Source organism: Magnetococcales bacterium (assembly GCA_015228815.1).
Lineage (GTDB): Bacteria > Pseudomonadota > Magnetococcia > Magnetococcales > UBA8363 > UBA8363.
In genome coordinates, this window is record JADGCV010000001.1 from 1 (window position 1) to 57671 (window position 57671).

Below are 57671 nucleotides of genomic sequence, written 5' to 3' on the forward strand. Positions count from 1 at the left end.
GGAAATTCGCTTCGGGTGAAATGGCGCGTGGAAAATCAAAAGAAAAATCAAAACCCTGGGGGCAATCCCCCAGACCCCTTTTTTCTTTCAATAATTAAACCTGTAAGGTACCTGGGCAGTTACCTTTTTTTTCAATAATCCTGAACCGGAGAGGATACCCAGGCAGTCACCAATGGTTTATTGTCCCAGAAATTCTCACCGGGCTTTAACCATTCTCTTCTCTTTCATCAGCGCCATGGGCCGCGGTAGCCGCGCCAGTCGAAGAGTTCATCTTCCGGTGCGCGATAAGGGTCATATACCGAAGGATAACGGGAATCACCTCCTCGCCACCCATCCCGGGGGCGAAACCAGTCCGAACCCGAGGACGGCCATCCCGGAACAGGCATTCCCCAGTTCCCGACACCCGGATTGACCCAATCCGTACCGCCATTCCATGAAAAAGAGCCACCGGACCGGGAAGTATTTCCCGCATCCCGACCCACCCGGTCCGATTCGTCACCATACCGCGACCACCCGGTCCCCGACCTTCCCCCGATATCGGACCGTTCAGTAGCCATTCGACCCTCGTACCGTTCCGCCCCCTCGCCGCCATTCCAGCCCGTCCCCCAGGATCCGTCATCCCCCTGGACGCCCGAACGGCCCGCGCCATATCCGGGAGAAAACCCGAACGCATCCGGACGTTGCCCACCTCCCCACGATTGCCCAACACCTCCCGGGCCACCACGATCACCAACCCAACCCGACCGACCCCCTTCGTCGTACCCTCGTCTCCCTTCATCGGAGGGAACATTCGCCCCCGAACCCTGGCGGCGCAGAAAATAGGGATCAATTTCGCGCCGCGGATCCAGAGTCTCGGGGTCGGAGTATCCATCCGTCGCCCCACCCCGTTCAACCCCCCCATAAGACCCGGAGGAACCGTTGCCGCTGCCCTGGCCCGACCCACGTTCCGGACCGAAACCACGATCCTCGCCCATCCTGGAATCGTAGCCCGACCGGCCCACCCCTGGGTCCTGTCCCCTGCTCAAGCCATCATCGGCATTTTGAAACTCCGGAGGGGGATCCCAATAACGGCTCCCACCCGGATAACCCCATCCATCACCCCGTGCCGCGCCTGCCTTTCCACCCGCTCCTTGCGACGGAACATCGCGCCAGGAAAGCGGAGAAGATCCGTTCCCCGATTTCCCCGAATCGACAGTCGTACCCGTGAACGGGGACACCGACCCGACCGCTGGGCCAGAAGTTGAAAAAATACGTGGACCCGACGCGGCATCGGAAGCGTCAACCATCGTTCCCGACCCATCCACCTGGATAAACGATGCCCCCGCCACACCAGGCGAAGGATTCAGTACGAACACCACCCAGGCGCCCAAAACTACGTTCCCGAGGGAAAAATGGCGCATCACGACTCCTCGCCGGTTCCTTCGCCCTGGGCCTTCATCTTCAAACGAATGCCACGGCGTCCGCCCGAACCACCATGAGTTTTCGCACGAACCGACCGGGAAACCATCACCCCGGAAGACTCGTCGCCCATCTTCTTGACCGTTTGAACCGCCACCTCCCTCCCCGTTTCCACAGGAGCGATCCCGGCAAGAAACGCCGATGCCGCGCCTTCATCCTCCGAAACGGTTTCGTGTTCCAAGACGGAAGCATCACTATCCCCCGCCTTGATTTTCAAGACCACTTCCTCTTCAACGGGTGGCACCGGACCCACGGCTTCCTCTTCAACGGGTGGCACCGGACCCACGGCTTCTTCAACGGGTGGCACCGGACCCACGGCTTCTTCAACGGGTGGCACCGGACCCACGGCTTCCTCTTCAACGGGTGGCACCGGACCCACGGCTTCCTGGGAAATCATCACTTCCGCGGTTCCGATCGCCGGAGACCCCGCCTCTCGATCCGCATCTTTACCAACAGATTCCCCCGCACCCCCGGTTTTCGACACATCCGCCGCATCCGAAACTTGGACAAGGTCAGGTCGATCGGGTTCCCCACGGTACGACAAAGAGGCCGCATCCCCAAGAACCGGTGAAGATTCCTGGACAGAGGCACCCCCCTGATCAAGGACAGGAGGCCATTGGGATTCGGGCCGCGATGCCGCCATGGCCTCTTCCACAACCGTTGTCACGACGGTCCCGGCGGGTGTTTCTCCTCCAGCCGCGGACGCCACGGTGGCGGAAGGACGGGATTTGCGTCCCTGGTTTCGTCCCCGACCGGAACGTCCCCCCTTTTGTGTATCGTCACGAGCCACATCCTTGCTGGCGACGATCTGGCGAATTTCATTCTTGACCCGGGTATAGGCTTCCTTGTCCTCGACCGGCGGTGGCAAATCGGGGTCGCACGCCCCCCCGGCCCGGGCCTGGGACATTCCCTCGGCTCCAGGGATGAACCCACGAACCTCTGGATGAACGAAGGCATTCTGCGCCGTCACGCACCCCAGAGGAATGACCAGCAAAGTCAGAAGTGTCGAGACCAGGGCGCCGAACAGCAGGGAAATCGCCATGCCCTGGAAGATGAAGTCGCCAAGGATCACGCTCGAACCCGCGACCAGGGCAAAGGCGGTGATCAAAATCGGTCGCGTCCTCGCCTTGCACGACAGGATGACCGCATCCCGAACCGGGACGCCCTTGAGGATCTCCTGTTGGGCAAAATCGACCAGAAGAATCGAGTTGCGCACGATGATCCCCGCCAGGGCGATAAAACCGATCATCGAGGTGGCGGTGAATTTGGCGTTCAGGAGCCAATGCCCCGGAATGATCCCAAGCAGCGTCAGGGGAATGGGAGCCATGATGATGGCCGGCAGGGTGAAGTTGCCGAACTCCCACACCACCAGCATGTAAATCAGAATCAAGGCGGCGCCGAAGGCCATCCCCATGTCGCGGAACGTTTCGTAGGTCACGGTCCACTCGCCGGTCCATTCAAACCCCGACTGGCTGTAACTTTCCGGTGGACCGAAATATTCCCCCGACATGACCACCCCATCGGGAGTCTTGTAACGTTCAAGTTTCTCTTCGATCTCCGACATGCCGTAAATCGGGGCATCCAGACGTCCCGTCACTTCGCCCGTCACGAACTCGACCGGACGCAAATCCTTGTGGTAGATGATCGGGTCCTGGACATCCTTGACGAATCGTCCCAACTCGCCCAGGGGGACCGCCGTCCCCTCGGGTGTCGCGATGGGCAGATCGCCCATGCTGGACACCTTGGAACGGATTTCCAGGGGGACCTGAAGAACGATGTAGGTCGGCTCCAGAATGCTGCCCCCCTTGACATCCCCCAGTTGCGCCCCACCCATCGCCATCGACAGATTGCGGTTGATGGCGTCCACCGAAATCCCCCGCCGGACCGCCTTTTCGGTATCGACCTCGAATCGCCAGAATTCATAGGATTGCTGAATGTAGTTATCCACATCGACGATACTTTCGGCCTCCTCGAAAAACCGGGTCATCTGCTCGGCCACCTGACGCCGGACGGCGGCAGTGGGACCCGTCACCTCGGCGACGACCGATTGCAACACCGGCGGTCCGGGAGGCATTTCCACAACCTGAATTTTCGCCCCCATTTTCCGGGCATAGGGCGTCAGGATTTCACGAGTGGCCACCGCCAGATCATGGCTGGTACGCTGCCGATCCCGCTTGTGCAGCAACTGCACCTGGATGTCCGCCTCCCAGGAATTGCGCCGCATGTAGTAATGACGCACCATGCCGTTAAAGTTGAAGGGCGATGCGGTGCCGACGTAGGTCTGAAGGGCGGTGACCTCGGGGATTTTTTCCCGGATCATTTCGGTCATGCGGTTGGCGACATTCACCGTCCGCGGCAAGGCGGTCCCCTCGGGCATGTTGATGACGACGTTGAATTCCGGCTTGTTGTCGAGCGGCAGGATCTTCACCGTCACGTCGGTGGTATAGAACAGCAACATCGAACCGAAAAATCCCGCCACCAGGAGGGCCAGAAAGGCGAACCCCTTGACCGGACTGTCGAGAAGGCTGGGAATGATCCACCGGTAGAACCGTTCGAGGCGCTCGGTGCTCTGATGTTCTTTTTCCGAATGGATATGCAGCGAACGCATGCTCGGTTTGATCAACTGGGCGAGCCACGGGGTGAAGATGAAAGCGGCAAACAACGAAAAAAGCATCGCCACCGATCCCAACGCCGGAATCGGTTCCATGTATGGTCCCATCATCCCCCGGACGAACCCCATCGGCAACAGGGCGGCGATCACGGTAAAGGTGGCCAGGATGGTCGGATTGCCGACCTCGCGCACTGCGTCGATGGAAATCAAATGGCAACACTGGTCTTCCATCAGCCAGCGGCGATAGATGTTCTCGACCACGACGATGGCGTCGTCCACCAGGATTCCGATCGAGAAAATCAGCGCGAACAGCGACACCCGATCGATGGTATATCCCAGGATCAAGGCGGCGAAGACCGTCATCAGGATCACCACCGGGATGACCACCAGGGTCACGATGGCCGGTTTGAACCCCAGGGAATACCAGACCAGGAGCGTCACCGCCATGGTGGCGATGAACAGCTTGAACAGCAGTTCGTTCACCTTTTCGTTGGCGGTTTCGCCATAGTTGCGGGTGACCGACACATGAACATTGTTGGGGATGAGGTGCCCCTTCAATTCCTCGACCTTGTTCAAGACGCCATTGGCTACCGATACACCGTTGGAACCTTTCTTTTTGGCGATGGCCAGGGTGACCGCCGGTACCCCGTTGGCCGGAGGGGTATCCCCCTTGTAGGCGGGACCGGTGGTATAGGTCACCATCTGCCGGGTCTCCTCGGGTCCCGAGAAGACCTGGGCCACGTCACGAACATAGACCGGAGACTCGAACCGCGTCCCCACCATCAACCGCGACACATCCTGGGCACTCTTGAGAAAGGATCCGGTATAGACCGTGAATCCCTGGTCGCCGCTCTCCAAATGGCCGATCCCCTGCTCGCTGTTGGCGGTCTTGATGGTCTGGGCGATCTGGTCCAGGCTGATCCCGAACCCCGACAACCGTTCCGGAAACACCTCCACCCGAATCTGTTCCGCCCGTCCACCGACAATGAATCCCTGACTGGTGTTTTCGACCTGCTTGATCTGTTGCAGGACATCCAGGGACAGCGCCCGCAGGGCGCTGTCGTTGACATCCTCCGACCACAGGGTCAACGTCACGATCGGGACATCATCCACCGCCTTGGGCTTGACCAGAGGCGGCATCACCCCGGGAGGAACCTTGTCCATGTTGGATTCGATCCGATCGTAGAGCTTGACCAGCGATTCCTCCATGTCCTGACCCACATCATATTCGACGGTGATCATCGCCTGACCGCGCATCGAGGCGGAATAGACATGTTTGACCCCGGAAATCTCGCTCATGATCCGTTCGAGCGGATCGGTGACCAACGTTGCCACCTGTTCCGAAGAAGCTCCGGGATACTGGACGAAAATGTCCACCATCGGGACCGAGATCTGCGGATCCTCCTGCCTGGGCGTCAGGAACAATCCCATCACCCCCATCGCCAGACACGCAAACAAAAACAACGGCGACAGCGGTGAATGGATGAATGCCTTGGCCATCGTGCCGGCCACGCCAAGATTGTGGTACGGCCCTTCCATTTTTTCAGGTGGAGGGGGCAACATGTTACCTTTGGAATTGGAGGCTTTGGTCATGGTCCCTGGTTGCACGAAAATTGAAGGTGTATGAACGTCAAAATAAAAACCTCTGGGAATCGAATTTCCAACCCCCACGAAAGAATCGGGGGCCATCAACATCCTGGCGATAGGACCCCGAATTCATCCTTTCTTTTTTCAAATGATCGTCCAGCATCGATCCGCAGGATCAAGGCTGTTTCATTCCTTCCCTGTCCGGAAGCTCCTTGCCCTGAGGATCCCATCCGCCGATCATGCCGGCGGGCGGTTCGGCAAAGATCCGTTCCCCGGCCTGAAGTCCCGACAACACACTCACCGAATTCATTTCGACCAGTCCACCCAGACGGATCATGCGCAATTCCGGTTCCTTTCCCTGGATGGCGACCAGAACCGCCGGCAGGGACCCCCGCCAGATCACCGCGGTTTTGGGAATTGTCGGATGGTTGCGCACCGGGGTGGTGATGTCGGGAATCATCACCTCGGCATACATTCCCGGGCCTGCGGGTGAACCTTCGGCCAGATCGAGTTTCACCGTCACCGTGTGCCGTTGCGGATCGGCCATCGGGAACACCTGGGCGACCCGTGTTTCCGCCTCGACCCCACCGACATCGAGCCGGGCGGGAATCGACATTCCCTTCTTGATTCCGGGCATGAGCCGGGCAGGGATGTCCACCTTGATCTGAAGATGGCGCGTATCGGCGAAACCGAGCAGTGGCATCCCCGGCTGAACCGTGTCGCCGACTTCGATGTGCTTGGCGACGATCACTCCGGCGAAGGGGGCGATGGAACGGGTATCGCGCAATTTGGCTTCCAGTTCTTCCAGTGCCGCCTGCGCCTGGGTCAGGGCATAGCGGGCCTGATCGATCTGGGTCCCCTGGGCATAGATCTGGGCGCGGCGGGTCAGTTCGGGATTGTCCACCCCGACCATATCGGACAGGGGACGGGTCACCACCCGGTCGAACATGCGCGGCATGTCCATCCCCATGTTGTCCGAGGCCATGCTCGAACCGGAATAGACCTGGCGGGTATACTGCACCCGGGCGTTGCGCCAGTTGGCGGAGGCGGTCGCCAACGCCGCCTGGGCCGACCGATGCTTGGCCAGGAGGTCATCGTCGTCCAGTGCGACCAGGATCAATCCCTTCTTGAACCAATCGCCTTCCTTGCCGGCGACATACTCGACCCGTCCGGGCATCTGCGCGGCGAAGGAGACCTCACGATAGGGGACCACCGTCCCCCCCAGGGTGGTGGTGGCGCCGATCGTCGCCTCCTCCACGACGATGATCCGCGGTTCCACGGAGGCAGGCCCGACCGCGTCACCGTTCGCGCTTCCCCCCTCGGCGGCGGCCCACGGCACGACAGGCCGGATCACCCAGGCCGCGAGGGCCAGCGACAACGCCATCAATGTGATCAATTTCCTCATGGAACAAACCACCTCGCACACAACGATGACGGACAACAGCCGTGGCGGATCACGGAATGGCCCCGACACATTCACCATGGAACGTGTCGGGGTCCGATCGATTCCCCGTCACACCCGCCCCATCACCGAGAAGGATTTGATGAACGGCGCCGCCATGCGCGGATCCTTGATCATGGCGCCGTAATCGCCCACGTTGAACTTGAGCTTGCGCGAGGTATAGGCCATTCCCAGACCCATCATGCCGATTCCCTTGGAAATCCACTTTTCCCAGTTGGCCTTGCTGGCCCGCAGATCCCAGTTGACGGTTTCCCCGTTGTAGGCGCCGCTCTGGACGACCTTCCCCTTCTGCACCACGATCACCCCGATGGGCTTGTCATCCCCCTCGAACCCATAGGCGATGGTCGAGTTGAAGTCGATCTCTGCCAGGGCATCGGAAAGTTCCTTTTCCTTGTTCCATTCTTCCTGAAAACGAACCATCCATCCCGCGGAAAACAATTCGGCCATTTCTGCTCCTTTTCCTGTCGTCAGATAAGTTACACACGCACCTTGCAAATGGATCCTTCCGACGCGCCGTGCGACCTGCCGCGCCCCTTTGTTTTATTAATTATTTCAAACATTCCCTCACCGACCCGAAAGCGATTCACCATACCTCATCACAGGCGGTTTGACAATCCCGAACTTCCCCGCCGCGGTCAAAAAGTACCTCATTCGGATGGCGCCCGGAATTCAAACGATGATACGCCGCCGCACCAGGAAAACGGCCAGGATGAAGGAAACGAGGGCATAGGCCCCGATCACCGCCAGATGTATCGCCGCGGCCTCGGGGAGGGTACCGGTCGCCAGGGGGCGCAGCAATGCCACGACATGAGTCAACGGCAACAGCGTCACCAGGGATTGAACGAACGAAGGGAGCGCGGTCACGGGATAGAAGACGCCGCAGAAAAGAAACATCGGCGTCGTGACCAGCGTAAAATAGTAGAGGAAAAAATCGTACCCCGGTGAAATCGCCGTCACCACCATGGCCATGGCGCCGAAGGCGATCCCCGAAAGGAGCACCACCGACAACGCCGCCAGCGCCCCGCTCGGGGAAAAGGCGCCGAGTCCGACCCCGACGGCGAGAATGGCCACCCCCGAAAACAGGGAGCGCGTTGCCGACCAGGCCACTTCGCCCGCGACCACGTCGGCGACCCTCAAGGGGGTCGCCAGCATGGCGTGAAAGGTGTTCTGCCGCGTCATGCGGGTGAACCCGCCGTAGACCGCCTCGAAGGTAGCGGAATTCATGCTGTTGCCGGCGAGGATTCCCGAGGCCAGGTAGACCAGATAATCCATCTCGCCGATCGAACCGACGAAACGTCCCAACCCGTATCCCAGTCCCAGAAGGTACAGAAACGGCTCCCCGAGGCTCCCCGCGAGCGATGCCGCCGCCGTTTTCCGCCAGACCATGAAATGACGCAGCCAGACCTGGACAAAACCCGCCGATGGGACGATCCCATGGATGCCGATGGCCTGGATTTCCCGATTCATGAACCTTCTCCAAGATCGTGACCGGTCAAACGCAGGAACACATCCTCCAGGTTGGCGGGACGAAGAATGCAGGAGACCCCTTCGTGCCGGGCCACGCGGGAACGAAACGATTCCAGATCCGATCCATGGGCATGCCAGGTATCCCCGACCTGCTCCAACCGCCCTGGAATCGGGGCAAACCCCGCCGGGTCGGGAAGGCCGCTTCGGGACCAGATTTCCAGGACCTCCGGTTCGACATGACGGGCGATGAGGGTTTCGGGGCTGCCCTGGTCGAGGATGCGCCCCTGATCGAGAATCAAAAGGCGGTCGCACAGACGGGCCGCCTCTTCCATGTAGTGGGTGGTCAGCAGGAGGGTGACCCCCTGCTCCCTGAGACGGGCAAGCCTTTGCCAGATCAGATGCCGTGCCTGTGGATCCAGACCGGTGGTCGGTTCGTCAAGAATGACGATGCTGGGCTGGGCCACCAGGGCCCGGGCGATCACGAGGCGGCGCATCATCCCTCCCGAAAGAATCCGTACCGGGGTATCGCGACGATCGCTCAACTGGGCAAATTCCAGCAACCGGTCCATCCGTTCCCGGCGTTCCGCCCTGGACAGTCCGAAATAGCGTCCGTAGACCTCCAGATTTTCCGCCACGTCAAGATCGGTATCAAGGTTGTTGTCCTGGGGTACAATCCCCATCCGCGCCGCGATCCAGGGATCCTCGGGTCGCACGTCCCGCCCCAGAACTTCGAGGATTCCATCATCACGGGGTGTCAGACCGATGATCATCCGCATCGTCGTGCTCTTGCCCGCGCCGTTGGGACCCAAAAACCCGAAACATTCCCCCTGGCGGACCGAAAAATCGATCCCATCCACCACCAACCGTTCGCCGTAGCGCTTGGTCAGTCCGGAGGCACGGATGATCGTCGAGGTCATGAACACACTTCCCTTGGCGGTTGCGATGATGGAAAATGGCCGTATCTTGACGGGATGGCCCTTTGGACGCAACCCCCTTGCATCTGAAAATGAATAACGGCCAATTCATTGAATTATTGAAATTTTAGTAACTGCCCAGGTATCTTCCGGGTTCAATTATTGAAAGAAAAAAGGGGGCTTAAAGGATTGCCCCCAGGGTTTTGATTTTGTTTTTGAATTTAAAAAAAAGATTCGTTCTCCGCTTTTGACTTTGTTTTTAACCTTGTTTAAAATCAAAACCCTGGGGGAAATCCCCAGACCCCTTTTTTCTTTCAATAATTTATTTCAAGGCCGGGATCATGATGAAACTACTCACCAGTGATCAGATGCGGGAAGCGGACCGGCGTACCATCGAGGAACTGGGCCTGCCGGGCATGGTCCTGATGGAAAACGCCGGGCAGGGGGTCGTCCAGATTCTGAAAAACGAACTCGACGACTGGCGCCGCCGCCGCATCCTGGTCGTAGCGGGAACGGGCAACAATGGCGGCGACGGCTTTGTCGTGGCCCGGCGTCTGCTCCAGGATGGCGCCGACACCACGGTCCTTCTTCTGGGACAGGCTGGATCCCTGAAAGGCGATGCCGCCACCAACCATGACATATACCATCGTTTGGGTGGAAAAGTCCGCGAGATCGTCACGCCGGACCATCTTTCCGGCCTGAAATCACGCCTGAATCATGCCGGAGTGATCATCGACGCCATTTTCGGTACCGGCCTTGTCCGTCCCATCACCGGCGTGATCGCCACAGTGATCGACAGCATCAACCAATCGGGAAAACCGGTCCTCGCGGTCGATATTCCCTCGGGAATCGATGCCGACACCGGCCAGATCCTGGGAACCGCCATCCGCGCCGACTGGACAGTCACCTTCGCCGCCGAAAAGATCGGTCACCACCTTTATCCCGGCGCTGCGTTCCGAGGCCGGCTGTTCCGGGTCGAGATCGGCATCCCCGCAACCTTTCTTGAGATTCCCGCCCATCGTGTCGCCCGCAACCTGACCGCCGACCTGGACATACCCGCCCCACGACCAGACAGCCACAAGGGTCATTTTGGTCATTTATTCATTGTCGCCGGGTCGCTTGGCAAGGAAGGCGCGGCAGCGCTGACCGCCCTTGGGGCGCAAAGCGCCGGTTGCGGACTCGTGACCGTGGCCACCCCCGGCATTGCCCAACCGAATGTCGCCGCGAAACTTTTGGAAGCGATGAGCCTTCCCCTCCCCGACGACGGCATTCGCGGCCTCGAACCCGAGGCACTGACCACCCTTCTCAACCATCCCGTCCGCCCGTCGGTCGTGGCCATCGGTCCGGGGTTGGGAACGGGAGACGGCGCCGTCGCCGTCGTCACGGGCCTGCTCCATCATTGGCCCGACACCCCCATGGTCATCGACGCCGATGGTCTCAACGCCCTGGCCCGCAACCAGGAACACCCCCTGCCCCTGCACCGTTCGGCCCCGACCGTTCTCACCCCTCATCCCGGAGAAATGTCGCGGCTGTTGTGCCGGACGGTCGCCTCGATTCAGGAGGACCGCCTGAAGTCGGCTCGAACATTGGCGGAAAACCTTCAGGCATGGGTTGTCCTCAAGGGGGCCGACAGTGTCATTTCCGCACCCGATGGTCGTCTCTGGATCAACGACAGCGGCAATTCGGGCCTTTCCGCCGGAGGCAGCGGCGATGTCCTGACCGGAGTCATCGCCGGCTTGCTTGCCCGGGGTTGGCCGGTCGAAAGCGCCGTGCGTGCCGGGGTGCGGGTCCATGGCGAGGCCGCGGAAGCGGCGGCGGCGGAATTCGGAGGCGTCATCGGTCTGAAGGCAGGCGATCTTTTCCCCTTCATCTGCCGCCTGCTCAACCGGTTGGGCTGATCATGGAACGACGGTCCTTCGGCGCCACCGGTGTCCGACCCACGGTATTCACGCTGGGAACGATGCGTTTTCTCCATGGATGGGACGATCCCGACGACCACCTCCCCGAGGATTCCCTGGCCAACGCCCACGACATCATCCACGCTGCCCTGGGCATGGGGATCAATCATATCGAGACCGCCCGGAGCTACGGCAAGAGCGAACGCCTCATCGGCAAGGTTCTTTCGCTCATGAAACCGCCCCGATCACCGCTGATCCTCACCTCCAAAGGGCAACCGACCGAAACGGCGGGCGAGATGCGCCGGCAACTGGAAAATTCCCTCGAACGGCTTGGGGTGGATCGTCTGGATCTGTACGCCCTGCACGGACTCAACAACCGAATGCGCGCCGACCTGGCCTTGCGGCCTGGTGGTTGCCTGGCCGCCCTGCAACGGGCACGGGATGAAGGGTTGATCGGGGCCATCGGCTTTTCCAGCCATGCACCGCTTCCCCTCCTGCTGGAACTCATCGCCACGGGGGAATTCGCCTTCGTCAATCTGCACTACAATTTTTTCCGTCAGGAAAACCGTGCCGCGGTCGCCCTGGCGGCGTCCCGGGAAATGGGGGTGTTCATCATTTCACCCAATGAAAAGGGGGGATGGCTTTATCAACCTTCGCCGCAACTCGAAAAGGAATGTCATCCGCTGCATCCGGTCCATTTCAACGAACGCTGGCTCCTGTCACAGCCCGAGGTGCATACCTTGAGCATCGGTCCAAGCCTGGCGCAACACCTGGATCGCCACCGCCCAAGCCTTGAAAAGCGCCCTTATTGGGGAAATGCGGAACGTCGGATCCAGACGCGCCTGAACCTTGCCCTGTCCGGCTCGCCGCTGGACCGCTGCGGTCCCTGCAACCGCTGCCTCCCCTGTCCGGTCCGGATCGATATTCCAAACGTGTTGCGACTCGAACACCTGGCACAAACCCTGAGGATGGAAGAATTCGGTCGGTTTCGCTATGGCATGATGTCCCCCGACGACCATTGGATTCCGGGGGCCCGGGGCAATCTTTGCGACCATTGCGGCGATTGTCTTCCCCGCTGCCCCCAGGAACTGCCCATCCCCGAACTGGTGCATCGCGCCCACGACCGGTTCCAACGGTAAACCCACCCGTTCCAGGAACAGATCATACGATAACAGGATTTTAAAATGAGTAAAAATTTTCAGGAGTGTCCAACGGAAGTGATCACTGCGTCCAATCCGAACCACCCGATGATCCACAACCGTTTCAAGGTACACGGACGAAAGAAAGGAATCCTCAAACGTAGCGAGACGGACTGGCTGCCGCAACGACTTCAAGAATCACGCCCCCCCTGGGGCGCCACCCGCGACGAAACCCTGACCCGTTGGCACGCCGACCCGAGAAACGCCCTTCTTTGGCTGGAAATCGGGTTTGGCAACGGCGAGACCCTGACCCACCTGGCCAGTCACCGTCCCCAGGACCGTCTGGTCGGCATCGATGTATTCATGGAAGGATTTTCGGCGCTGCTGCGACGCATGGAGCGTCTCCACATCGACACCATCGCCGTCGAGGCGGGCAATGCGGCGGAAATTCTGGAAACCCGACGATTGAACAGCATGTTCGACCGGGTCATGATCAATTTTCCCGACCCCTGGCCCAAGAAACGTCATCACAAACGGCGCCTGATCCAGAAGGAATTTCTCGACACCCTGGCCCGCGCCCTGGTCCCCGGCGGGCTTGTGACCCTGGCCACCGACTGGTCCGAGTACGGCATCTGGATGCAGGACCACCTTGAAGCCCACCCCGCCTTCATCAACCCCCACGGTCTCCGCGTCCCCGCCCCCGAACCCGACCTGTGGCTTCCCACCCGCTTCCAACGCAAGGGAGAAGCGGCAGGGCGATCCATCTTACACTTGAGTTACCAACGTTCATGAACACTTTTCTACCTTCCTTTCTTCCTTACAGAAGCCCTTGGGTAGAGGCGAGATGTTCCTGCCACATGTCTTTTCCTCGACTTAAGCAATCCGGAAACTCTGGAAGTATCTTCAGCTTTCATTAATAATTCTAAATCATTTCTCTCTATATTTTTTCTCAACGGCCTAGACGATCCAGCGACAAAAGAAATACCTTTGACACTCGTTGATATAACGCTACCCCGACTACTGTACTGATAACAGTTATTTGAACAAGAGCCCCGAACTTCCTTGTCCCTCCTTCTTTTCTTTATCCTATTGTCAAACTCCCGAATCATTTTACCAAACCTAAAAGTATCATCATTTTTCATGACTGCAACAGATGGATCGCCACGCAATCCTTCCAAGTGCTTCCGAACATCCTGAGCCCAATCTTCAGCAGTTTCCTCGGAATATCTTTCTCTCAAGAACGCCATTCCCTCATTCATCAATCGTGACAACTCTGCCTCATTATTCGGATTAACGAGGGCCTGGACATCGAACGCTAGAAGAGGCACCGACTTAAGTAGCGGCAATGTTTCCTCAAGAACTGGCTTCATTTCCACCGGTGGTCCGCAGCCCACCGAACCATCGGGAAAACGAAAAGAAATTGGCGCTTCCCCACCGATCTCCAGAGATTTTGACAAGCTCATGGGCTTATGGACAGGAAAACCGGATTGAAGTAACGGCTCTGGGTCTATTTGAACAAATCCAGTAACCACGCCAAGATCATTGGCTTGGTGCATGAACAACAAGGAATCGCCACCATCCCGACGCCAGAGGGGATGTAGAACGGTAGGACCTTCCTTGACCGGGGAGAAAAACTTATACAATTTCATCAGACGACCAATCCCTTTCCTCGTCAACGAGCCCGGAAAGAGGCTTACGTTGACAACAACTTCATCCCCTCCATGATTCCGGCCACTTTCTGTCTTAAAGCACCAAAGTGTTCCAGAGGGTCGGCAAAGCCGTCGCGATAACTTGTTACCACATCAGACAGTTCAAGACCCTTGAATAAATCGGAAAAATATTTTCGTTCTTCATTCATCCAGGCCCTGGGAATCACAATTTTCAACACTGTATTCTTGTTCAGCGGAATTTTATTTCCAAATCGCACCTCGAACGTCATCGCTCTGTCGTCAAAACGGGTAGATCTACGGGTCTTCAACAACTCGTGATAGTTGCTCACTGTCCCACTGGGGCTGGCGGGCGACAATGAATCCAAAGGAGAAATATCGTAATATCGGTCGTTCGTCCCGAAAAAAGCCCGGACGCACCTCCGTAAACAATCTGGAGAAACATCCAAAGCGAACAGATCCAACAATTCCAGATCTACTTTTTTACCGAACGGTGACAGATGTTCCTTGAACCGTCCAGTCAGAAAAGCACCGGTATCAAAAGGGCTTTGACCGACACGATCAGGCAGTTGCTCGCCATTCAGCAATATACATGCCGGATAAGCCACAGACTGCGCCGTCGCCCCTTCGTTCTTCTCCCGGCCCTCAAGCCTGTAGGAGGCGCGACCGTAAAAGCAGTATATTAACATCTTGTTAAAAAAGCCACAATTTCGTGGACTCAAATGTCCCTGCCCCAATATCTCCTCAAACGCCGTACAATTTGTGACATGGGTCAGGGGAAGCGGCGGGGGCAATTCAACAGGAGGCGTTGAAAAATGCTTGATATAACGTTTGAATTCGGTCACTGAAATCCCACTAATTCTTGGAAGGAAGATGTCAGTTGAAGTGTATGAGAACAACCATCATCAGTCAACCCCATCAAGGGTTGAATGGGTCGCATCGGGGGGAAATTTCTTGATCATCCAGGCGAGCAACAGAAGGCCGGGGATGGCGGCGGCGGTGGTCAGGAGGAAAAAAAGGACCCACGACATCTGATCGGCCAGCCAGCCGCCGCCGGAGGAAAGAATGGTGCGGCCAAAGGCCATGAACGAGGAGAGCAGGGCGTATTGGGTCGCGGTGTAGGCGATGTTGCACAGAGAAGAAAGGTAGGCCACAAACGCCGCAGTCCCCATGCCGCCGCTCAGGTTTTCGATCAGGATCGTCAAGGTGAATACAAGCATGTCGTGCCCCGACCGCGCCAGAACCACAAACATCAGGTTCGAGGCCAGCTGCAACAGACCGCACCAGAGCAGGGAACGCATGATTCCCAGTCGTTTCACCATCCAGCCGCCGAGAAACGCGCCGACAATGGTGGCGGTCAATCCCACCACCTTGCTGATTTCAGCAATTTCGATCCGGGTGAATCCAAGCTCGCTGTAGAACGGATTGCCCATGACCCCCGCCAGGGCATCCCCGAGTTTGTACAAAAGGATGAACAACAAGACCTGCATCCACCCCCGACGGGTCAAGAACTCGGCGAAGGGACCGATCACCGCCCCCGAAAACCACAGCGCAAACCGCCGTCCCACCCCCCCCAACCGATCGAAGGTGGCGATGCGGGCGCGCATCCGTTTTTCCAGACGGAGCGAGGCGCCGCTCACCGGCACCACCGGTTCCGGGGCAAACAGCACCGTCACCATCCCCACGCTCATGAGGCCTGCCATCATCAGATAGGTCGTCGTCCAGCCAAACCAGGTCGCCAGATACAGGGCCAAGGCCCCCGAGGCCAGCATCCCCAGCCGATACCCCAGAACCACCACCGCCGCCCCAGCCCCATACAATTCGGCATCGAGGATCTCGACCCGATAGGCATCGATCACGATGTCCTGCGTCGCCGACCAGAACGCCGTACACAAGGCAAACAGCGCCGTCCACCAGGGGAGGCGCTCGGGATGAGACAGGCCCATGGCGGCAATCGAAAGAATGAGAAAAAACTGCGTCGCCAACGCCCAGCTTCTCCTTCGGCCAAACGCCGCCGTCAGCCACGGAATCGGCAATCGATCCACCAGCGGCGCCCAGAGAAACTTGAACGTATAAGGGATTCCCGTCAGCGCAAAAAGGCCAATGGAGGTTTTGCTCACCCCCGATTCCGACAGCCACAACGACAGCGTACCAAAAGTCAACGCCAACGGCAGGCCGCTGGAAAACCCCAGAAACAACACCACCACGACCCGCGGATGTCCGTAGACATGGAAAAATTCGGACACGCCCGCCCATGGGTTGGATGAACCCCGATGCATGCTCGCTCCCATACCTCCTTTGCCAACAACCTTTCCTTCGATTCCGTCACCGGCCATCATTGCGGGAAAATGGACCCACCGCAATTGATATTCTTCGTCCACCACGCAAACCATTCCTCTGCTTCATCCCTCATCCAAGGCCACATGGTCCGAGGTTCGCCGTTTCTACCACGAACATCACAATCGCCGCATCCCCATTTTCACCGGGACCGGGACCCGGACCATCTCCCATCCATCCTGGCGCAAGAAACACCCCGACCGCGAAAATTTACCTTTCCTTTATTCGGAAACAGGCGCAACCGGTCGATCTTAAGGGACAGCCACCACCGGGCCAACCATGGCTTTTCCAATGTATTTTACACAAGGATCACCCTTCCCATCCCCTTTTCCTGGAACATTGACCGACAATTTGTTATAAACACGCTGTAAGGATTACACGGAACCTTGTCGCCCAACCATGGCCAAAACAAGTCATTTTAACCTTTCGACATCATAAAGGACACGTATGCAGCGATTCATTCTCACGTTTTTTACTGTATTTCTGGCCCCACTCTCCGCATGGGCCAGCGCCGCCACACCCATGGTCGAGGGTCCGGCCCTTTTCGGGATCCCCCTGGACTTCATGCTGTTCGCCCTGGTGCTCCTGGGCGTGGCTCTTTTTCACAACAATACCCTCCAGGTCGCCCTGACCGGCGTCACTACCATCATCATCTATAAATTAATCTTCACCGGCTTCAAACATGGAGACGGTCTGACCGGTCTGGCCCTTCACTTCCAACACGAATGGGTCATTCTGACCAACCTGCTGTGCCTGCTCATGGGATTCGCCCTGCTCTCCAATCATTTCGAGCACAGCAAGGTTCCCGACATTCTCCCCCGCTTTCTCCCCGGCGGCTGGGTCGGCAATTTTGTCCTGCTCGTCCTGATTTTCATCCTCTCAAGCTTCCTTGACAACATTGCCGCCGCCCTCATCGGCGGGACCATCGCCAAGGCGGTCTTTCGCAACAAGGTGCATATCGGCTACCTGGCCGCCATCGTCGCCGCCTCCAACGCTGGCGGTTCCGGCAGCGTCGTCGGCGATACCACCACCACCATGATGTGGATCGCCGGCATCAGCCCCCTGGCCGTCATTCACGCCTACGCCGGCGCCTTCGTCGCCCTGGTGATCTTCGGCATCCCCGCCTCGCTGCAACAGGACAAACATTCCGCGCTTGATTCCAATATTTCCGCGTCGATCAAGATCGATGGCCTGCGCGTCGCCCTTGTCGCCTTCATCCTTGTCATGGCCATCTCCGTCAACACGGTCATCAATGTCAAATTCAACGAAATTTCCGACACCTTCCCCTTCATCGGCGTCGCCGTCTGGGTCGCCATCCTCGTCAGCGCCCCCATCCGCGCTCCCGAATGGAAGCTGCTCCCCGAAACCTTCAAGGGAAGCATCTTTCTCCTGTCGCTCGTCGTCTGCGCCTCGCTGATGCCGGTGGAAAAACTTCCCCCCGCCTCCTGGGAAACCGCGCTTGGCCTGGGCTATGTCTCCGCCGTTTTCGACAACATTCCACTCACCGCCCTTGCCATCAAACAGGGGGGATATGATTGGGGCATCCTGGCCTATACCGTCGGCTTTGGTGGTTCCATGATCTGGTTCGGCTCTTCCGCCGGCGTTGCCCTGTCCAACATTTTTCATGAGGCCAAGTCGGTCGGCCAATGGCTCAAGCACGGCTGGCATGTCGCCGTCGCCTACACCATCGGCTTCTTCGTCATGCTCGCCCTGGTCGGCTGGCATCCGACCGCGGACCGTTACCACAGCCAGAACAACGGTCACCCCGCCCAGGTCGAAATGAACGCCCCCGCCAACCACTGATTGTTCACCAAGAACAAGATCACGTCCAAAAAACAAAACCGGGAAGGGGATCCCCCCTTCCCGGCAGCGGGGCGACGCCGGACAGGGACCGCTCCGCTCCTGCCTGCTTGCCTGCCTGGCTCACGAATGAACTCGGGCACCGCGAAAGCCCAGAGTGTCGATGCGGTTGTCGAAGAGGTTCCTGCCGCGGCACGCCGAGCGCACGATGCGCGCGAGGACGCCCCAGGACCCGCCGCGAATGACACGGACGCCGCCGGCCCTTTCATCCCGCCAGGGAGAACCATCGGTGGGCGCTCCCTGATAGCTGTCGTGCCAAGAATCAGCGCACCATTCCCATACATTGCCCAGCATGTCGTACAACCCCCATGAATTGGGAGCCTTGCGCCCCACGGGGTGGGTCCCGGTCTTCTTGTGCGGATACTGTTTCTCCGGCCAGCCTGAGCTGTCATGACCATGATCCAACTCGAAACCAACTCCACTGTTACCCCCATACCAGGCGATGGGATCAAGGGCCGGAGCATTATGTTGACCGAGAATTTCAATACCACCGGTATAAAGGGCGGTAGTGGTATCGGCACGACAGGCATACTCCCATTGCGCCTCCGACGGCAAAACCAGGTCAAGTCCGGGCAGGCGATCGTTGATGCGATGCAAAAACGTCTGAACATCATCCCAGCCTACCTGTTCCACCGGTCGGTCAGGGCTTTGAAACCGGCTCGGGTTGTTGCCGCCGTTCATCACCGCCTGCCAAAGTGCTTGCGTGCAGGGGGTGTCGAACAACCAGAAGCCTTCCTTGATCGTTACCTCATGCCGTGGACCTTCGTCGTCAATGCGTCCCGGCTCATCCTTGGGCGAACCCATCAAAAACCGCCCTGGAGGAATCCAGCGCATCTTTTGCCGGGTCTGCCCCACCACGAATTCCGCCCACAGGCCAAAGTGATCGCGCCCCATGGCCCTGGCCCAGGAAGGACGATCACGGTGGCGAAAGCTCAGGCGTTCGCAGTCGCTCCGGATGCTGAATGCGGAAACGCTGGGAAGTTCACATGAATTATTCCGGAAATCATCAAAAAGACTCATCGGTGAATGATGCTGATTCTCGATGGTGACCAGGCCATTGATCGTATGCAGCGTTCCCAGCCAACTGCCGGTTGGAGGAACGTCCTGCTCCAGTACCAGGCGGCATTCCGACTGATACACATGGAGACGACGCACCACTTGTTGCAGGGGATCTTCGATCAGTGCCGGTCGAAATCCGGGTGGTGGAACATAATTCGGATCGGAACCATGGAGGTGATGGTCCAGGCGGATCATCCGTTCGCCAAAGACCGGGTCTTTCCAGAAATGGGCACTGGCACGTTTTTTCACTTTCCGGAACCAGGCATGCCGCTCCGAGCTTCCCGCGTTCTGTCCACGGTTCCTGGACGGATCGCCAAACCAATTCCAGAAGTCGCGGGCAAAGGTCAAATCCTCGGGAGAAACCTGGTGTGAACCAAGGTTGGCGATCTCATCCGCCACCACCTCGTCGGCCAGATTCCAACGCCACCGACGCCAATGGCGCAGTACCATGGCTCGGTCTTCTTCGCGATTGCCGTTGAATTCTTCCCGCAGTTTCAAATTCGCCTCGGGCAACAATGAAGCGGCGACGCTGTGGGTACTGCTCACGGCGGGATGGCTCCAGACATCGGCCTCGGTGCCGGCATCCGCCCGTTCCGGACCCAACGAAAACCGGACATCGCGCAGCAATCCCGGCTCGATGCGCGCCAACACCCCAAGGAGGGCCAACAGTCGTTCCGCCCGCTCACTCAACGCCTCCGGGGCGTTCGTGGCGCCACTCCGGATCGGTTCCCACGGCACGAACCGCCACAAACGTTGCAATTCTGACGGACACCGCTCAAGCGGCGCGGGAAACAGGACCACCCCGCGGCACGATTGGGCCTGCAAGCGACGCCCCAGGTCAAGCCATGGCCCCCAGGGATGACCTCCACCCCGCTGCAAAGCGCCAAGGTCTCCCAAAACAAGAACGGTTGCCCCCGGCGGCGGCAAGCGGTATTCCCCATCCGAGTGGCCCAAAGGCCGCGGTTCATCGAGTCCCTCGTAATACAGGGCCGATTCAAGATCATTCTCGCCCAGTACGGACGCCAGATCGGCAACAACCCGTTCCTGATCCTTCCAGAACGGCACCAGGTGCTCGCTGCGGTCCAGGACGACCTGCACCGAACGCCCCCACTGGCGTCGGCGGCGCCGCGGAATACGAAGGAGGGGCCGACCCCGCTCCATGATGTGAAGAATGCGGGCAACATCCGGCTCTTGACCTTCCTGCCATTGCGCCAGAACCGGGCGCAGCCGTGGTTGCAACTCCGCCCAGGTGGTCAAAGGCTGAAACCGTGGCGGATCCTTGGGACGACCAGGCCAGACAGGGGGCACGGAAACGAACGTCACCGTTGAAGGCGGTGGTGCGGTGGATTCTTTTTCGTAGCCGACCTGTTGCCAAAAAAAGACCGGGTCAAGCGGTTTCCTCTGCAAGTCTTCCTTGACCTGGAAAGTCGAACCAGGGTCGGCCCCTGAAAAAGCAAACCGCGCTTCCGCACCCGTCCCTGAATCCTTTGTTTCCTCTGGAAGCGGATGGTATCCCAAAAGGGAGGACATCACCCTGATGACCCCGTCATTCGCCAGGGAACAAACCCGAACCAGATCAGCCCGACCTCGGATTCCTGTATTGATCACTTGTTTTGCCCGGCGGATCCTGATGGTTGATTGCGTTTCGCATCCGGATGTTTGCTCACCGTAAACCGCGCCACGCGCTCCAGCAACGCCTTCTGTTCCGTCGGCTTCCCGGGCGCCATCTCCCGCACCGCACGCAGCAGATCAAGAAATTCCGCCTGACCCGGCAATGGCCGCCAACGCGCCTCTTCCGCTTCACGGCGATCCTGGATCAGCAAATCGGCGGCGCTGTCCAAAATCTTTTGATCAATCGTATTAAAATGGGCGCGGGCCCGGTCGATCAAATGTTGTTTCAGGTGGTTTTCCTCTGTGGGCAGACGCATATGCAACACCAGGCAACGCCGCACAAACGCCGGCGGCAAGACACGTTCCTCATTGGTGGTGATGATCACCAGTGGCGGATTTCCCGTGCGCCTGACCGGCTCCTCCCATCCGGGAGGGAGAAAACTCCCCATTCCCAACGCCTCAAGCAGGCCATTGGGAACATCGGATTCCGCCTTGTCGATTTCATCGATCAGCACCACGCATCCATTGTTCGGGTCGCACCCATCGGCTTGACGCGGTGGCGTGCGTTGGTGCGTTGCCGCCTGTTCTTTCGCCGAATTCCAGTTCAACGCCCACCACAACGGGCGGGGATGGACAAAGTTGCGCATCGCCAGATCGCGATGCACCTCTTCCCGTGAGATTCCCTTCCCAAGGGCGCCCTTCAACTGCGCCTCGGCCAGCCGGGACACGGCATCGTAATGCCAAAGCAGGTCGGAAGATTCGGTACGGGAATCGACGACAAACTGGACATAGGCCCGACCCAACACCACGGCAGCCGCCCTTGCCAGTTGACTCTTTCCGATTCCAGGTTCTCCCTGCACCAGCAACGGGCGTTGGGCTGCCAGTGCCGCTTCCACGGCATGAATGTCCAGCTCGCTGAAAAAATGATACAGCTCCGGAAAACCGTCCGTGGCAGGGCGATTGATTTTTTCTCCAGGTTTGATGTTCATTTGAAGCGTCATGAGTTGTTATTTCTCTTCTTCCTCTTTGGCTTTGGGGAGACCATGAATGGTAACGGGCCTAATAGTTCTTTTTCACTGAGTTCCAAATCAACATTATCCTTCATGGCAAGACAGGCGATGTGATAATCAGTGGCAATACTTTCCATAAATTCTCGTATTTTAGAGCATGCCCGTGGATCATCTGGCATAAAAAATATAAGATAGAATGTAGGTGTACGTTTACGCCTATTTTTTATATTCGTAGCAGCTAATTTCTTCTTTTCATCTAAGGTTCGTTCTCTCGCTCCTCTTGGCTGTTTATAGAACCTCTTGATCAGATAATTATTCACTGCATTTTGAAAATCTGGAGAAAATTTCGCATCCAGGTGTTTTCGAAGGTTCTCGGCTTCCGATTTTACATCAATACCTGAATCCGGAACGTCGGGCAAGCTGAATGCCCCCTTCGGCAGTTCATCCTCACTCCCTCCATCTCGGAACTGCGCTGACCGGACATCCACGCCTGCCATAATAATTTCCGCCACAGTTTCATGAAAGGCCGGTAATTCAACAAATAGGGGATTGGCTAAGTCTTTATCGATCTTGATGTCCTCAACAATTCTGTTATCATACAAGGCTGGAAGGAGCAGTCTAACGACATCGTATAACACATTCTGTTTGGACACATCATCAGCTTCTTTCCAGGATGTGTAGAGGCTCTCTAACATGTCAGGCAAGGAGATCCTTAACATGCATTCAGCCAATAGTCTCCCTTTTTCCTCCTTCGATGAAGCTCTTCCCCACTCAGCGCCTTTTCCAAATTCCTGTGCCACAGGAGCAAAATAATCGACATTTTTCTGGATCTCTTTCTCTAGAAGTGCGCGATATTCATCGAGCCTATTCTGCTTGTCGTCGTATCTAATCGCCTTACGAAAATCGGGGTCCTCCAGCATCTTCCAGGAAGGAACCGCATGCAGTCTTTTGCCATCGAAACCTGAAGGAATGGATTGTACAATTCCGATGAGTTTATCCTGGACAACGACAGCCATGCCGGAAACCCCTTTCCAGCCTTCTTCCCGAACTGGATTCGCGTCTTCGGATATTTCAAAGTACGGTTTGGAATCCATCATGGAATAAACCTTGCCATGAAAACTGGCGGATTTTGGGCAATCTTCCCGCCGAGCCACATGGGGAAAACCCTCGCTTGCCCACTCTGTACCCTCTCTTGGGCGTTCCGAGGAAAGAAACAGATATTCCTTTGGTGTCCACGACCTTTCAGGAAGACGCAGCAGGGCGGCATCCAGATCATCCTTGCCACACCAAACAATCTCCGCCTCCAGCCAACCCTGATCGTCCTTTTCCTCGGGTTTGTAGCCCCACCATTTCGCTTTGACGGACTTATCCCGGTCCCGGTCCTCGGGTTCAAGAACATGCCGGGCCGTAAGAATCAAGTTCGGCGCTACAGGATAACCCGTGGCCAACTCAGCAAGATCATCCGTGGTCGGCACACTGATGATCACCACAAAATCTCTAAAATTCACGGAAGGTTACCCCATCATGCCGAAGGGTCGCGTACCCGGTTTGAAACCAGCACATCCGAATTCTCCTTCCCCAAAGGATTCGTCGGTTTAAGCTTCAATCGAACCTTCATGATGGACTCGGATTTCACGCCCGCCTCGGTTTTGGCATCGATCACCCAAAATTTCACCCCGATGCCGCCACCCTCGGAGTTCGTGGCCGCAACACTTAGATCCAGGTCGATTTCCTCAACCTTGAACCTGATTTCTTTTCCATCTCCCTCTTTTTGTGCCTTCATCAATTCATCGCGCAAATGGGCGATGGCCTTGGAAAGCTCGATCAAACCTTCCTCCTGACCGGCCATTGAAGACTCCTTTCCGATAATGATTAAAAAACGATGATCGGAATATCTCATTGTCCGGTAAAAAAATCAAAACAAAAACCCCCGGGATTTACCCAAGGGTTTTTATTGTTTGTTCCTCCGACCGGGTTTCGGGCGTGCAATCCCCTAAATTTCGCCAGGGTTTCAGGGGGGAACCGCATCCAGGTCTTTCAATACTTCCGGATGGATCGCGGGGATGGGCAGGCGTATGGTAACGACCAGACCTCCTCCCAGACGGTTGGCGGCGGTGATGGTCCCCTCATGTTGGCGCACCGCCTGGGAGGCAATCGCCAACCCCAGGCCAAAACCGCCCTGCTCCGGATCGCGGGCATCGCCAACGCGGTAGAAGGGTTGAAAAATCAATGCCAGTTGATCCTCCGGCACCCCCTCCCCCTCGTCATGGACCGAAATGACCGCCTGACCCCGGTCGTTGACGAAGGTGATGTGAACCTTTCCCTGTTCCGGCGTATGACGCAGGGCATTGCGGATGACGTTTTCCAGCGCCGAACGCAATTGCACCCCATCGGCCTTGATGATGACCTCTTCGCCCAGATCCATTTCCACCACCCGTTCCATCTGTCGGGCCTCGAAACGGACATCCGCCACCACGGTTTCGATCAGACCGGTGATCTCGATCCAGTCCTCCTTCGGCGCAGCGACGAGTGTCTCATGACGCGATAGAGTCAAAATCTGCCCGATCAACGCATCGAGCCGTTCCATTTCCACACCCAGATGCCCCAGATTTTCCCTTGAGGCATCATCCCCCGGTTCCACCAGTTCGAAGGCAAAACGCATCCGAGCCAGAGGCGAACGCAATTCGTGAGAAATGTCGCGGATCAGACGCTTGTGGGCATGAAACAGTTGATCCAACCGTCCAGCCATGAAGTTGAACGCATCGCCCAATGCGCTCAATTCATCCGGAATCCGCAAGGGAACGCCTGTATAGCGTACACGCAAATCCCCTTCGGCAAGCCTGAGGGAGGTTTCACGCAAACGCTTGATGGGCCGGGTAAAATGCAGCGCCAACAAAAACACCGCGGCGCCACTCGCCAGAATCAAGAGCAACGGCATCCAGGGATGCTCGATCATGACGCGCCCCAGGGAAGGACGTGGCGGTCGCGTGAAGATGCGATAGCCCGCTCCGTCGGGACCCGTGACGACCAGAGGGTCGAAGGCATGACGTTGTTTCAATTTTTCCATGACCCGATCGTGCTCTGGGGAAAAAGGACGTCCCAGAATATCGCGTTGATCCGGTCCGATGACCAGAAATTCATCCCTGTCGTCTTTAGACGAAAGGACCTCGCGCAACCGCGCCACCCCCTCCAGGGAGAGGATGTCCGCCAGGACCATGCGTTCCTTCATCTGCCGCGCCAGGGAATCGGGCATCCGCTGCTCGAAATCGCCACGCATCCGATCCGCCGTCCAGGCGATCATGCTTCCGAGAAATATCACGGTGATCCAGAAGGAAAAAAACAGTTTGACGAAAAAACGCACGGTCAGGCCTCGGTCGGCAGGCTGAACAGATAACCCTCGCCGCGTATGGTGATGATCCTCGGGGAAACCTCGGGACCGGATCCAAGTTTGCGCCGCAGACTGCCGATGTGAAAATCGATGCTGCGGTCGTAGGGGATCAACTTTCTTCCCAGCCCCTTGAGGGAAAGGGTCTCCTTGGCGACCACCTTGCCGGCGGAACGGACCAGCAATTCCAGAATCTTGAATTCGGCGCTGGTCAATTCCAATGGCCGTTCGCCGACGCGAATCAGGCGTGCTCCAGGCAGGATCGTCATGTCACCCACACGGACCACCTCCATGTTTTCCGACAGGGCAGGCGCTCCCGTCTCGGTGCGACGCAGCACCGCCCGCAATCGTGCCGCCAGGACCTTGGGATTGCAGGGTTTGGCCAGATAATCGTCGGCGCCGATTTCAAGACCGACAATGGAATCATCCTCATCGCCACGAGCCGTCAGCATCAGGACCGGGGTCTCCTTGACCTTGCGCAGGCGACGAACCACTTCAAATCCATTCATCTTCGGCATCATGACATCAAGCACCAGGGCGTCGTAATCGGTTTGCGTCGCCCGCTGCAATCCCGCAGCGCCATCATGCGCCACATCGCAGGCAAACCCCTCCCCTTCCAGAAACCTGGAAAGCATGGCGCAAAATTTACGGTCATCATCGACAAGCAGAAGGCGGTGCATGTTTCTCCAATCGATCCTCGAATCCATCCCCACGGCGATGGATCATTGTACCGATTGAAACACCTTTGAAAAACCATTGAAAAACGTCCCTTGCAAATACTTGCAAAACACCGACACACCCAATCGTGAATTCCGCCGAAAAAGACCACAGCTTGCAAGGTCCCACACTGTCCGCCGACGGCATCCCCCTGAAGATGCCCCAGGATGGACGGATTGAAAGGTTTCCGGGGATACACCACAAGGATGGGACGCCATCCCGAGGAAAGAAAGACACCATCAAGAGGCAATTTTTTCCCGACGCACGGCCAACCGACGGAACAAAGTGCCTGATGTCTTCCAGAAACCTTTCGCGACTGTTGCGGATCTTTCCGCACCGATCCCAGAACCCGGTCTTCGGGTTCGACAAGAGCAAGGGAGTTTGAATGATGAATATCTCGATGAACAGCGCCATGATGGGAACGAACTCGATGCAGCGGATGGGTGGTCGCCCCCCCATGGGCAGCCCCCCTTCCGCCGACAAAATGATTGCCAAACTCGACAAAAACGGCGATGGCACGCTGGGCTCGGATGAAGTCAAAGGTAAACTGGCCGACGACTTCGGCACCGTCGATAGCGACAGCGACGGACAACTGACCGCCGACGAACTGGACGCAGCCCTCGAAAGCATTCGTGCCAAAATGGGCAACATGCCTGGTCCCATGGGGGCAAAAGGAGGTCAGGGCGGACCACAGGGGGCGGGCGGGCCGGGAGGCGCCGGTGGTCCCCCATCGGCGGCAGACCTGCTGTCGATGATGGACGATGACGAGGATGGAGCGATCGGATCGGATGAGGTCAAAGGTCCCCTGGCCGACAAATTCGATGCCGTCGATACCGATGACGACGGGGTCATCTCACAGGAAGAACTGGAGGTGGACCTTGAGGCGATGCAGAAAGAGCATGCCAGCCAGATGGAATCGCTGGTCGCGAGCGTCCAGGAAAACACCTCCTCGGTACCGACCACCTCGGGACAATCGACCAATCCCTATGAACGGTTGCAAAGCCTGCTGCAAAACCTGGGTCTCTCGGGCAACACTTCCTCACTTTTGACCACCAATCTGTTTGCTTGAGAATAAAAAATCTTTCAAGAAAACAGGGTGAATCGTCCACACAGGCTACAGCCGGCCTCCTCGCGAGGCCGGCGTAACCAGCAGTCGCCCTCTCCCGCAGGATGTGGACCGGGGTAAAGGCAAACAAACACTCCATGATTCAAAGGTCTGTCGCGATCCTTGTGGAGCCGTTTTCGCATATTATAATAATTAAGAATGCCGATCGCCCTATGGCATTCCCAAGGTGCGGCGCAGCACGACCACCGCGCTCGGGGTACGCCTGAGAAGACTTTGCAAAATCATTTTCCCCTGCCCCACCTCCGCCTGGGCATTGACCAGAAAGAACGCGCTTCGAACATCGATGTGGAGATCGGACAAACCCTGCAACTCCCCCTTGGCCTGGACCAGATTGGGATGGTTGCGGAACGCATCGATGGTGCGAAACGGTTCCATGAAACGCGATTTGACCACCTGTTCCGCATCCGACAGTCCAATGTTTCCCGCCAGGGCGCTCAACACCACCGCCGGGGCCGTGTTGACATTGATCGCCGTCCTTCCCGGCAACGCGACCACAAAAGGTTTCAATTTTTCCCAGATCTTGTCGTCGAAGCCCTGCACCAGCATCAATTCCGTCGCCGACTGCATCGACTGGTTGGCCGCGCCATAAGAAGCCGGAAGACGGCTGTAGGAATCGTTTTCCGCCCCCATCGCCCCGCCCCGCTCGCTGTCGGCATCGATCCAATCCGCCACCGCCGTCGCCAGCAACGGGTCCAGATCCAGCCGGTCCAACAAGCGTTCGAAAATGGCCATCGCCGTCGCATCCTGGCGACCATTGACGATCAGGCCATTCAGGTTGAAGCGCGATTGCACATCCTCGCTCCATCCCCACACCGTCGCCCCATCGACATCCATCGGGGCCATCCGCGCCGCCCACGGTTCATCCAGGGAATCCCAGGCATTGTCGCCCGCGGTCCGCAACAATACCGCCCGCGCCCAGGCCTCGCCCCCCATCACCAGGTTCCATCCCTGATCCCGTCCCATCAGGGAACCGGTCAAACGGGTCTGCATCTTCTGCCGGGTCGCCATGGCCACCATCGTGATGGTCGCCAGCGAAACGATCAAAAGCGCCGTGATCAACGCCACACCAAACTCTCCCCGACGGGCCGCGCCATCCACGCTCATGACCACCCCGGGGCCGGAGAAAGCTCAAAGATGCGGCGAATCCGACCGACCCCTTTTTTTTCCAAGGTCAGTTCGACCGCCCGCGGCAGCGTGACGGAAATGGCCACGGGGTCCTCCTCGCGCGGCCAGATCACCCCCTTCTCCCCCTTGTCGTCGATGAACGCCAACTCCAAAGTCAATACGCCCCGCACCAAAGGTTCATCATGATGGGGATTTTCTCCCAGGGTGTCCAGATGACGCCAGGAACGTCGGATCAGCACCCCCTCCTCGAACAACCAGGCCACCCGCTGAAATTCGCTCCGCGCCTCCAGTCGCGGATTGGACCGGCCCGCACGGGTCAACAGCAACCAGACGCTCCCCTGCTCCCCACCCCGGAACGCAGTTTCCGGTCGTCCCGTCGCCCCCATGACCGACCGGGAAACCGCCTGCGCCAGATCATTGCCCAACACCAGGTAGAACAGGTGCAATTCCTCCAGATTCCGGGTCCGCTCCTCGATGATGTCACGGGTCAACAACATGTTGGCAACACTTTGATAGGCCATGACCGACAACACCACAAATACCGAAAGGGCCACCAGCAGTTCCAGCAGGGTAAACCCCCGCGACCCGCCCCCGGTAACGACAGGTCCCTCACGGTTTGCCAAGATAGCCATTCAATACCGCCACCGGAGTCTGGGAACGGGCCGAATCCTGAAATACCGCCACCTCGATGCGACGGATATCGGGTTCCGGGGTATCGGAGATGGTCGCCCGCCAATACCATTGCCGCCATCCCAGTTGCTCTTCGCCAAACTGGGTCCCGGGATTGGGGAAAAAATTGAGCAATCGCCGTTCGACGATGCAATTCATCGCCACCCAATGGGCCATGGTCCGATCTTCCAAATCGGCGGCATTGCGCGCCTGCGCCCCGGTCGCCTTGACCACGCCGCCCAATACCAGGGACAATACCACCAGAGCCACCAGAACCTCGATCAGAGAAAAACCTCGGCGTCCCCGAAAAGGCGCCCACGCCGCAACAGGTGGAAATGGTATCTCCATCCCCACCCTGGGGGCATCCCCCGTCATTCCCGCGAAGGCGGGAACCTTTTTTTTCTTCAACGGATTGTTCTTTAAAAATATCCGCGTCCCACTCATGATGATTTGTCTTCCACCTTGACCGCCCCCACCAATCCACCCGTCACCTCGCGCCACCTTCCGGAGTGCGATTGAATCCGAACCTTGAAGGGGGTCCGCTCGCCGCCACTGAAAAAAAACAGATGCGGTTTCGGCGGTTCGTTCTTCGCTTCGACGGTGTCGTCCTTCGTCTCATCCGCCAAACCAAGGGCCAGATCATCGACCCAGACCGAAAAAAAATACCCCTCCGGCAGGAATCTTTCCCGCAACAGATCATCCCCCTTCATCGGCAACCAGCGGCCTTCCTCGTCGCGACGCCAAAAGGAAAAACCGTTCGTCGTAAACCGCACCCCGGTATCGCGAAAGGAAAGGAGCGATTCCCGCGAGGCAAACGAAAGGAGTTCCCGCAAACGACGCGCCTCTTCGGTCACCACCGAGTCGGGATCGTTGGTCCGGATCGAAACCACCGCCAACCCCGACAACAGGGCGATGATGAAAAAAACGACCAGCAGTTCCAGAAGGGTAAACCCTTGTTGAGAGGAAACGGCGACGATCGTCGGGTTGCCCGGTTCCGGACTCATGACCCGTCTCACCGGATCAGGGTATTGAGTTCGAAGACCGGAAGCAGGATGGCGACCACGATGGTCACCACCACCCCTCCCATCATCAGGATCAACAGCGGCTCCATGAGTCCGGTCAAGGTTGCGACAAAGGTTTCGACCTCCTGTTCCTGGGCTTCGGCGGCCCGTTCCAGCATCCCCGAAAGGTTGCCGCTCGCCTCGCCGCTCGCCACCAGATGGATGAGCATTGGTGGAAAAATGTTGGTTTCGTTCAACGCCGCATGGATGGCCCCCCCCTCCCGGACCTTGAGCGCCGCCCGTTCCACCGCCTTTTTCATCGGCAGGTTGACCAGTACCCGCGCCGAAATTTCCATCCCCTCCAGGGCAGGGACGCCGCTCGAGGTCAAAATGCCGAAGGTACGGGCAAAACGGGCCGCGTCCATCCCCCGTACCAGCGTGCGCACCAGAGGAAGCAGCAGCAACAATCGATGAAATTGATACCGCGCCGCCCTGTTTTTGAGCATCATGCCAAACCCTACCCACCCCAAAACCAGTCCCACCGCCAACAGCCATCCCCAGGAACGCAAAAAATCACTCAAAGCGATCAGGGCCCGGGTCAAGGCGGGCAGGTCCTGGTTGAAATCGGCAAAGACCTTGGAAACCTCGGGAACGACATACGTCAGAAGAGCCACCGTCACCCCCAGGGCGAACACCAACACCACCATGGGATAGATCATCGACAAACCAACCTTCTGCTTCAGTTTACGGCTGTTTTCCAGATAATCGGCCAACCGTTCGAGGACATTTTCCAGTTTTCCCGTCTGTTCGCCCGAGGCCACCGTCTCGCGGTAGAGATCGGAAAACAGGTGGGGATAGGCCCCCAGGGCTCGCGAAAAGGACTGCCCCTCCAACACCTGGGTCCGCACGGCAAGCATCAGCAGACGCATCCGTTTGTGGACGCTCTGTCGCGAAACCGCTTCCAGCGCCTCGGCCAGGGGAAGACCCGCCCGCACCAGTGTCGCCAGCTGCCGCGTCGCCAGAGTCAGATCCGAAAGACCAACCCGTCCCCCGCGAAACACCCCGCCCCGTCGCGACTGGTTTTTCTCCCGGACCTCCTGGATCGAAAGAAGCGACAGGCCCTGGTGTTTGAGCGTGACCCGAACCTCCCGTGCCGATTCCCCCATGGCCACCCCCTTTCGAGTATGGCCTTTCCGATCCAGCGCGGTATATTCGAATGCTCCCATTTCTCAACCTTTGGTAACTGCCCAGGTACCCCCAGGACTCAGGATTGGAGAGCCCCGAATCATTACCCTATTCCAAGGATTCAGAACCGCTCGAACTCATCCTCCCGATCGACCCCGGCCCCCATCTCCAATGCCACCCCTCCTTCATTCCCCCCACGCTTCAAATCCGCCCTTGCGGAAACCTGGGCCAGCTTTGGAGCGCCCGGAGCCGGTTTTGGCGTACTCCGCGCACCCTTCAACCCCGGCAACGTGGCACCCCCCGGACTCTTGGCCTTGCGTGACAAGGATCGCACCACCTCGCCTCCGGTCGCCATTCCCCCCTCAATCTTGAAAAAGCCAACCGCGCTCTTCAATTCCGCCGCCTGGGCTGACAATTCCTCCGCAGTCGCCGCCATCTCCTCGGAGGCACCGGCATTTTGTTGGATCACATGGTCAAGCTGTTGAATGGCCTGATTGATCTGAACCGCTCCGGAATTCTGTTCCCGGCTGGAAACGGCAATCTCCTGCACCAGGAGCGCGGTCTGGCGAATATCAGGGACAAGGATCGCCAGCATTTTTCCCGCCTTTTCCGCCACCGCAACGCTGGAAGCGGACAGCGAATTGATTTCACCCGCCGCATGTTGACTGCGTTCGGCCAGTTTACGAACCTCGGCGGCAACGACCGCAAAACCTTTGCCATGTTCGCCGGCCCGGGCCGCCTCGATGGCGGCGTTCAAGGCCAGAAGATTGGTTTGACGCGAAATTTCCTCGATGACCGAAATCCGATCGGCGATTTTTTTCATCGCCTCGACCGCACTGGCCACCGCCAGTCCGCTCTCCTGGGCATCGTTGGCCGCCTTTTTGGAAATTTCCTCGGTCCGTGTGGCGTTGTCGGTGTTGTTTTGAATGTTTCCCGCCATCTCCTCCATGGCCGATGAGGTTTCCTCAATGGAGGCCGCCTGTTCGACCGCCCCCTGGGACAACCCCTGGGAGGAGTCGGACAACTCCCTGGACCCCGCCGCCACCGAATTGGACGCCTGCGTGATCCTCTGGACCACCCCCCCGATTTGCGTCATCATCCGGGTCAGGTCGCCAAGCATCCGCCCCATTTCATCCTTGCGGTCCACCACCACCTTCTGGGTGAGGTCGCCTCCCGAAAGCCCTTCGAGAATATGACAACATTCGTTGATCGGACGGGTAATGCTCCGGGTGATGAACAACCCCAACACCAGGGACAAAAGGGTCCCCAAGACCATGCCGATCATCGATTGCCGCCTGGATCCATCCGCCACTCCAAAGGAGGCATCGAAGGCCTGCTTCATCAAGAGTTCCGCTTTTTCCTCAACCCCGGTGATCAGCGCGATCATCTTCTCACCGCTTTCGTCCGCCGCGTGATCGGTCTCCGAACGACGGGCCAATACTTCCGACCGGCTTTTCAAGGTTTTTCCAAGTCCCGCGACGCTCTTTTGGAACTCCTTGTCATGAATGGCATCAATCTGTTCGACCACGGTCAGAAGTCCGAGATCGTTGACAGCGGCGATTTGCCCCTCCGGAGTCTGGGCCCCTTTCCTCAAGGCCTCGATCCATTGATCGAATTCCTTCAAGGTTTCCAGGTAGTCCTGATACCCCTCTCCTTCGGCCTGTCGTTCCCGGGCCATCCTTTCGACGGCGATCCGACTGTTGGCCAGGGTGGTTTTGATTTCCATCGCCATGTCGGCCCAGGTGTTTTCGGTCCCGAGAATCTCCCTGGCGGCAACACCCGCCGCAATCCGTTCCTGAATCCGATCCTTGACCCGTTCTTCAAAGCTCGCCGCCAGTTGCGCAACCTGGTCGTAACTGGCCGCCATCTTCTTCAGGTTGGCCTCCAGTTCCCCTTCGAGGCGGAAGACCTCAAGGGTCATGTCGCGAATCGAGGCCAGCGCCGGAGCGAATCGATCGCCATGAAACCCCCTGGATTCCTCCACGATCCGCCGCATATCTTCGTCACGGGTGGCGTAATAGGTATCGTTGTCCAGGACCGCTCCCTCCAGGATCGCCTTGGAATAAGCCTGGAAGAGAGAGGAAACAACTTCGTGTTCCTTCCACCGTTCATCGAGTTCCTCTTCATTTTCCGCGGCGAGGAATTCCATGATCATCTGCATGTCCCTGGCCACCGCCAGCTTCATCTCCATGGCGGCATCCATGAGGGGAGCGGTGGCGCCGATCTCCTCCTCCCGATGCAACATGTTCCCGATGTTCATAAAATTGAGCCCGCCGATCACCAGCAATACCGCCGTAATCAGGACAAAGGCCCCCATCAATCGGGTGCCAATTCTTAAATCGTCGATACGCATCTTGTCACTCCCCCACCATTATCGTTATCAATCCAATCTTTCCATGATTGGTGCGTCCGGTAAACTCCTGAATTGTCCGATCCGCGATACAGCGGCCAGATACCGGAAAACTTAAAGACAGGCAACGCTCGCGTCAATTCTTAAGAACGCCCCCGGGGATCCCTAAACCCAAGAAAAGTCTGGAGTTGCCGCTGGATCGCGTCACGATCCCGAATCCGGGACTGTCCTTCGTCCCCTTCGGAAAAAAGAGCGGCAGTCGTCGCATGTTGCCTGAGAATGGCATCAAGGCGCCGCCGATGGAGATGGGCAATCATGGATTGAATCAGCTTTCGATCGGCCTCGCTCATGATCGAAAAAAGAGCGGAAACATGGTTGTGCGCCTCCAGGGAAGAATCATGGGCACCACCCTTGCGTTCCACCTTGCGCACCACCGCCTCTCCCCGTATCCAGTCCCCTTGAAAAGAAATTTCAAGATGAAGAGACGACCCGACCTCGGGAGGGTCCGATTCGGGCGGCATGGCGCATTCGAATTGACCCGAATTGATGTTCTCAAGGCGGACGGAAACCGGAGCGTGTCCTTCCCACACCAGTCGGGCAGAGACATTTTCCCGTGGCATCACATCGGCCCCGAGCCGCTCCTGTCCATCGGCGGCCAACAGTATGCCGAAAGCCTCGCCGAGTTCCTGGGGAGCGATCCGAAAAATGAGGCCGACCCCCTTGAAATTGACGTAACGGATTTGGACGGGAAAGGATTTCCTGTTGCCGAGGGCACCCAGTTCCAACACACCCTCGCATCCCATCAGGGAAGTGGAAACGGTCTGGAAGGTATTGAGAAAAACCCCGTTAAGGCTGAGATCCCGGGTCACCCCGACAAGCATCGCCGGTTTCACGTCCATGCCGGTCAGGACAAGCCGCCCCTGGAGGCGTCCCCAGATCCTTGGAAAGCGCCGCCGCCGTGGCGGGGCATCGTCGGAGTGTTTCGAGTCATGCATCCCGGCACCATGCGTTGCGGAAATCGTCCCGCCATACCCGCCCCCGGGACAGCGACGCGACGGTGTTCGCACTGCCGGGATGAACCATCCAATCGCATGTGTCTTTGAGACAGGGGAGGCAGAACGGAATCGATCTTGGCGGTTCAGGTTGCATACGGAGCGTCCGTCTCTTCCTCGGCCAGATATTCTTCCCAGAGCAGTTCACCCCACCGATCGCAACGCTCCTTGGCCTCCGTGGCGATTTTTCCCATGAGATCCATGGAAAGAGGCTTTTTCACGTAGTCAGCCGCCCCCAGGGCGAGCGCATCCATGGCGCGGTCGAGATCGCTGGCCCCGGTGATCACGATGAATTGAATCATCGGGTATTTTTTCTTGGCCTGACGAATGAACTGCAATCCATTGCCATCGGGAAGATTGATGTCTTGAAAGATGATCGCTGGATTTTCATTTTCCAGTTTGACCAGAGCCTCCTCGAAGGAGTTGGCGCCGATGAACACGACCTCGGAAAACTGGGGTTGGAATCTGAGATAACGTTCGATACTACGAATGATCTCGGGTTCGTCATCGACCGTCATGATCTTGAGCCTGCGCACCTCCCGCACCTCATCCATCGCTCCCCCTCCAAAACGAAAACCCCACGCCGCCCATTCCGGACTAAAGTCCCGCGACAGCGCCATCCGATCCGATTGTTATAAAAAATACAATGTATTCCCATCCGTTCCTTTCATTGACTTTAGCACAAACACAATCAAGGCGACAAGAGAAAGGTGACAGAGCCTGTGGGTGTTCCGCTTGTTGGACCGTTCCGCATTGTGCTACGATGGCGTCTCGTGAATATCCAATGAACCAATTCAGGATGAAAGCAATTTCTCATGCTTCTTCGACAACATGAACGCATCGCGTTCGATACCGAGGCAGTACTTTATTTTCAGGACAAGAAGGAATTCATCTGCCGCACACAGGACATCAGCGTCGGCGGCCTCAAGGTCGCCAACCCGGAAATGAAAAACCTGTACGGCTATATCGGCACCCGATGCGTCGTCGAATTCGCCGTTGGCGTCCCCACGGGAATCGAAATAAAGAACTTTTTCCTGCAAACCAAGGCGTTGGTCGTCAACGGCGATCTCAAGGGGATCGGACTGAAGTTCGAGGGGGTCGCGCAGGAATCCATGACCCTGCTTGAGAAACTGGTGAGCCGTCAACTCCATGAAACGGACCTGGACCGCCTGAAGAAGGATGAAGGGATCGCGATCAAGTCAGGACATGGTCGGGCCCTGGTCTCGCAGTTGGATGGTCTGATCGTCGAGTCGGTCAAGGAGGTGTTCATCGCCTTCCTCAACATCGACGTCACACCCGGTCCCTACCTGGAACGGCCTGCCTTCGAGGAGTACAAACCTCCAGAAACCGAAGTGACGGGCATCGTCCTGTTCAATGGCGCCCTCGAAGGGGGAATCCACCTGTCATCACCGCTCCATTTTGCCATCAAGGCGGCCGGGGCCATGCTCGGAGAGGCGGGACTTGAACTTCAATCCCAACAGGAAGACATGGTCTGGGACGCTTTGGGTGAAATCACCAACCAGGTCGCCGGAGGGGTCCAAACCCGCATCGCCAACGATTTCGATACCATCAACCTGACCGCGCCCAATATCGTCATCGGTCCCAAATTCCGCATCAACTACAGCAAAAACCTGACCAGCGTCCGCAAATTCTTCCGCACCCCGTTCGGTCCTTTTTTCATCGAATGTTTCTTTTCTTGAAAAAGCCTCGTTATGCCGGCCCCTTCGGCAAGAAGATCCAAGGAGGATCAAGCACATGAAAAAAATAATATACCTGCTGACCCTGCTCTCATCGTTTCTCTGGTTCCCGACGAGCCAGGCCGACTGGGTACCATTGGGAGACAAGGTGCATGCCTACGTCGGGAGCAAGGATGCTTCGCCAGCACACAGTTTTGCCGCCAACGCGGGCATCGTGATCGGTCGGGACGGCGTGCTGGTCGTGGATACCCTGATTTCCGCCCGCGAGGGGGAACGGTTTGTCGCCGACATCCGCAAGGTCACCGACAAACCGATCCTGTTCGTCGTCAATACCCACACCCATCTGGACCATGCCTTCGGCAACATTGTTTTCGCCCGCATGGGGGCAACCCTGATCTCTCATGAGGCCGAACAGGCAACGCTCGCCACCAAGGGCAGCGAAATGCTCAAAAACACGGGCGTCTACGGGCTCAAACCGGAAGATATGGCGGGAACGGAGATCGTGGTCCCCAGGCTTTCCTTCAATGGCCAGATGTCCGTCGATCTTGGCGGCGTGACCGTGCGGCTGATCCATTTGGGACCTTCCCATACATCGGGAAGCAGTGTCGTTTATATTCCCGAATCCAAAATCCTTTTCGCGGGCGACATCCTGTTTACCGATTTCCATCCCTATCTGGCCGATGCCGACTTCGACGGGTGGTCCAAAACACTCGACCAATTGATGGCCATGGAGGTCGAACGGATCATTCCCGGTCATGGTCCCCTCTCGACGAAAAAAGACCTTCAGGCCATGAAGGAATACCTTGCCCTGTTCGACACGAAGGCCAGAGAACTTGCCGCGACCACCCAAGATCCGGCAGTGATCGCACAACGACTGCTCGCCCTTCTGCCCAAACGGTCCCTGGCGGAATGGATGGTCGCCACCAACGTCAAGGGACGCTATCTCGGCAAGAAGTAGTCCCCCCAAATACCCCGAGGCACGATGCCCTTCGAATAAGGACACCGAAAAAACCCTTTCCCGAAGGTCATGAAGTTCCTGTCAAAACCCCGGCGCCGATCACCCTCCGAGCGAACATCCCGAATGTTCCGGGATTCGCTCGAAGGGTCCTCGGATCATCCCGCCAGTGGCGCCTCTTCCTCGTGAAGACGATCGTGGATCAGGATTTGAAGACGGCGCATGGCACGACTGAGCCCCGCCGATTCCTGGGCCAGGAGAAAATTATCCAGGCCACCTGCGGCGTCGAGCGTTCGGATCATGCTGGCGGGCATGGCCAGACGGATGCTTCTTCCCAGCGCCATGCTGTAGACCGCCTTGCGCTGCATGTTGGGCAGCCATTTTCTCCGCGATTTTCTGTTGGAGTGGGAGACCTTGTTGCCGGTTTGCGGGGCTTTGCCTCCGAGGACATGTTTTCTGGCCACGGTTTTCCTCTTGCTGTTAATGTAAATATGCCTGGAAGAAATAAGGAAAAGAGAGTACCATACCAGCTTCATTGGAATCGTGCAAGTCCAGTTTCTAAGGAAAGCGCGATCCAAACCGGCCAGTCCGCCGGAAAACGACTGCCCGGCGCAACCGGAGCCAAGCCAACGCCGGGACGAAGGGTTGGGTGGTCGCATCGTTTGACTTCGAGGATTGGAATGAGGGCATGTCGAAACTCGATCCGAACAAAAACATGGCGCAGTTGATCCGGGAAAATCCGCAACTTGCGGCAATTCTCCACAATCGGGGTATCGATTGTGGTTCCTGTCTGGCATCGCAGGTAGACACGCTCCTGGATGTCGTCAGGACCTACGATCTGGATCTGCGACAATTGCTCCTGGAGTTGGAACGGTCGCTCGATGAAGGCAACAGGGGATCGACCGCGGATTCATGACCAGAATCGCTTCGATACATGGTGCGACATTTCGGGCAGACAGGCGTCCTTGGTCCCACTTAAAAAAGACGAAATGATGCCCCCGGAAACAACGTTGACAGACATGGCGGGTTTTCAAATCATGGCAGCACGACAATTGGATGAAGTTCGCATGATGGTTTCACACCCCAGGCCCTTGCGCCAACATGGATCACGTTTCATGGGCATCGCGACCACGTTTCTTTTGTTCCTTGGAGCGTGTGTCTGGACCCCGCCGGCAGCCGATTCGGTGGCAGCCGGCGAACCCGAAGGAATCATTCCCGTCGAACAACGCCAGGGCGATGGATCCCAGGGAGAGGCGACGGAATACGATGGACCCGAGGCCGAGGATGGGCTCCCTGCCGATGCCACCGATGAACTGCCTTCGGTCGATCCGATCGGCGTGATGGAGGACGACGGTTCCGATGAGGAGGGCATGGCGATTGACAACAGCGGCGCCGAAACTTTCGATCCGTTCACCAATCTTGATGAAAATACCGACACCACCTATTTTTATCTGTTGGGTCAGCTCTTTCTGCGCGAAAGCAAGTGGCAGATGGCGGAGAAAGCCTTTTCCCGGGTCGCCGAAAGCGATCCCGAATCGATCGAGGCCAACCTGATCGTCGCCCACCTGGCCACCCAGCGTGGCGATCTGGAACAGGCGGTCCGATACACCACCGAGGTGGTCAAACGGGCCCCCGATCATCGGAAGGCGCGGTTTCTGTTGGCCGGATTGCTGACGGCCCGCAAGGAATATGACAAGGCGGTGGAACACTATGAAATTCTGCTGGCCGGGGAACCGAACCATCAGGCGGCGCGGCTGCTGCTGGCGCAACTGTATGGTCGTCTCAAAAAGATCGACAAGGCGCAGGCGGTCTTGGCCCCCCTGTTCAACGACAGGAAGATGGGGTGGAAGGCCCACCTGGCCCTGGGACGGGCCTATGTGAGTCTGCCCGACATGGGATTGGCGCTCAAATCCTTTCAGTCGGCACGCGCCTCCGATCCCGATGAGATCGAACCGGTCCTGGCGGTCGGCGCCGCCCTTCAGGAAATGAAACGGCCCGAGGAGGCGGAAAAATTGTATCGGGAATTCCTGGAAACCCATCCCGACAACAAGGCGATCCATGGCCGTCTGGGTCGGTTGCTGCTCAAACGCAACGACCGGATGGGAGCATTGGAGGAATTCCGGGCGATCACCCGCCTGGCCCCCGACAGCCTCCAGGCCCGCTTGACGACCGGTTTGCTGCTGGTCAGCGAAAAAAAATACGAAGAAGCCATCGTCGAACTTCGCCTTGTGGAGGCACTGCAACCGGAAAACAGCACGGTGCTGTACTACCTGGGACAGGCATTGGAAGCCACGAACCGGGATGACGAGGCCCAGGGAGCGTATGAAAAGATTCACAAGGGAGATCCATTCTTCGCCGAAGCGCATCTGCGTCTGGCCTTCCTCAACGTTTCCAAGGGAAAGCTGGAGGAAGGGATCGAAAAAATTCGCCAGTTGTTGAACGAGGATAAAAACAACACCGACCTTTATGGGGCCTTGAGCATCCTTCAGCTTCAGGCCAATCAGTTCGAGGCGGTGATCGCCACCTGCACCGAAGGTCTGGCCCTCGACGCAGGGCACGACCGTCTTCTCTTCAATCGGGCCATGGCGTTGGACAAGTTGAAACGGTGGACGGAAGCGGAACGGGATTTGAAGGTCTATGTCGAACGCAATCCCGATGACGCCCACGGTTTGAACTATCTGGGCTATAGTTGGGCCGATCGCGGCGAACACCTGGAGGAAGCCTTGAAGCTGATTCAACGGGCGGCGCAACTGGCCCCGGGGGATGGTTTCATTTCCGACAGCCTGGGATGGGTCTTATATCGCATGAACCGTCTGGAAGAGGCGTTGGTGCGCATGCGGGAGGCGGTGCGCATGGAAGCGGACGACCCCATCATTCGCGAGCATCTGGGAGATGTCCTTTTCGCCATGGGCAAGAAGGATGAGGCCTTGCAGGTCTGGAAAAAGGCGCTGTCGCTGGATACCAGCAATCAGGAATTGCAAAAGAAAATCAGCCATCACGAATCCAAGAAATGAAACTTTATCGCGGGAACATCCATGTTCCCTCCAAAATGAGCGTCAATCCTTTCCCTGGGCTGGTCCTGGCGGCAGTACTCATCCTTGGCATCGCCGGTTGCGCCGGAGGGCCGGATCCGGAAAAACGCGAACCCGTTGGTCATACCCGGATCGACCCCATCGACCATCCGGGCATGAAACGGTTTCGATCGGACCAGAAACAACGGCAACGGCTTACCGGTTCGTGGCAGGTCGATGGCAGCATGGAAATTCAATTGAAGGACGACGTGCGGCGCCATCGGATGGAATTGGAAGGACGTGGCGGACAACAGATCAGGCTGCGTATTTTCGGCCCCTTCCGCAATGTCGCCATGGAATTGACCATGATTCCCGAATGGTTGCGTCTTGTACATCCGGGAGACCGGGTGCGGCTCGAAGTGGCGGCGGAACGTTCGGGGATGGCAGCGTTGACGGGATTGGCCTTCAATCCTTCGTGGCTCTACCCGGCACTCATGGGCTGCGCCGCCGAACCCGCGGGATCGATGATTCGGGAAAAGGAAACTCTTGTGGGAGACAGCCGGTCTGGTGAAAAATTGTGGATCGATTCGCGCACCGGCGCGTTGAAAAAACGCACCCGCGTCGGTAATGGCGGCAGGCCGTTCACGGTCGAATACGAATGGCCGGAACAATCCCCGGATGCGATGAAAAATCACCTGCAGATGCCGTTGCGGGTGGACATTCGCCTGGAGGATGACGATTCGCGCCTCACCCTTTCCCTGAACGAATGGAAATTTTTCGATGGGGGCGGTGACTTGTTCGCCGCAGCGGATCGGCTTCCCCCGTTTCGGGTGCTTTATCCTGAAATCGGCGATGGCGGATCGCCATGACACGCCGTTTTCGCGCCCCGGCCAAGGTCAATCTGTCGCTTGAAATCCTTGGCCGCAGGGAGGATGGATACCATATCCTGGACAGTATCATGGCTTTTTTTCCATGGTACGACCATCTGGAGGTCACATGCGGCGGAAGCGCGGTCACCCTGGAATGCCATCCCACGGTAACGGTGGCGGCGGAAGAAAATCTGGTCCATCGTGCCGCGGTCGGACTCAAGAAAAAGGCTGGGATCACGACCGGCGTCCACCTGGCTCTGTTCAAGGAAATTCCCCACGGGGCCGGTTTGGGTGGTGGTTCCTCGGATGCGGCGTTGACGCTCCTGGCGTTGAACCGGATGTGGCAATTGAACTGGTCCGTGGACGAACTGAGCCTTCTCGGAGTGGAACTGGGCGCGGACGTGCCATTCTTTCTTGGCGGACATGCGGCCCGGGTCGGTGGCATCGGTGAACGAATCACCCCTCTGCCCGGGATGCGGGAATGGGAACTGGTTGTCGTTCATCCCGGAATCATGCTCGCCACGGCAGCCGTCTACAGGGGAATCACCCCCCGCATGTTGGCACAATGGGCGCAAGAATCCACCCTCCAGGAAGAAGGCCCGGAGTCTCCGAGATGGCGGTTTGAAAACCACCTGGAACAGATTGCCCGGACGCTGACGCCCCTCATCGAGGTGGTCGCGCAACAGTTGCACGCCGTTGGCGCCCGATCGACGCTGATGTCGGGCAGCGGTTCGGCGGTTTTCGGTGTCTTTGATCATGGCGACCAGGCACGTGAAGCGGCCACACAAATCTCCCGTTCCCATCCCGAATGGCGGGTCAGGCAAGGACGAACGTTCACTATTCATCCATTTGACCGGGAATGGCAATCCGGTATATAAAGGGAGCCATCTCCTTCCTTGGGCCGTCGCCAAGCGGTAAGGCACCGGATTTTGATTCCGGCATTCCTAGGTTCAAATCCTAGCGGCCCAGCCACACCATCATGATCACCCCGTTTCACTTTCTTTAGAACCGTTCCTGCCCTGTCGCCCAAAAATCAAGTGACATGATCACACCTCCGTCCTTGTTTTGACTTCAGAACCACTGGAGAAAGAAAATGTCTCGAACCGTTACCCTGGAAGATGTCTGGAAGGCGTTCCTGGAAACAGACCGTAAAATGCAGGAAACAGACCGTAAAATGCAGGAAACAGACCGTAAAATGCAGGAAACAGATCTCAGGTTGCGAACAACCAACGAGGAAACGGACCGAATGATTCGGGAAATGTCCGTCGAGACTGCCCGTCGGCAACAGGAGACAGATCGCCTGATACAGGAGACCGCCCGTCGGCAACAAGAGACAGATCGCCTGATACAAAAGACGAGTCAAGAAATCGAGAAGGTCAACAAACAGCTCAACCAACAGATTGGCAAGCTGGGGGGACGCATGGGAGAATTCGTGGAGGGATTGGTCGCTCCCGCATGCAAAACCCTGTTTGTGCAAAGAGGCATCCCGGCGCACAAGGTCAGCCGACGAATGGAAGCGGAGTTGCCGGGCGACCGACGCATGGAAATCGATCTTTTCGTGGTCAACACCAATGCCACGATTCTGGTGGAGGTCAAAAGCAAATTGACGGTGGAAGATGTACGCGACCACCTGTCACGCCTGGAAGCGTTCAAGGAGTTCTTCCCGGAGTATGCCGACAAGCGGACGATGGGAGCGGTCGCCGCCATGGTCATTGAAGAGAAGGTCGTGAATTTCGCCATCAAGAAAGGATTGTTCGTCCTCATGCAGACGGGTGAAACAATTCACCTTGCCAACGATGCGGATTTCACTCCACGGGAATGGTAAGCGGATTGGTCTCAATGGACCTCCAGGACCCGGGTTGCCGCAGGTCTGAAACCCAACAGGTGATAGGACCGTTTCGGATCCATGTCATAACGCAAGGTTGCCCGGACCGAATCACCACGACTCAACCATCCACCACCACGATAGACACGGGTCTTGCCCATCACGGGTCCATCGGGGTTGTCTCGCGACGCATAGCGATAAGCATCCGCGTCATACCAATCCGCAACCCATTCCCATAGATTGCCGCTCATGTCGTGCAGTCCAAAACGGTTGGGGGCGCGTTCTCCGGGGGCATGCGGTCGGTTGTCGGAATTCTCCTCGACCCAGGCCAGGTCGGTGATTGCGCCACTGCCACAATGACGTTGGTCCACACCACCACCGGTACAGGCAAATTCCCATTGCGCCTCGGTAGGCAGACGCATCGAAACCCCGGATCGTTTGTTCAGCTCCTGAAAAAATTGTTCGACATCCTGCCATGAGACATTGCCCACGGGGAGCCGATCGTCCTGAATCGATTGTTCCGGCATCCAGTTCATGACCAGACGCCACTGTTTCTGCGTGATTTCATGGGCTCCAATCCAAAAGGAATCGAGGCAGACTTCATGTGGAGGCTTTTCATTTTCGTCCCATGTGTCGCTTCCCATGAGAAAGCATCCGCGTGGCACCTGAACCAGGGTGATCCCCGTTTCCGGATCGGTCCATTGGGGAAGTTTTTCCGTGCCACTCCCTTTGCCAACCGAGGAACCTTCCTGTCCCCGAGGAACAGTGGCGGAACCGGTCGTCTGGTTGGAACGGAGCGTTTCTTTTCGGTCAAGCTCCGGGTTGGGGACCGGAGACGTGGAAAAGGAAGGGGAAAGAGTTGGGGTCGGAATGGAGGTCGCGACCGCTTGTCCGATTTCGGCGCGATCTTCCTTGCGAATCGATTCCATGGGACTGGTGAAGGTCCGTTGATCCATGTTCCAGACCTGCCGCTCTCTTTTGATCATTCCCTGGGCATCGGGCGGATGGGAAAGAATGCCCGTGCCATGGCGTTGTCCGTCGAGGTAAGTCCCTTCGTAGCGGGCGCCGTTGGGCCAGGAGTAGACGCCCTGGCCATGGCGTTTGCCATCGACGAATTCTCCTTCGTAACGCGCCTGGGTCGGCCAAGTGAAGAGACCCCGGCCATGGCGCTTGTCATTGCTGAACGTCCCCTCGTAACGGGCGCCGTCGGGCCAGGTTTGAATCCCCTTGCCATGACGCTGTCCATCCTTGAATTCCCCTTCATAACGGACACCATCGGGATAATCCCTGGTGCCCTGGGATTTTTGGGCAGTGGCCAGGATCGCCGGCTCGCCGAGCCAGGAGCCCAGGGTCGAGAGGGATTGACCGGCGATATCCTGGCTGGGATCGGGAACCACGCATCCCCCAAGCAGCAGCGTCATCGACAGAAGCGCTCGCAGGTCAATTTTCCGGGACTGCGGCAAGGAAAAAAGGGCAAACAGCGCGCAGGAAATGATCGAGGGTTGTCGCATCAACGGGATTCCATCAATTGAAGTGTGGTGGTGGTGGAACGCGACCGTCGTTTCCTGCCCCAGAAGGTCAGATAGATCAACGGCATGAGAAAAAGAGAAAGCAGGGTCGAAAACGAAAGGCCCCAGACGATCGCGGTGGCGACGGGACCCCACAGGAGCGATTGTCCTCCCATGCCCGTTGCCAGGGAAAACAGACCGGCAATGGTGGTGACGGTGGTGATGAGTATCGGGACAAGACGCCTTCTGGAGGCATAAATGATGGCATGCACCGGCGCCATTCCCGCCCTGCGGCGATCATTGGTGGCGGAAATCAGGACGATGGCGGCATTGACCGCGATTCCCGACAGGGCGACAACGCCATAGAGGGTATAAAGGCTCAAAGGGTGTCCCGAAAGAAGAAGCCCGAAGACCACCCCCGTGAAGGCCATCGGAACGGTCAGGAGGATCATGAACGGTTGCGAATAATTGCCGAACTGGGTCCCCAGGATCATGTACATCAGCCCGATACCGAACAGAAAAAGGACGACGATCGCGTCGATGGCCTCGTTAAGGTCGTCCAGGATGCCCGAAAAATCAAGATCGATTCCAGGATAATCATGCCCGATCCTCTGCCACTCCTTCTTCAGTAGAGCATTGGCCTCCAGTGTGTCCATGATTTTCTTGTCCAGGTCCGCCTCGACCGTGATCGAGCGGCGAAAATTGTAATGCCGGATCGATTCGGGTCCCCTCTGGGTCCGGTGATGCACCAGGTTGCGCAATCGGATGGCCTCGCCGCTTTCGGTGGCCAGAAGGGTGTCAAGAATCTGGTCGATGGCGGCCCCCTCGGGCTGGTCGGCCATGACCCGGACTTCCATTTCTTCTCCCTGGTGCTGGAAACGCGCCGAGACCAGGCCATTGCCGAGCAGATGGATCAACCGTGGCAGGTGGGACGGGTGAAATTGCGCCCGTTGCAAAGCGGAACTGTCGCCCGAGACGACCAGTTCGACATTTCCTTCGGAATAATCGTCGGTGACATCGCTGATCCCCGGAACGGATCGAAGGTAGGATTTCAGGGCATTGGCCGCCTGTTCGAGCTGCGTGAGATCATCGCCGCGAACCTTGACGCTGATGGGACGGGTGACCGGGGGACCCCCGGTCATCGAGAAAAAGGTGATGCTTTCGGGACCCGCCACCCGGGTGGCGATGGGACGCATGGCGTCGATGATGGCGCTGACCTCGCGCCGTCGATCGCGGTCGGGGGACAGACTCACCAGAATCTGGCCATAGCGATCGCCGAAAAACGGTTTGGTATCGGTCATCATCTGGCCGGCGTAGGCGACCATCGTTTGCAGTTCTTCCGGTTTGACCTCCTTGATCGCCTCGATTTCGACCGCCCGGGTCACGGCCATGGTCCGTTCCAGGGGGGTGCCCGCGGGCATCTTGATGTTGATATAGAAGAGGGGCATCGGATCGGCGGCGAAAAAGTCGGTCTTGACCATCCCCGAGGCAACCACCCAGATCGCCACGGCAAACGGAGTCATCGCCAACAGGAACGAAATCCGGGCATGGCGAAATACCTTGACAAGAGCCAGGGAATAAATGTGCCGCAACCGGGCAAGCGTTCGTTGGCGATGTTTTCTAAGCCATCCTGTTTTGCGATGCGTGATATTCATGACGACCATATGGGCCGGCAGCATCCACAACGCTTCCACCAGGCTGATCAAGAGCGCCATGGTGACGACGAAGGGGATGACACGCATGAACTTGCCCAGAATTCCCGGCAGCAGCATGAGCGGAAGAAAGGCAGCGATGGTGGTCAATACCGAGGTGATGACGGGAAGCGCCACCTCCCTCAAGCCGGAAAGGGCGGCCTCCATGGCCGGAATCCCTTTTTCGATTCGGGCATGAATCGCCTCGACGATGACGACGGCGTCGTCCACCAGCATGCCCAGAGCGATGACCACGCCGAGCAGGACCATGACGTTGAGCGAATGATCCAGGCTGTAGAGCAGACCAAACAGACCGGCGAGGGAAAAAGGGACCCCCAGCGAGATCAGGATCGAAATCCGGCCTCCGAGAAACAGCCATGTGGTGACCAGAACCAGGGACAGACCCAGAAGGGCATTGCCCTCCATGATCCCCAGGGCGTTGCGAACCGTATGAGTCTGATCATCGGCGAGGATGGGGGTGACTCCGGTTTTTTCGGCGAGTGCGCGTTGTCCTTCCAGGTAATGGCGAATCCTGTCGGTCAATTCCAGGGCGTTGACTCCGGGACGTTTGGTGATGGTCATGAGAATGGCCGGTTTTCCCTGGTACCGGACCGCCTCCTTGGCCTTCTGCCGGGCGGTCACGACCTCGGCGACCCGTCCCAGGGGCAATTCTCCCTGGACGCCGGGGAGAGACATGGCCTTGATCCGCTCGGCATCGATTGTGGCCCCCTCCATGCGAAACAGCCAGTTGCCCCATCCGTGAACGATCGCCCCCCCCGAAACATCCTCGATACGGGTGGCGATCAGGTCGGACAACTGGGTGGGCAGAATGCCTGAGCGTTGCAGTTTTTCCGGGTGAAAGCGGATCTGCAACTCCGGATCGCGCAATCCCAGGGCAAAGACATCGTCCACCCCCTTGATCCGTTCCAGATCCTTTTTGATACGCCGGGCGTTGCGTCGCAGGTTTTCGTCATCCGCCAGGCCCGCGACCGCCACCATGACCGTGGGCCAGCCGTTGGCGCTGGTGATTTCCATGATCACCGGATCGGTGGCATCCTCGGGAAGTTCCGCATCCTTGTTGGCGATTTCCCGCCGCAGATCGTTGACTCGTTTGTCGAAGGTGCGATCATCCACATCCTCGAAACGTACCAGAATATCGGCGGCCCCCTCCTGACTCGTGGACATGGCAAAGCGGACATCGGGAATTTTCTGGATCGCCTCTTCCAGGGGATCGGTGACCATTTTTTCGACATCCGTCGCCGATCCCCCGGGGAACAGGGTGACGATACTGATCCAGTTGAAATTCATGTCCGGATCCTGTTGCCGCGGCAGGAGCCCATAGGCGAGAAATCCGGTGATCAGGACCAGGGCGAAGGTCAGATTGGCAAAGACATGATTCGACAGCAGGGCGCGCATCATGGTTTGACGCCGGTGGTTTCGTCGAGGTGAATCTTCTGGCCGTCTTCGAGCGCGTCTCGTCCTTCGACGATCACCCTGGCCGACCGGTCGGGGAAGGGCCAGGGGGTTCGTCCCCCTTCGACGGCATTGGCCAAGGGTTGGAAAACCCCGATTCCGTCACGCGCCACGAACAGTCCCAGGACCCCCTTGCGGCGGACCAGAACCCAGGAAGGAAGATGGGGACGTTGATCCCGCCACTGCAAGCGTCCTTCCGCTCCGGGGACGGGGCGTTCCCCATCCAGGGTAAACCGGACCTCGCGGGTCCCCGTGGTGGCGGATTCGAGTGGAATGACCCCCTTGAGCGCCAGGGCAAAGGTTTGGCCCTGGTGGACAAAACCAAGGTCGCTGCCCTCCTTGAGCCGTTGGAGCGCTTCCGCCGGAACCCTGGCCGAGACTTCGACATTTTTTGGATTCAGAAGGCGCACGATCGGGCTTCCCGGGGCGATCCATCCCCCGACATGGCCGAATCGTTCGACGACGATGCCCGCGAACGGGGCAGTCAGTCGGGTTCGGTCGAGACGGGCCCGTGCCTCATCGACCATCCCTTTTTGTTGGGCGATTCGTCCCTTCAGGACTTCGACCTCGGCCTCGGCGGTATCCAGCCGTTCACGGCTCGCCTGTTGTCCCGACAGCAGGGTGCGAACCCGTTCCAACTGCACCCGGGCCAGGTGCATCTGGCCGTGCAATACCGCAAGACCCGCCTCTTCCTGGGACAGTTTCAGGCGATGGGACCAATCGTCGATTTGTGCCAGAACGTCTCCCTTGACGACGGCATCCCCGACCTCGACCTCCAGCCGGGCGATGATTCCCGGAACTTCCGTCGAAAGAGCGACATCATCGAGGCCGATCACCCGCGCCTGGGCCTCTTCGACGGGATGGGAAAGAAGCTCGGATATGGGGGTGATCGAAACCTTGACGGCCTTGACGGTCTCGTCGGCCAGGGCCAACGAATTGGCGCCCAGAAAAACACAAAAAAGAAGGACGAGACCGGGTTGCCACCGTTTCGCGGAATACCCGACCGCAGTGGACGACAGGCCGGAATGTTTGTTGCCACGGGTCGCTGGAGAAGCGGGAAAATTAAAAATATCCAAAACTTGATCCCAGGGCGTTCCTGTTTTTCCCGACGTGTCCATGGGGTCCTTTTCCATTGCGATCGTGGCGCCGAAGCGGATGTTCCGTGCGGAATGCATTTTTGGCACGCCCATTGAAATATACCTGGTCATCCGGCAAGCGGAGGATCGGAAGATCGGATATCGGTTCCCTCGGATGGTACACGAGGTGGTCGAACCCCTCCCGGACGGGATCTGGACCCATGACACAACTGAATCGACAAGTGGAGCGAGGCATGGACAATGTGATGTTTCTGGCGATTGGATTGGTTCTTTATTTTGCAATCTTGACATGGCTTTTGTTCCGGGCTGCCAGACCAGGGAATTGATCGTGGAAGCAATCAGGGAATCGGTATCCATGAATCCTTGGCTCCAAGAATGGTTATGGTCCAGGGAGAGTGATTTCCCTGGTGGTAAGGTCCGGGGGAAAAGATCCTGTGAAACATGCACGCGAACCTTGAAATCAAGGCCCTGGGGGCGCCCCACCCCGAGGGCCATCCTTCAGCTTACTCCTTCTTCATCGTCAGCGCTCATCAGTGCGATTCAAGAGTGCTGAACGACGATGTTCCGTCCGCGCCATGGTGAAGGTTTTTGCCAGATTGGAGGATGGGGACCAGCTGTTCTGCAAGCCATTGGGCAAAAATCCGGCTTCCTTCGGGTAAAAAATGGATGTGGTCGTCGAACAGGGTGTCATTTCCGTGGAATTGTTCTGTCCTCAGAAATACGGCTCCCGTTTTTCGCGCAACTTCCTCCAGGATGGCGTCTGCCTTTTCAAATCCCTGGACCATTCCCGAATGTCCAAGCTGGGAAAAATGAAAGCCGATCTTCTTTTTTTGCTCCTCGGTATTGTTCCGGGTCACCAATCTCGCCTGCTGAATAATGATCGGAACAGCTTGAATGGCCTTGGCCAATTCAGCAAAGAGGGTGTAGGTCAACCGGTATTGCTCCAGAGGCATGGGCATGATGTCGTTTTTTTCACGTTCTTCTGGTGCGATGACTTTCCCTTCACTCCCTATGCCATACCACCACAGCACAAATCGGTCGCGAAGTTGGAAAAATACCTGGGAATTTTCGCATAATACTTTGTCCACAAAGTTGAAATACTGATAACGTGGATTTACGTTGGCGACATACGGGTTGGCCTGGTCGGATAGCATTTCGTTGGATGAGAATAGTTTCAAATCATTCCAGGCATTGACCAGGATGGCGATGTCAGGCTGGAAAAAGTGTCCTTCCGAGTAAAACCTTCCAAAGGAATCAAAAGACGCCGCTCCCGGGATGCCCGCGTTGATGACCTCGACCGGGAAGTTTCTGTCACGCAGGTACTTCTCGACCAGATGGGGCCAATCTTCTCCCCGAAGAGCGCCACCATCAAACACCTGAGAACCACCGTAGATAATGATGCGCTTAATTCCAGGCTTTTTCTCAATGGTGAATTCCGGACCCAAATATCCAAGTGAGTTGATCTGCCAGTGCGTTGATGAATTCTGGAACTTGGGAGCGCCTTTACGCAATCTAAGTCGTGAAAAAAGCGATGGAATAAACTCCAGTTGGGCAGAACTTTTATTTTCAAGGATTTCTGGAGTAAGATATTCAACCGTAGATCTGATATAGATTTCGCCAAGGATCCATGATAAAATAAAAGGAATAACAACAAGGGCGAGAATAAATTTAAACTGCACCCTCGGTTGGTCGCTTTTTCGTGGAAAGTGGGCATCGCGTCTTTGAACTTCGGTGGACACCGGGTTTTCTCCTTGTCACGTCGCAAGCCTGGCTATTGGCTGTTGCCCGGCGGCAGGACCTCCCGTTTTCCGGCGCTGTTGGACGGAGTCACCAAACCATCCGCCTCCATCCGCTCAACGATGCGGGCGGCGCGGTTGTAGCCAATCTTGAAATGACGCTGCACCATGCTCGTGGAAACCTTGCGTATCTTGAGTACCAGGGCCACCGCCTGATCGTAGAGGGGATCGTATTCATCCAGGGCGTCGCCGTCGGAGGAAGAACCTCCAGGGCCGAAATCTCCGCCGTCGTCGTCTTCGTCCACATGTCGCATCACCGCCATGTCGTAGCGTGACGTGCCGTGGTTTTCCTTGAGAAAACCGACCAACTTGTGAATTTCGTTGTCGGTCACCAGGGGGGCATGGATCCGTTTGAGATGGGCAGTGCCGGGGGGAAGATAGAGTCCATCGCCCATCCCCAGGAGACGTTCCGCTCCCATGACATCCAGAATGGTGCGCGAATCAATTTTCGATGACACCTGGAAGGCCAGACGGGTCGGAAAATTGGCCTTGATCAACCCGGTGATCACATCGACCGAAGGACGCTGGGTCGCGACGATCAGATGCAATCCTGCCGCCCGCGCCATCTGCGCCAGGCGGGCGATGGCGGGTTCGACCTCCTTGCCTACCTGAATCATCAGGTCCGCCAATTCATCGATGACGATGACGATCAGGGGTTTGGCGACCAGAGGAATCGGTTCGTCCTGTTCGACCGGCGCCCCCGTCTCGGGGTCGAAACCGATCTTGACCCGCCGTGTCGGTCGCTCTCCGGTTTCGCGGCACTGAATGATCCGCCGGTTGAAATTATCAAGCCCCCGGACCCCCATCTCCGACATCAGGCGATAACGATCTTCCATCTCCAGGACCGCCCATTTGAGCAGATTCGCCGCCTTGTGGACATCCGTGACCACCGGGGCCAACAGATGGGGTATCCCTTCATAGACCGACAGTTCCAGCATCTTCGGATCGACCATGATAAACCGTACCTGGTCGGGCCGGGCGCTGAACAAAATGGAGCAGATCATCGCGTTCAACGCCACCGATTTGCCCGATCCCGTCGTTCCCGCCACCAGAAGATGCGGCATCCGCGCCAGATTGGCCACCACCGGGTTGCCGGTGATGTCCGACCCCAGGGCGACCGCCAGTGGATGCCGGGTATTGACGAAGACCTCCGATTCCAGCACCTCCCGCAGATAGACCGTATTGCGCGACGGATTCGGAACCTCGATGCCGATGACATTCTTTCCCGGAATGTTGCCAACCACCCGTACCGACGGCGAGGAAATCGACCGGGCCAGATCATCCGAAACCGTGATGACCTTGGAGGCCCGCAGTCCCGGAGCCGGGTCGAATTCGAACGTCGTCACCACCGGACCCGGAAGGACGTTGGTAATCTGCCCCTTGATCTTGAAGTCGGCCAGTTTCAATTCCAGGAGACGCGCCTGCTGCGTCAGATATTCCCGATCGACCTCCGCCGCCCCCTTCGTGGGTTTTTCAAGAAGGTCGAGCGGGGGAAGCGGCGGCGCGTCTTCCATCGGCTCTTCCGCTTTTCCCTCCAGGGAATCGTCACCGGTACATCCAGAAGAATCCTCCTCGTTTCCAGGATCATCCGGATCCCCCGCGACCCCCTCCCTTCCCGGAACGAAATATCCTGGATCCTCCTCTTCGTCGAACGGCTCTTCCAGATCCCTGGGGACGAGGTTGCGTTCGTTTTCCATCCGGCGCGGCGCGGCAAACGGGGTCAGATCGGGTTGTGGACCGCGATCCGTGTCCAGGTCGTCGCGTATGGCTGAAAAAGAGGGTCCTTCTTCCCGCTCGATCGTGCCATCGGTTTCGTCACGGACCATGGCGACCGGTCGTTGCCGTGCCAACGCCGCGACAATCCATGATTCCTCTTCGTCGGGGGTGGGTTTCCTTCCATGCGCTTCGGTGATGGGCAAACCCCCGGAACAAAGAGAATCGGCAGCTAAACATTCTTCCCGGACGGTTGTTTCATCCGAAAACGCCTGGGGGGCCGATTCCTCCCCGATTGTCGCGGGGCCACTCCTGTCCAAGGCAAATACCGATGGCAAAGAGGTTTTTTCCTCATGGGAAACAAGCGCCTCGTGGAAAGAGAATTCCTGTTCGTTCCGGCGGTCACTCAGACCGCGGATGGAAAAGGCATCCGCTCCATCGTCATCGGGATCGGAATCGCCAAACGGAGGCCGTGATGGAAGCGGACGATCCTCGTCGTCATCGAGGGCCGGTTCCTGACGCATCAAAGGGACGGTGCGCGGTGACGGACGTACCGGTTCCTCGAACAGAGGAGGCCCCGATTCGTCAGGTTCCTGCTTCCGATCCTGTTTTTTCAGAAGCGCCGCAACCTTATCGACCGAATCGAAAACCAGACTCGCAACCGGGGCGAGAAATTTTCCCGGTCCGAGACGTGGCGTGGCATACACGGCCTCTCCGTCTCGCGGGTCGTTGCCCGAGGCGGAAGCGAGCGATTGTCGTTGATCCTCGTGTTCGGAAACCCCTCCTCCGGAGCCATATTCCCCGGTCCGGCCAGGATCGGAAAAAGAAGGGGGGGACGGATCCGGGTCATCGATCGGTTGTCGAACCGGTTCGCTCCGAAAAGGGGGGAGCAGGGAATCGGGATCCTCCTGCCGTGATCCGCGAACTGTCGGTTCCCGGTCGGGTCGATCCTGGTCGGGCCGATCCTGGTCGATCCATGCGGATCTGTTCCGGTCCTGGTCGAGCCGATCGATCGATACGACCGATGGGGCGGGGTCGATATCCCAGTCGGTCTGTTCCAGGAGTTTTTCGCCGTCGCGGACCGCGTCGGCCCGAGGAAAGACATCATGGAGATCCATCATGCCGTGGTCATCGGCCTTGTCGGCAATGAAGTTTGTCGCGTCATCCTTCTCCGGAAGGGAATGGATCGGATCGGGGGACTCGAAACGGGAACCATGGCCGTCGCGGAAGGACGACTCGGGCTGATCCTGGAGCCTTCCGTCACGGAAGCGGAAGGGGGGAATGTCGTTTGCCTTGACTTCGAGTTCATAAGCGCCGGCCCCCTCGCGGACCATGGAACCGGTTGTCGCGGCAAGGGACGCTTCGGAGGTTTCGTCCGGACGGGACCGGGAAAAAATCGCACGGACGATGCCGGTGACGATACTGCCGATGCCGATCAGAATGGCAAACAGGGAAAACCGGGTCAGGACCATGAAGGAGAGCAGTCCCAGGGTGAAAAGAAGAAGCAGGGAACCCCAGTGTCCCAGAGTTTCCACGAGGGCCCGGGTCACCATCATGCCCGCCATGCCGCCGGGACCGGCGGGGATCGAGGTCACTTCGCCCGGTGGAAAAAGGACCGACAGGATGGTGGTGACGACGGCGAGCATGGGAAGGGTGGCGATCTGTTCCCAGTGCAGCCCCCACGGCACCCGTCGCAGGCTTTGCACGGCGATCAGGCCAAGAAACAGAGGCAACCAGGCGGCGGAGTAACCAAAGAGCTGAAGGAGAAAATCGGCAAGGTAGGCCCCGGCGACCCCACCCAGATTGGTAACCTGACCGTTGCCGGTATTGTTGAACGAAGGGTCCTGGACATTATAGGAAAAAAGGGCGATGGCCAGGTAGGCGGTGACGCCGAGCAACAAGACGCCAAACCCTTCCCGAAGAATGGTCCGGCGCAGTTCTTGAGCTTTTTGTTCCTGTTGGCTGGATTTGTTTTTTTTTCGCGCCATGATCGACCCTACATTTCCATGACCAGGGGAATGACCGCCGGTCTGCGACCCAGTTTCTTCTTGAAGAAGCGGCGCACGGCCCGTTGCGCCAGTTCCAAAGGTCCCGCCCCTTCGTCCTCGGCGAAATCCATCCCCTGGGGGCCAAGGCGAAGGGCCTCCTCGACCGCCTCCTTGGCCTGTTCCAGGAGAAGACGGTTGTCTTCCTCGTAGACGACGCCCCGGGTCAGGAGTTCCGGGCGTTGCAAAATGGCGCCGGTACTTTTTTCGACGACCAGCACCACGACCACCAGTCCGTCTTCCGACAGGTGGCGCCGGTCTCTGAGGACGATGTCGCTGATGTCGCCGATTCCCTTGCCATCGACGAAGACACGTCCCGAGGGAACCAATCCCTCCTGGCGCATTCCCGCGGCATCGATGACGATCCTGTGGCCGTTTTCGACCACGAGGGCGTGTCCCGGGTCCACGCCCATCTGAATGGCCAGGTTGCGATGGTTGTGCAGGTGTCGTATTTCGCCGTGGATGGGAATGAAATACCGTGGCCGGGTCAGGGCGAGCATCAGCTTGAGGTCTTCCTGTGGCGCGTGGCCCGAGACATGGATTTCGGGAAGGTTCGCTTCGTGGATCACCCAGGCCCCCGAACGAAACATGCGATTGACCATGGCCCAGATGGTCTGTTCGTTGCCGGGGATGAAACGGGAAGAGAGGACGACGGTATCTCCGGGTCGCAGGTCGATTTCGCGATGTTCGCCGTGGGCGATGCGCGACAGGGAGGAGTTGGGTTCTCCCTGACTGCCCGAAGAGAGGACCACCATCTCGCACCGTTGGTAATGCGCAAAGGAACGGACATCGAGGATCATGTCGTCCTCGACCTTGAGAAATCCAAGGGAACGGGCGACATCGATGTTGGTCTGCATCGAACGTCCGCTGATGACGACCCGGCGTTCGACGGCGCGGGCGGCGTCGAAGACCTGTTGGATGCGCTGAATGTTGGAGGCGAAGGTGGCGACGACGATCAGCCCTTCCCTCTTGGTGAACACCTTGAGCAGGGCCTCCGCAACCACCTGTTCCGAAACGGTAGCGCCGCGACGGTTGATGTTGGTCGAATCGGACAGAAGGGCCAGGACGCCGCTTTCGCCGTAGCGGGCGAAGGAATACAGGTCGGTGGGACGGCGATCGACCGGAGTATGGTCAATCTTGAAATCACCGGTGTGGATGATCGTCCCCAGGGGTGTTTTGATCGCCAGGGCGGAGGAATCGACAATGGAATGGGAAACCTGAATCATGCACAGGTTGAAGGGACCGACCTGGAAGGGTTGACGGTTGCGGACCTCGATCAGGGTGGCCCGGTCCAGGAGGCGGTGTTCGCGAAACTTGACCCGAAGCAGTCCCAGGGTCATGGCACTGCCGTAGATGGGTCCTTCGATGTCGGGCCAGATGTAGGGCATGGCTCCGGTATGGTCTTCATGTCCGTGGGTCAGAACGAATCCGACAACCCGGTCACGGTTTTCGACGAGGAAGGAGACATCGGGGATGATGACATCGACGCCCGGCGTATCGCTGCCGGGAAAGGTCAGACCGCAATCGACGATGAGCAGTTTGCCATCGCAGCCGTAGACCAGAAGGTTCATCCCGATTTCGCCCAGACCGCCAAGGGGAATGATTTCCAGGGATTGGGGATTTCCCATGGATCAATCCTCCCCCAACGATTCGGCAACGGCCCGTTTTTTTTCAAGGTGCCGTCCGAGTATGATGGAAATCTCATAAAGAAGAAGAATGGGGATGGCAAGCATGATTTGGGAAAAGGGATCGGGAGGGGTGAGGATGCCACCGGCGATGAAGGCGAAGACGATGAAATATTTTCGCTTGGCCACCAGGGCTGTCGTGCTGACCGTCCCCGCCTTGATCAACAGCAGGATGGCCACCGGCAGTTCGAACACGAGCCCGAACGAAAAAATCATGGTCATGACGAGGCTCAGATATTCCTTGAGGGAGGGAAGGGCCTCGATTCCGGGAGAAGCGAAACTGAGAAAAAATTTGAACGCCAGTGGAAACACAAAATAATAGGCCAAACCGCCACCTATGAAAAACAGGATCGGGGTGATGACGAGAAACGGCATGAAAAATTGTTTTTCGTGTTTGTACAGACCCGGGGCGACAAAGAGCCAGACCTGGGAAAGAATGACCGGGATCGCCAGAAACAGTCCGGCGTAGAAGGAAACCTTCATGTAGGTGAAGAAAGCTTCGTGGAGTCCGGTATAGATCATTTTCGCGTCGGGACCGATGATCTGGCGCAGCGGGGCGACAAGGAACGCGAAAACATCCTCGGCAAAGGAATAACAAAGAATGAACCCCACAAGAATCGCGAGCACCGAGTTGGCAATTCGGCGCCTGAGTTCGATCAGATGATCAAGAAGGGGGGCCTTGTCATCGAATTCCTGGGTCATGGCGTGGTTGCGGTGTCGTTTTTGGTGGACTCGGAACGGGCATCGGCAGTGGGGATGGTCCCCCCGGACAGGGGTCTTGCCGAGGTCTCGCCGGTGACCCTGGGCAGGGAAGGTTCATCGGGTGGGACGGAAGGCCTTGGGGGATGTCTGCGTTCGAATTCTTCAAGGTTGATGCTGTCCCGCACTTCGGCGACGACGCGCTGCACCTGACGCAGCCCCTTGGCCAGGGATCGGGCGACCTCGGGAAGGCTCTCGGGTCCGATCACGAGCAGGGCGACGACAACGACGACAAGAATTTCGATCCAACCCATACCCAGCATGGCCCAACTCCGTCAGGTGGCGACCGTCTCAGGCGTTTTCCTTCTTGGAGACGACTTCCGCCTCGACCAGTTTGCCGGGGGCGTTCGCGGGAGTCCCTTCGACAAGTTCCTCCTTTTCGTTCATGGCGTCCTTGAAACTCTTGACCCCTTTGCCCAAATCCTTCATCACCTTGGGAAGCTTGCCGGCGCCGAAAACGACGAGGACGATCACCAGAATGATGATCAGTTCCGAAGTACCCAATCCGAACATGTCCGTAAACTCCTTGCTCGTTGATCCGTCACTTAGGCGACCGGAACCTGGTGTGATGTGACCGGTCCGAAACGCGAAGAGAACAAGATTACAATAATGGCATCCAAGACGCAAACCCGATATGCGATAAAAATGTCGCCCCGAGGGAACGTGATCGATGGAATTGGGATTCTGGATGCCGTGGAAGGCGGGAGACGCAAAAAATGCCGGAGCTGCCGGAGGTGGAAACCGTTCGCCGGGGATTGTGGCAAGCCCTTGCCGGGGTACGGATCATGGATGTCGTGGTCCGGAGGACGGACCTGCGTTGGCCGGTGGCCGGGGCGTTGTTGCACGGGGTTTTGCCG

45 protein-coding genes, 1 tRNA gene and 1 pseudogene (1 of these 47 running past the window's edge) are annotated in these 57671 nt (G+C 57.9%); 14 read left to right on the forward strand and 33 right to left on the reverse strand.

Annotated elements, in window-relative coordinates; genetic code table 11:
* Positions 1–227: 227 nt before the first annotated feature.
* The 6 genes from HQL76_00005 to HQL76_00030 all read right to left on the reverse strand — a co-directional run bounded on the left by HQL76_00005 (position 228) and on the right by HQL76_00030 (position 9502).
* On the reverse strand, positions 228–1400 hold the full coding sequence (locus tag HQL76_00005) for a hypothetical protein (GenBank protein ID MBF0107547.1): 1173 nt from the start codon (positions 1398–1400) through the stop codon (positions 228–230).
* Positions 1400–5632 carry an efflux RND transporter permease subunit gene (locus HQL76_00010; GenBank protein MBF0107548.1) on the reverse strand — a complete coding sequence of 1411 codons (4233 nt, stop codon included), beginning with the start codon at positions 5630–5632 and terminating at the stop codon, positions 1400–1402. The genes HQL76_00005 and HQL76_00010 overlap by 1 nt, the downstream gene beginning before the upstream one ends.
* Before the next feature lie 199 nt (positions 5633–5831).
* On the reverse strand, positions 5832–7040 hold the full coding sequence (locus tag HQL76_00015; protein MBF0107549.1) for an efflux RND transporter periplasmic adaptor subunit: 1209 nt from the start codon (positions 7038–7040) through the stop codon (positions 5832–5834).
* A gap of 129 nt (positions 7041–7169) precedes the next feature.
* Entirely contained in the window at positions 7170–7565 is a 396-nt protein-coding gene (locus HQL76_00020) for an SCP-2 sterol transfer family protein (protein MBF0107550.1), read from the reverse strand.
* A gap of 222 nt (positions 7566–7787) precedes the next feature.
* The gene (locus tag HQL76_00025) at positions 7788–8585 is read right to left on the reverse strand and encodes an ABC transporter permease (protein MBF0107551.1); all 798 of its coding nucleotides are present in this window, start codon (positions 8583–8585) and stop codon (positions 7788–7790) included.
* The gene (locus HQL76_00030; protein MBF0107552.1) at positions 8582–9502 is read right to left on the reverse strand and encodes an ATP-binding cassette domain-containing protein; all 921 of its coding nucleotides are present in this window, start codon (positions 9500–9502) and stop codon (positions 8582–8584) included. The genes HQL76_00025 and HQL76_00030 overlap by 4 nt, the downstream gene beginning before the upstream one ends.
* Before the next feature lie 338 nt (positions 9503–9840).
* On the opposite strand from HQL76_00030, the gene HQL76_00035 reads away from it, so the two are divergent.
* Genes HQL76_00035 through trmB form a run of 3 tightly spaced genes read left to right on the forward strand, consistent with a single transcriptional unit; the run spans position 9841 to position 13328 of the window.
* Entirely contained in the window at positions 9841–11397 is a 1557-nt protein-coding gene (locus HQL76_00035; protein MBF0107553.1) for an NAD(P)H-hydrate dehydratase, read from the forward strand.
* 2 nt (positions 11398–11399) lie between these two features.
* On the forward strand, positions 11400–12536 hold the full coding sequence (locus HQL76_00040) for an aldo/keto reductase (GenBank protein ID MBF0107554.1): 1137 nt from the start codon (positions 11400–11402) through the stop codon (positions 12534–12536).
* A 45-nt stretch (positions 12537–12581) separates the two neighbouring features.
* Positions 12582–13328: a tRNA (guanosine(46)-N7)-methyltransferase TrmB gene (gene trmB / locus HQL76_00045; protein ID MBF0107555.1), complete on the forward strand. Its 747-nt coding sequence runs from the start codon at positions 12582–12584 to the stop codon at positions 13326–13328.
* Positions 13329–13336: 8 nt separating this feature from the next.
* Here trmB and HQL76_00050 read toward each other — a convergent pair whose 3' ends face one another.
* Genes HQL76_00050 through HQL76_00060 form a run of 3 tightly spaced genes read right to left on the reverse strand, consistent with a single transcriptional unit; the run spans position 13337 to position 16482 of the window.
* Positions 13337–14185, reverse strand: coding sequence for a hypothetical protein (locus tag HQL76_00050; protein ID MBF0107556.1), 849 nt, complete (start codon positions 14183–14185; stop codon positions 13337–13339).
* A gap of 44 nt (positions 14186–14229) precedes the next feature.
* Entirely contained in the window at positions 14230–15048 is an 819-nt protein-coding gene (locus HQL76_00055) for a hypothetical protein (GenBank protein MBF0107557.1), read from the reverse strand.
* Positions 15049–15108: 60 nt separating this feature from the next.
* Entirely contained in the window at positions 15109–16482 is a 1374-nt protein-coding gene (locus HQL76_00060) for an AmpG family muropeptide MFS transporter (protein ID MBF0107558.1), read from the reverse strand.
* Between the two features lie 580 nt (positions 16483–17062).
* On the opposite strand from HQL76_00060, the pseudogene HQL76_00065 reads away from it, so the two are divergent.
* Positions 17063–18268 (forward strand): annotated as a pseudogene (locus HQL76_00065) (citrate transporter).
* 195 nt (positions 18269–18463) lie between these two features.
* On the opposite strand, the gene HQL76_00070 reads toward HQL76_00065, so the two are convergent.
* The 6 genes from HQL76_00070 to HQL76_00095 form a co-directional block, all read right to left on the reverse strand.
* Complete coding sequence (locus HQL76_00070) at positions 18464–19420, reverse strand: formylglycine-generating enzyme family protein (protein ID MBF0107559.1); 957 nt, start codon at positions 19418–19420, stop codon at positions 18464–18466.
* A 1643-nt stretch (positions 19421–21063) separates the two neighbouring features.
* On the reverse strand, positions 21064–22059 hold the full coding sequence (locus HQL76_00075) for a MoxR family ATPase (GenBank protein MBF0107560.1): 996 nt from the start codon (positions 22057–22059) through the stop codon (positions 21064–21066).
* Between the two features lie 8 nt (positions 22060–22067).
* Positions 22068–23588: a hypothetical protein gene (locus HQL76_00080; GenBank protein MBF0107561.1), complete on the reverse strand. Its 1521-nt coding sequence runs from the start codon at positions 23586–23588 to the stop codon at positions 22068–22070.
* A gap of 14 nt (positions 23589–23602) precedes the next feature.
* Positions 23603–23863: a hypothetical protein gene (locus HQL76_00085; protein MBF0107562.1), complete on the reverse strand. Its 261-nt coding sequence runs from the start codon at positions 23861–23863 to the stop codon at positions 23603–23605.
* 228 nt (positions 23864–24091) lie between these two features.
* Positions 24092–25441 (reverse strand): HAMP domain-containing protein, encoded by a 1350-nt coding sequence (locus HQL76_00090; GenBank protein MBF0107563.1) that lies wholly within the window; start codon positions 25439–25441, stop codon positions 24092–24094.
* A gap of 2 nt (positions 25442–25443) precedes the next feature.
* Entirely contained in the window at positions 25444–26145 is a 702-nt protein-coding gene (locus HQL76_00095) for a response regulator transcription factor (protein MBF0107564.1), read from the reverse strand.
* A 422-nt stretch (positions 26146–26567) separates the two neighbouring features.
* Between HQL76_00095 and HQL76_00100 the strand changes: the two genes are divergently transcribed.
* Entirely contained in the window at positions 26568–27251 is a 684-nt protein-coding gene (locus tag HQL76_00100) for an EF-hand domain-containing protein (protein ID MBF0107565.1), read from the forward strand.
* A gap of 207 nt (positions 27252–27458) precedes the next feature.
* On the opposite strand, the gene gspK is transcribed toward HQL76_00100, so the two are convergent.
* The 8 genes from gspK to HQL76_00140 form a co-directional block, all read right to left on the reverse strand.
* Positions 27459–28412, reverse strand: coding sequence for a type II secretion system minor pseudopilin GspK (gene gspK, locus HQL76_00105; GenBank protein MBF0107566.1), 954 nt, complete (start codon positions 28410–28412; stop codon positions 27459–27461).
* Positions 28409–29065, reverse strand: coding sequence for a type II secretion system minor pseudopilin GspJ (gene gspJ, locus HQL76_00110; protein ID MBF0107567.1), 657 nt, complete (start codon positions 29063–29065; stop codon positions 28409–28411). Before gspJ ends, gspK begins: the two co-directional genes overlap by 4 nt.
* A complete protein-coding gene (gene gspI / locus HQL76_00115) occupies positions 29043–29546 on the reverse strand; it encodes a type II secretion system minor pseudopilin GspI (GenBank protein MBF0107568.1) in 504 nt (167 codons plus the stop codon). The genes gspJ and gspI overlap by 23 nt, the downstream gene beginning before the upstream one ends.
* Positions 29543–30106 carry a type II secretion system minor pseudopilin GspH gene (gene gspH, locus HQL76_00120; protein ID MBF0107569.1) on the reverse strand — a complete coding sequence of 188 codons (564 nt, stop codon included), beginning with the start codon at positions 30104–30106 and terminating at the stop codon, positions 29543–29545. The genes gspI and gspH overlap by 4 nt, the downstream gene beginning before the upstream one ends.
* A gap of 8 nt (positions 30107–30114) precedes the next feature.
* Positions 30115–31329, reverse strand: coding sequence for a type II secretion system inner membrane protein GspF (gspF, locus tag HQL76_00125; GenBank protein ID MBF0107570.1), 1215 nt, complete (start codon positions 31327–31329; stop codon positions 30115–30117).
* 80 nt (positions 31330–31409) lie between these two features.
* Positions 31410–33491, reverse strand: coding sequence for a methyl-accepting chemotaxis protein (locus HQL76_00130; protein MBF0107571.1), 2082 nt, complete (start codon positions 33489–33491; stop codon positions 31410–31412).
* A 290-nt stretch (positions 33492–33781) separates the two neighbouring features.
* Positions 33782–34633, reverse strand: coding sequence for a hypothetical protein (locus HQL76_00135; GenBank protein ID MBF0107572.1), 852 nt, complete (start codon positions 34631–34633; stop codon positions 33782–33784).
* Positions 34634–34776: 143 nt separating this feature from the next.
* Positions 34777–35310, reverse strand: a complete 534-nt coding sequence (locus tag HQL76_00140) for a response regulator (GenBank protein MBF0107573.1) — start codon at positions 35308–35310, stop codon at positions 34777–34779.
* A 195-nt stretch (positions 35311–35505) separates the two neighbouring features.
* Between HQL76_00140 and HQL76_00145 the strand changes: the two genes are divergently transcribed.
* Together HQL76_00145 and HQL76_00150 are read left to right on the forward strand one after the other, a co-directional pair.
* Positions 35506–36390: a chemotaxis protein CheX gene (locus tag HQL76_00145; protein MBF0107574.1), complete on the forward strand. Its 885-nt coding sequence runs from the start codon at positions 35506–35508 to the stop codon at positions 36388–36390.
* A 55-nt stretch (positions 36391–36445) separates the two neighbouring features.
* A complete protein-coding gene (locus tag HQL76_00150) occupies positions 36446–37345 on the forward strand; it encodes an MBL fold metallo-hydrolase (protein ID MBF0107575.1) in 900 nt (299 codons plus the stop codon).
* Between the two features lie 155 nt (positions 37346–37500).
* Here HQL76_00150 and rpmB read toward each other — a convergent pair whose 3' ends face one another.
* A complete protein-coding gene (rpmB, locus tag HQL76_00155) occupies positions 37501–37806 on the reverse strand; it encodes a 50S ribosomal protein L28 (protein MBF0107576.1) in 306 nt (101 codons plus the stop codon).
* A gap of 224 nt (positions 37807–38030) precedes the next feature.
* Here rpmB and HQL76_00160 point away from each other — a divergent pair, with 224 nt between their 5' ends.
* The 6 genes from HQL76_00160 to HQL76_00185 all read left to right on the forward strand — a co-directional run bounded on the left by HQL76_00160 (position 38031) and on the right by HQL76_00185 (position 43047).
* Positions 38031–38258 carry a hypothetical protein gene (locus HQL76_00160; protein MBF0107577.1) on the forward strand — a complete coding sequence of 76 codons (228 nt, stop codon included), beginning with the start codon at positions 38031–38033 and terminating at the stop codon, positions 38256–38258.
* Between the two features lie 199 nt (positions 38259–38457).
* On the forward strand, positions 38458–40356 hold the full coding sequence (locus HQL76_00165; GenBank protein ID MBF0107578.1) for a tetratricopeptide repeat protein: 1899 nt from the start codon (positions 38458–38460) through the stop codon (positions 40354–40356).
* Positions 40353–41222 carry a hypothetical protein gene (locus HQL76_00170; protein ID MBF0107579.1) on the forward strand — a complete coding sequence of 290 codons (870 nt, stop codon included), beginning with the start codon at positions 40353–40355 and terminating at the stop codon, positions 41220–41222. Before HQL76_00165 ends, HQL76_00170 begins: the two co-directional genes overlap by 4 nt.
* Positions 41219–42100, forward strand: coding sequence for a 4-(cytidine 5'-diphospho)-2-C-methyl-D-erythritol kinase (ispE, locus tag HQL76_00175; protein MBF0107580.1), 882 nt, complete (start codon positions 41219–41221; stop codon positions 42098–42100). The genes HQL76_00170 and ispE overlap by 4 nt, the downstream gene beginning before the upstream one ends.
* 19 nt (positions 42101–42119) lie before the next feature.
* Positions 42120–42194: transfer RNA gene (locus HQL76_00180), tRNA-Gln, on the forward strand.
* 121 nt (positions 42195–42315) lie between these two features.
* Positions 42316–43047, forward strand: coding sequence for a hypothetical protein (locus HQL76_00185; GenBank protein ID MBF0107581.1), 732 nt, complete (start codon positions 42316–42318; stop codon positions 43045–43047).
* Between the two features lie 11 nt (positions 43048–43058).
* On the opposite strand, the gene HQL76_00190 is transcribed toward HQL76_00185, so the two are convergent.
* The 9 genes from HQL76_00190 to tatA form a co-directional block, all read right to left on the reverse strand.
* Positions 43059–44558, reverse strand: coding sequence for an SUMF1/EgtB/PvdO family nonheme iron enzyme (locus HQL76_00190; GenBank protein ID MBF0107582.1), 1500 nt, complete (start codon positions 44556–44558; stop codon positions 43059–43061).
* Positions 44558–47665: an efflux RND transporter permease subunit gene (locus HQL76_00195; GenBank protein ID MBF0107583.1), complete on the reverse strand. Its 3108-nt coding sequence runs from the start codon at positions 47663–47665 to the stop codon at positions 44558–44560. The genes HQL76_00190 and HQL76_00195 overlap by 1 nt, the downstream gene beginning before the upstream one ends.
* Positions 47662–48837 carry an efflux RND transporter periplasmic adaptor subunit gene (locus HQL76_00200; protein ID MBF0107584.1) on the reverse strand — a complete coding sequence of 392 codons (1176 nt, stop codon included), beginning with the start codon at positions 48835–48837 and terminating at the stop codon, positions 47662–47664. Before HQL76_00200 ends, HQL76_00195 begins: the two co-directional genes overlap by 4 nt.
* Before the next feature lie 509 nt (positions 48838–49346).
* Positions 49347–50555 (reverse strand): hypothetical protein, encoded by a 1209-nt coding sequence (locus HQL76_00205; GenBank protein MBF0107585.1) that lies wholly within the window; start codon positions 50553–50555, stop codon positions 49347–49349.
* A gap of 32 nt (positions 50556–50587) precedes the next feature.
* Positions 50588–54313, reverse strand: coding sequence for a DNA translocase FtsK 4TM domain-containing protein (locus HQL76_00210; GenBank protein ID MBF0107586.1), 3726 nt, complete (start codon positions 54311–54313; stop codon positions 50588–50590).
* Between the two features lie 8 nt (positions 54314–54321).
* The gene (locus tag HQL76_00215) at positions 54322–55998 is read right to left on the reverse strand and encodes a ribonuclease J (protein MBF0107587.1); all 1677 of its coding nucleotides are present in this window, start codon (positions 55996–55998) and stop codon (positions 54322–54324) included.
* Between the two features lie 3 nt (positions 55999–56001).
* Positions 56002–56757 (reverse strand): twin-arginine translocase subunit TatC, encoded by a 756-nt coding sequence (gene tatC, locus HQL76_00220; protein ID MBF0107588.1) that lies wholly within the window; start codon positions 56755–56757, stop codon positions 56002–56004.
* Positions 56754–57077, reverse strand: a complete 324-nt coding sequence (locus HQL76_00225) for a twin-arginine translocase TatA/TatE family subunit (GenBank protein ID MBF0107589.1) — start codon at positions 57075–57077, stop codon at positions 56754–56756. The genes tatC and HQL76_00225 overlap by 4 nt, the downstream gene beginning before the upstream one ends.
* A 28-nt stretch (positions 57078–57105) precedes the next feature.
* Positions 57106–57327 carry a twin-arginine translocase TatA/TatE family subunit gene (gene tatA, locus HQL76_00230; GenBank protein ID MBF0107590.1) on the reverse strand — a complete coding sequence of 74 codons (222 nt, stop codon included), beginning with the start codon at positions 57325–57327 and terminating at the stop codon, positions 57106–57108.
* A gap of 203 nt (positions 57328–57530) precedes the next feature.
* On the opposite strand from tatA, the gene mutM reads away from it, so the two are divergent.
* Positions 57531–57671 carry the start of a bifunctional DNA-formamidopyrimidine glycosylase/DNA-(apurinic or apyrimidinic site) lyase gene (gene mutM, locus HQL76_00235; protein MBF0107591.1) on the forward strand. 687 nt of this gene lie beyond the right edge of the window, so the window shows 141 of its 828 coding nt (coding positions 1–141); its start codon is at positions 57531–57533; the stop codon falls past the right edge of the window.

Coding starts and splice junctions, on each gene's coding strand:
- HQL76_00005 (MBF0107547.1), bottom strand. CDS start 1,400: ATGCGCCATTTTTCCCTCGGGAACGTAGTTTTGGGCGCCTGGGTGGTG.
- HQL76_00010 (MBF0107548.1), bottom strand. CDS start 5,632: ATGTTGCCCCCTCCACCTGAAAAAATGGAAGGGCCGTACCACAATCTT.
- HQL76_00015 (MBF0107549.1), bottom strand. CDS start 7,040: ATGGCGTTGTCGCTGGCCCTCGCGGCCTGGGTGATCCGGCCTGTCGTG.
- HQL76_00020 (MBF0107550.1), bottom strand. CDS start 7,565: ATGGCCGAATTGTTTTCCGCGGGATGGATGGTTCGTTTTCAGGAAGAA.
- HQL76_00025 (MBF0107551.1), bottom strand. CDS start 8,585: ATGAATCGGGAAATCCAGGCCATCGGCATCCATGGGATCGTCCCATCG.
- HQL76_00030 (MBF0107552.1), bottom strand. CDS start 9,502: ATGACCTCGACGATCATCCGTGCCTCCGGACTGACCAAGCGCTACGGC.
- HQL76_00035 (MBF0107553.1), top strand. CDS start 9,841: ATGATGAAACTACTCACCAGTGATCAGATGCGGGAAGCGGACCGGCGT.
- HQL76_00040 (MBF0107554.1), top strand. CDS start 11,400: ATGGAACGACGGTCCTTCGGCGCCACCGGTGTCCGACCCACGGTATTC.
- trmB (MBF0107555.1), top strand. CDS start 12,582: ATGAGTAAAAATTTTCAGGAGTGTCCAACGGAAGTGATCACTGCGTCC.
- HQL76_00050 (MBF0107556.1), bottom strand. CDS start 14,185: ATGAAATTGTATAAGTTTTTCTCCCCGGTCAAGGAAGGTCCTACCGTT.
- HQL76_00060 (MBF0107558.1), bottom strand. CDS start 16,482: ATGCATCGGGGTTCATCCAACCCATGGGCGGGCGTGTCCGAATTTTTC.
- HQL76_00070 (MBF0107559.1), bottom strand. CDS start 19,420: ATGAGTCTTTTTGATGATTTCCGGAATAATTCATGTGAACTTCCCAGC.
- HQL76_00075 (MBF0107560.1), bottom strand. CDS start 22,059: ATGAACATCAAACCTGGAGAAAAAATCAATCGCCCTGCCACGGACGGT.
- HQL76_00085 (MBF0107562.1), bottom strand. CDS start 23,863: ATGAAGGCACAAAAAGAGGGAGATGGAAAAGAAATCAGGTTCAAGGTT.
- HQL76_00095 (MBF0107564.1), bottom strand. CDS start 26,145: ATGCACCGCCTTCTGCTTGTCGATGATGACCGTAAATTTTGCGCCATG.
- HQL76_00100 (MBF0107565.1), top strand. CDS start 26,568: ATGATGAATATCTCGATGAACAGCGCCATGATGGGAACGAACTCGATG.
- gspK (MBF0107566.1), bottom strand. CDS start 28,412: ATGAGCGTGGATGGCGCGGCCCGTCGGGGAGAGTTTGGTGTGGCGTTG.
- gspJ (MBF0107567.1), bottom strand. CDS start 29,065: ATGGCTATCTTGGCAAACCGTGAGGGACCTGTCGTTACCGGGGGCGGG.
- gspI (MBF0107568.1), bottom strand. CDS start 29,546: ATGAGTGGGACGCGGATATTTTTAAAGAACAATCCGTTGAAGAAAAAA.
- gspH (MBF0107569.1), bottom strand. CDS start 30,106: ATGAGTCCGGAACCGGGCAACCCGACGATCGTCGCCGTTTCCTCTCAA.
- gspF (MBF0107570.1), bottom strand. CDS start 31,329: ATGGGAGCATTCGAATATACCGCGCTGGATCGGAAAGGCCATACTCGA.
- HQL76_00130 (MBF0107571.1), bottom strand. CDS start 33,491: ATGGATGCCGCCATGGAGATGAAGCTGGCGGTGGCCAGGGACATGCAG.
- HQL76_00135 (MBF0107572.1), bottom strand. CDS start 34,633: ATGCATGACTCGAAACACTCCGACGATGCCCCGCCACGGCGGCGGCGC.
- HQL76_00140 (MBF0107573.1), bottom strand. CDS start 35,310: ATGGCGCTGTCGCGGGACTTTAGTCCGGAATGGGCGGCGTGGGGTTTT.
- HQL76_00145 (MBF0107574.1), top strand. CDS start 35,506: ATGCTTCTTCGACAACATGAACGCATCGCGTTCGATACCGAGGCAGTA.
- HQL76_00150 (MBF0107575.1), top strand. CDS start 36,446: ATGAAAAAAATAATATACCTGCTGACCCTGCTCTCATCGTTTCTCTGG.
- HQL76_00160 (MBF0107577.1), top strand. CDS start 38,031: ATGTCGAAACTCGATCCGAACAAAAACATGGCGCAGTTGATCCGGGAA.
- HQL76_00165 (MBF0107578.1), top strand. CDS start 38,458: ATGGGCATCGCGACCACGTTTCTTTTGTTCCTTGGAGCGTGTGTCTGG.
- HQL76_00170 (MBF0107579.1), top strand. CDS start 40,353: ATGAAACTTTATCGCGGGAACATCCATGTTCCCTCCAAAATGAGCGTC.
- ispE (MBF0107580.1), top strand. CDS start 41,219: ATGACACGCCGTTTTCGCGCCCCGGCCAAGGTCAATCTGTCGCTTGAA.
- HQL76_00185 (MBF0107581.1), top strand. CDS start 42,316: ATGTCTCGAACCGTTACCCTGGAAGATGTCTGGAAGGCGTTCCTGGAA.
- HQL76_00190 (MBF0107582.1), bottom strand. CDS start 44,558: ATGCGACAACCCTCGATCATTTCCTGCGCGCTGTTTGCCCTTTTTTCC.
- HQL76_00195 (MBF0107583.1), bottom strand. CDS start 47,665: ATGATGCGCGCCCTGCTGTCGAATCATGTCTTTGCCAATCTGACCTTC.
- HQL76_00200 (MBF0107584.1), bottom strand. CDS start 48,837: ATGGACACGTCGGGAAAAACAGGAACGCCCTGGGATCAAGTTTTGGAT.
- HQL76_00210 (MBF0107586.1), bottom strand. CDS start 54,313: ATGGCGCGAAAAAAAAACAAATCCAGCCAACAGGAACAAAAAGCTCAA.
- HQL76_00215 (MBF0107587.1), bottom strand. CDS start 55,998: ATGGGAAATCCCCAATCCCTGGAAATCATTCCCCTTGGCGGTCTGGGC.
- tatC (MBF0107588.1), bottom strand. CDS start 56,757: ATGACCCAGGAATTCGATGACAAGGCCCCCCTTCTTGATCATCTGATC.
- HQL76_00225 (MBF0107589.1), bottom strand. CDS start 57,077: ATGCTGGGTATGGGTTGGATCGAAATTCTTGTCGTCGTTGTCGTCGCC.
- tatA (MBF0107590.1), bottom strand. CDS start 57,327: ATGTTCGGATTGGGTACTTCGGAACTGATCATCATTCTGGTGATCGTC.